Origin of the sequence: Dialister succinatiphilus (assembly GCF_928721695.1) — a bacterium.
Taxonomy (GTDB): domain Bacteria; phylum Bacillota; class Negativicutes; order Veillonellales; family Dialisteraceae; genus Dialister; species Dialister succinatiphilus.
Map to the genome: position 1 here is coordinate 430,001 of NZ_OV788641.1, position 54,605 is coordinate 484,605.

At 50.8% G+C, this 54,605-nt stretch carries 66 protein-coding genes, 1 tRNA gene, 1 rRNA gene and 1 other annotated feature (2 of these 69 running past the window's edge); of the genes, 11 read left to right on the plus strand and 57 right to left on the minus strand.

The annotated features are described in order from the left end of the window. The 7 genes from NW747_RS01905 to leuC form a co-directional block, all read right to left on the minus strand. Positions 1-680, minus strand: a 16S ribosomal RNA gene (locus NW747_RS01905) (it extends 889 nt beyond the left edge of the window). A 343-nt stretch (positions 681-1,023) separates the two neighbouring features. After that, positions 1,024-1,956 (minus strand): DUF1848 domain-containing protein, encoded by a 933-nt coding sequence (locus tag NW747_RS01910; RefSeq protein WP_273187801.1) that lies wholly within the window; start codon positions 1,954-1,956, stop codon positions 1,024-1,026. Positions 1,957-1,962: 6 nt separating this feature from the next. Further along, positions 1,963-2,979, minus strand: a complete 1,017-nt coding sequence (locus NW747_RS01915; RefSeq protein WP_273187802.1) for a helix-turn-helix transcriptional regulator — start codon at positions 2,977-2,979, stop codon at positions 1,963-1,965. A gap of 263 nt (positions 2,980-3,242) precedes the next feature. Next, entirely contained in the window at positions 3,243-3,785 is a 543-nt protein-coding gene (locus NW747_RS01920) for a nitroreductase family protein (protein WP_273187803.1), read from the minus strand. A 187-nt stretch (positions 3,786-3,972) separates the two neighbouring features. After that, positions 3,973-5,046: a 3-isopropylmalate dehydrogenase gene (leuB, locus tag NW747_RS01925; protein WP_273187804.1), complete on the minus strand. Its 1,074-nt coding sequence runs from the start codon at positions 5,044-5,046 to the stop codon at positions 3,973-3,975. Between the two features lies 1 nt (position 5,047). Continuing rightward, entirely contained in the window at positions 5,048-5,539 is a 492-nt protein-coding gene (locus tag NW747_RS01930; RefSeq protein WP_273187805.1) for a 3-isopropylmalate dehydratase small subunit, read from the minus strand. Beyond that, the gene (gene leuC, locus NW747_RS01935) at positions 5,539-6,798 is read right to left on the minus strand and encodes a 3-isopropylmalate dehydratase large subunit (protein ID WP_273187806.1); all 1,260 of its coding nucleotides are present in this window, start codon (positions 6,796-6,798) and stop codon (positions 5,539-5,541) included. Before leuC ends, NW747_RS01930 begins: the two co-directional genes overlap by 1 nt. A 42-nt stretch (positions 6,799-6,840) precedes the next feature. Then, positions 6,841-7,044: a binding site (T-box leader), on the minus strand. A 146-nt stretch (positions 7,045-7,190) separates the two neighbouring features. On the opposite strand from leuC, the gene NW747_RS01940 reads away from it, so the two are divergent. From NW747_RS01940 to NW747_RS01950, 3 genes are all read left to right on the plus strand, one after another. Further along, positions 7,191-7,517: a 7(1) septoil knot domain-containing protein gene (locus NW747_RS01940; RefSeq protein WP_273187807.1), complete on the plus strand. Its 327-nt coding sequence runs from the start codon at positions 7,191-7,193 to the stop codon at positions 7,515-7,517. Between the two features lie 294 nt (positions 7,518-7,811). After that, the gene (locus tag NW747_RS01945; protein ID WP_273187808.1) at positions 7,812-8,345 is read left to right on the plus strand and encodes a hypothetical protein; all 534 of its coding nucleotides are present in this window, start codon (positions 7,812-7,814) and stop codon (positions 8,343-8,345) included. A 5-nt stretch (positions 8,346-8,350) separates the two neighbouring features. After that, entirely contained in the window at positions 8,351-8,605 is a 255-nt protein-coding gene (locus NW747_RS01950) for a TIGR03905 family TSCPD domain-containing protein (RefSeq protein WP_273187809.1), read from the plus strand. 92 nt (positions 8,606-8,697) lie between these two features. On the opposite strand, the gene pdxR is transcribed toward NW747_RS01950, so the two are convergent. Continuing rightward, the gene (gene pdxR / locus NW747_RS01955) at positions 8,698-9,783 is read right to left on the minus strand and encodes a MocR-like pyridoxine biosynthesis transcription factor PdxR (protein ID WP_273187810.1); all 1,086 of its coding nucleotides are present in this window, start codon (positions 9,781-9,783) and stop codon (positions 8,698-8,700) included. 150 nt (positions 9,784-9,933) lie between these two features. Here pdxR and NW747_RS01960 point away from each other — a divergent pair, with 150 nt between their 5' ends. Then, positions 9,934-10,488 carry an ECF transporter S component gene (locus NW747_RS01960; protein ID WP_273187811.1) on the plus strand — a complete coding sequence of 185 codons (555 nt, stop codon included), beginning with the start codon at positions 9,934-9,936 and terminating at the stop codon, positions 10,486-10,488. 196 nt (positions 10,489-10,684) lie between these two features. Here NW747_RS01960 and NW747_RS01965 read toward each other — a convergent pair whose 3' ends face one another. The 6 genes from NW747_RS01965 to NW747_RS01990 all read right to left on the minus strand — a co-directional run bounded on the left by NW747_RS01965 (position 10,685) and on the right by NW747_RS01990 (position 16,231). Continuing rightward, positions 10,685-11,662: an AEC family transporter gene (locus tag NW747_RS01965; protein WP_273187812.1), complete on the minus strand. Its 978-nt coding sequence runs from the start codon at positions 11,660-11,662 to the stop codon at positions 10,685-10,687. 12 nt (positions 11,663-11,674) lie between these two features. Further along, on the minus strand, positions 11,675-12,652 hold the full coding sequence (locus tag NW747_RS01970) for an AEC family transporter (protein ID WP_273187813.1): 978 nt from the start codon (positions 12,650-12,652) through the stop codon (positions 11,675-11,677). 73 nt (positions 12,653-12,725) lie between these two features. Beyond that, a complete protein-coding gene (locus NW747_RS01975; protein WP_273187814.1) occupies positions 12,726-13,646 on the minus strand; it encodes a LysR family transcriptional regulator in 921 nt (306 codons plus the stop codon). A gap of 125 nt (positions 13,647-13,771) precedes the next feature. After that, on the minus strand, positions 13,772-13,924 hold the full coding sequence (locus tag NW747_RS01980) for a hypothetical protein (RefSeq protein WP_008859835.1): 153 nt from the start codon (positions 13,922-13,924) through the stop codon (positions 13,772-13,774). 149 nt (positions 13,925-14,073) lie between these two features. Further along, positions 14,074-14,763 (minus strand): response regulator transcription factor, encoded by a 690-nt coding sequence (locus tag NW747_RS01985; RefSeq protein WP_273187815.1) that lies wholly within the window; start codon positions 14,761-14,763, stop codon positions 14,074-14,076. Continuing rightward, positions 14,732-16,231, minus strand: coding sequence for a sensor histidine kinase (locus tag NW747_RS01990; RefSeq protein WP_273187816.1), 1,500 nt, complete (start codon positions 16,229-16,231; stop codon positions 14,732-14,734). Before NW747_RS01990 ends, NW747_RS01985 begins: the two co-directional genes overlap by 32 nt. 245 nt (positions 16,232-16,476) lie before the next feature. Between NW747_RS01990 and NW747_RS01995 the strand changes: the two genes are divergently transcribed. The 3 genes from NW747_RS01995 to NW747_RS02005 all read left to right on the plus strand — a co-directional run bounded on the left by NW747_RS01995 (position 16,477) and on the right by NW747_RS02005 (position 19,767). Further along, positions 16,477-17,922 carry an ArnT family glycosyltransferase gene (locus NW747_RS01995; RefSeq protein WP_273187817.1) on the plus strand — a complete coding sequence of 482 codons (1,446 nt, stop codon included), beginning with the start codon at positions 16,477-16,479 and terminating at the stop codon, positions 17,920-17,922. Between the two features lie 172 nt (positions 17,923-18,094). Continuing rightward, complete coding sequence (locus NW747_RS02000) at positions 18,095-19,558, plus strand: ISLre2 family transposase (protein WP_273187597.1); 1,464 nt, start codon at positions 18,095-18,097, stop codon at positions 19,556-19,558. 133 nt (positions 19,559-19,691) lie between these two features. Next, positions 19,692-19,767 (plus strand) — tRNA-Cys (locus NW747_RS02005). 194 nt (positions 19,768-19,961) lie between these two features. On the opposite strand, the gene NW747_RS02010 is transcribed toward NW747_RS02005, so the two are convergent. From NW747_RS02010 to rpsJ, 32 genes are all read right to left on the minus strand, one after another. Then, the gene (locus tag NW747_RS02010; protein WP_273187818.1) at positions 19,962-21,158 is read right to left on the minus strand and encodes an MFS transporter; all 1,197 of its coding nucleotides are present in this window, start codon (positions 21,156-21,158) and stop codon (positions 19,962-19,964) included. A gap of 80 nt (positions 21,159-21,238) precedes the next feature. Beyond that, the gene (locus tag NW747_RS02015) at positions 21,239-22,186 is read right to left on the minus strand and encodes a DUF805 domain-containing protein (protein ID WP_273187819.1); all 948 of its coding nucleotides are present in this window, start codon (positions 22,184-22,186) and stop codon (positions 21,239-21,241) included. A 183-nt stretch (positions 22,187-22,369) separates the two neighbouring features. Continuing rightward, positions 22,370-22,711, minus strand: a complete 342-nt coding sequence (gene rplQ, locus NW747_RS02020) for a 50S ribosomal protein L17 (protein WP_008859829.1) — start codon at positions 22,709-22,711, stop codon at positions 22,370-22,372. A gap of 21 nt (positions 22,712-22,732) precedes the next feature. Further along, positions 22,733-23,725, minus strand: coding sequence for a DNA-directed RNA polymerase subunit alpha (locus NW747_RS02025; protein WP_273095792.1), 993 nt, complete (start codon positions 23,723-23,725; stop codon positions 22,733-22,735). 60 nt (positions 23,726-23,785) lie between these two features. Then, positions 23,786-24,175 (minus strand): 30S ribosomal protein S11, encoded by a 390-nt coding sequence (gene rpsK / locus NW747_RS02030; protein WP_008859827.1) that lies wholly within the window; start codon positions 24,173-24,175, stop codon positions 23,786-23,788. An 18-nt stretch (positions 24,176-24,193) separates the two neighbouring features. After that, a complete protein-coding gene (gene rpsM / locus NW747_RS02035; RefSeq protein WP_008859826.1) occupies positions 24,194-24,571 on the minus strand; it encodes a 30S ribosomal protein S13 in 378 nt (125 codons plus the stop codon). A 22-nt stretch (positions 24,572-24,593) separates the two neighbouring features. Further along, positions 24,594-24,707 (minus strand): 50S ribosomal protein L36, encoded by a 114-nt coding sequence (gene rpmJ, locus NW747_RS02040; RefSeq protein WP_008859825.1) that lies wholly within the window; start codon positions 24,705-24,707, stop codon positions 24,594-24,596. Between the two features lie 16 nt (positions 24,708-24,723). Then, the gene (gene infA, locus NW747_RS02045; protein ID WP_008859824.1) at positions 24,724-24,945 is read right to left on the minus strand and encodes a translation initiation factor IF-1; all 222 of its coding nucleotides are present in this window, start codon (positions 24,943-24,945) and stop codon (positions 24,724-24,726) included. A 44-nt stretch (positions 24,946-24,989) separates the two neighbouring features. Further along, positions 24,990-25,742 (minus strand): type I methionyl aminopeptidase, encoded by a 753-nt coding sequence (gene map, locus NW747_RS02050; RefSeq protein WP_273187820.1) that lies wholly within the window; start codon positions 25,740-25,742, stop codon positions 24,990-24,992. Beyond that, on the minus strand, positions 25,739-26,392 hold the full coding sequence (locus NW747_RS02055) for an adenylate kinase (RefSeq protein ID WP_008859822.1): 654 nt from the start codon (positions 26,390-26,392) through the stop codon (positions 25,739-25,741). The genes map and NW747_RS02055 overlap by 4 nt, the downstream gene beginning before the upstream one ends. Positions 26,393-26,418: 26 nt before the next feature. Then, on the minus strand, positions 26,419-27,681 hold the full coding sequence (gene secY, locus NW747_RS02060; RefSeq protein WP_008859821.1) for a preprotein translocase subunit SecY: 1,263 nt from the start codon (positions 27,679-27,681) through the stop codon (positions 26,419-26,421). A 1-nt stretch (position 27,682) separates the two neighbouring features. After that, positions 27,683-28,123, minus strand: coding sequence for a 50S ribosomal protein L15 (gene rplO, locus NW747_RS02065; protein WP_008859820.1), 441 nt, complete (start codon positions 28,121-28,123; stop codon positions 27,683-27,685). 18 nt (positions 28,124-28,141) lie between these two features. Further along, on the minus strand, positions 28,142-28,321 hold the full coding sequence (rpmD, locus tag NW747_RS02070) for a 50S ribosomal protein L30 (RefSeq protein ID WP_008859819.1): 180 nt from the start codon (positions 28,319-28,321) through the stop codon (positions 28,142-28,144). Between the two features lie 11 nt (positions 28,322-28,332). Continuing rightward, the gene (gene rpsE, locus NW747_RS02075) at positions 28,333-28,833 is read right to left on the minus strand and encodes a 30S ribosomal protein S5 (RefSeq protein WP_008859818.1); all 501 of its coding nucleotides are present in this window, start codon (positions 28,831-28,833) and stop codon (positions 28,333-28,335) included. Between the two features lie 17 nt (positions 28,834-28,850). Next, positions 28,851-29,216, minus strand: a complete 366-nt coding sequence (rplR, locus tag NW747_RS02080; RefSeq protein WP_008859817.1) for a 50S ribosomal protein L18 — start codon at positions 29,214-29,216, stop codon at positions 28,851-28,853. Between the two features lie 18 nt (positions 29,217-29,234). Continuing rightward, a complete protein-coding gene (gene rplF / locus NW747_RS02085) occupies positions 29,235-29,777 on the minus strand; it encodes a 50S ribosomal protein L6 (protein WP_008859816.1) in 543 nt (180 codons plus the stop codon). A gap of 17 nt (positions 29,778-29,794) precedes the next feature. Continuing rightward, complete coding sequence (rpsH, locus tag NW747_RS02090) at positions 29,795-30,193, minus strand: 30S ribosomal protein S8 (RefSeq protein ID WP_273187821.1); 399 nt, start codon at positions 30,191-30,193, stop codon at positions 29,795-29,797. A 20-nt stretch (positions 30,194-30,213) separates the two neighbouring features. After that, positions 30,214-30,483 carry a 30S ribosomal protein S14 gene (rpsN, locus tag NW747_RS02095; RefSeq protein WP_008859814.1) on the minus strand — a complete coding sequence of 90 codons (270 nt, stop codon included), beginning with the start codon at positions 30,481-30,483 and terminating at the stop codon, positions 30,214-30,216. Positions 30,484-30,495: 12 nt separating this feature from the next. Then, a complete protein-coding gene (rplE, locus tag NW747_RS02100) occupies positions 30,496-31,035 on the minus strand; it encodes a 50S ribosomal protein L5 (protein WP_008859813.1) in 540 nt (179 codons plus the stop codon). Positions 31,036-31,054: 19 nt separating this feature from the next. Then, a complete protein-coding gene (gene rplX / locus NW747_RS02105) occupies positions 31,055-31,384 on the minus strand; it encodes a 50S ribosomal protein L24 (protein ID WP_008859812.1) in 330 nt (109 codons plus the stop codon). Between the two features lie 14 nt (positions 31,385-31,398). Continuing rightward, entirely contained in the window at positions 31,399-31,767 is a 369-nt protein-coding gene (gene rplN / locus NW747_RS02110; RefSeq protein ID WP_008859811.1) for a 50S ribosomal protein L14, read from the minus strand. Between the two features lie 32 nt (positions 31,768-31,799). Beyond that, the gene (gene rpsQ / locus NW747_RS02115; RefSeq protein WP_040380320.1) at positions 31,800-32,060 is read right to left on the minus strand and encodes a 30S ribosomal protein S17; all 261 of its coding nucleotides are present in this window, start codon (positions 32,058-32,060) and stop codon (positions 31,800-31,802) included. Between the two features lie 26 nt (positions 32,061-32,086). Beyond that, the gene (rpmC, locus tag NW747_RS02120) at positions 32,087-32,293 is read right to left on the minus strand and encodes a 50S ribosomal protein L29 (RefSeq protein WP_273095778.1); all 207 of its coding nucleotides are present in this window, start codon (positions 32,291-32,293) and stop codon (positions 32,087-32,089) included. Between the two features lies 1 nt (position 32,294). Further along, entirely contained in the window at positions 32,295-32,720 is a 426-nt protein-coding gene (gene rplP / locus NW747_RS02125; RefSeq protein WP_008859808.1) for a 50S ribosomal protein L16, read from the minus strand. Continuing rightward, on the minus strand, positions 32,720-33,481 hold the full coding sequence (rpsC, locus tag NW747_RS02130; RefSeq protein ID WP_008859807.1) for a 30S ribosomal protein S3: 762 nt from the start codon (positions 33,479-33,481) through the stop codon (positions 32,720-32,722). The genes rplP and rpsC overlap by 1 nt, the downstream gene beginning before the upstream one ends. 18 nt (positions 33,482-33,499) lie before the next feature. Continuing rightward, on the minus strand, positions 33,500-33,835 hold the full coding sequence (gene rplV / locus NW747_RS02135; protein ID WP_008859806.1) for a 50S ribosomal protein L22: 336 nt from the start codon (positions 33,833-33,835) through the stop codon (positions 33,500-33,502). 14 nt (positions 33,836-33,849) lie between these two features. Further along, on the minus strand, positions 33,850-34,131 hold the full coding sequence (gene rpsS, locus NW747_RS02140; protein WP_008859805.1) for a 30S ribosomal protein S19: 282 nt from the start codon (positions 34,129-34,131) through the stop codon (positions 33,850-33,852). Positions 34,132-34,148: 17 nt separating this feature from the next. Next, complete coding sequence (rplB, locus tag NW747_RS02145) at positions 34,149-34,976, minus strand: 50S ribosomal protein L2 (protein WP_008859804.1); 828 nt, start codon at positions 34,974-34,976, stop codon at positions 34,149-34,151. A 14-nt stretch (positions 34,977-34,990) separates the two neighbouring features. Further along, complete coding sequence (gene rplW, locus NW747_RS02150; RefSeq protein WP_008859803.1) at positions 34,991-35,272, minus strand: 50S ribosomal protein L23; 282 nt, start codon at positions 35,270-35,272, stop codon at positions 34,991-34,993. Continuing rightward, the gene (rplD, locus tag NW747_RS02155) at positions 35,272-35,898 is read right to left on the minus strand and encodes a 50S ribosomal protein L4 (protein ID WP_008859802.1); all 627 of its coding nucleotides are present in this window, start codon (positions 35,896-35,898) and stop codon (positions 35,272-35,274) included. Before rplD ends, rplW begins: the two co-directional genes overlap by 1 nt. 50 nt (positions 35,899-35,948) lie before the next feature. Next, positions 35,949-36,590, minus strand: a complete 642-nt coding sequence (gene rplC, locus NW747_RS02160; protein WP_008859801.1) for a 50S ribosomal protein L3 — start codon at positions 36,588-36,590, stop codon at positions 35,949-35,951. 12 nt (positions 36,591-36,602) lie between these two features. Then, entirely contained in the window at positions 36,603-36,914 is a 312-nt protein-coding gene (gene rpsJ / locus NW747_RS02165) for a 30S ribosomal protein S10 (RefSeq protein ID WP_008859800.1), read from the minus strand. A 624-nt stretch (positions 36,915-37,538) separates the two neighbouring features. Between rpsJ and NW747_RS02170 the strand changes: the two genes are divergently transcribed. The 3 genes from NW747_RS02170 to NW747_RS02180 all read left to right on the plus strand — a co-directional run bounded on the left by NW747_RS02170 (position 37,539) and on the right by NW747_RS02180 (position 40,546). Further along, positions 37,539-38,279, plus strand: coding sequence for a hypothetical protein (locus tag NW747_RS02170; protein WP_273187822.1), 741 nt, complete (start codon positions 37,539-37,541; stop codon positions 38,277-38,279). Continuing rightward, positions 38,257-38,874, plus strand: a complete 618-nt coding sequence (locus NW747_RS02175; RefSeq protein ID WP_273187823.1) for a 3'-5' exonuclease — start codon at positions 38,257-38,259, stop codon at positions 38,872-38,874. The genes NW747_RS02170 and NW747_RS02175 overlap by 23 nt, the downstream gene beginning before the upstream one ends. A gap of 463 nt (positions 38,875-39,337) precedes the next feature. Beyond that, complete coding sequence (locus NW747_RS02180; RefSeq protein WP_273187824.1) at positions 39,338-40,546, plus strand: ATP-binding protein; 1,209 nt, start codon at positions 39,338-39,340, stop codon at positions 40,544-40,546. A gap of 990 nt (positions 40,547-41,536) precedes the next feature. Here NW747_RS02180 and NW747_RS02185 read toward each other — a convergent pair. Next, a complete protein-coding gene (locus NW747_RS02185; protein ID WP_273187825.1) occupies positions 41,537-42,781 on the minus strand; it encodes a porin in 1,245 nt (414 codons plus the stop codon). A 525-nt stretch (positions 42,782-43,306) separates the two neighbouring features. Between NW747_RS02185 and NW747_RS02190 the strand changes: the two genes are divergently transcribed. Next, a complete protein-coding gene (locus NW747_RS02190; protein ID WP_273187826.1) occupies positions 43,307-43,756 on the plus strand; it encodes a MerR family transcriptional regulator in 450 nt (149 codons plus the stop codon). 648 nt (positions 43,757-44,404) lie between these two features. Here the strand turns inward: NW747_RS02190 and NW747_RS02195 are convergent. The 10 genes from NW747_RS02195 to NW747_RS02240 form a co-directional block, all read right to left on the minus strand. Continuing rightward, complete coding sequence (locus NW747_RS02195) at positions 44,405-45,463, minus strand: tetratricopeptide repeat protein (protein WP_273187827.1); 1,059 nt, start codon at positions 45,461-45,463, stop codon at positions 44,405-44,407. An 81-nt stretch (positions 45,464-45,544) separates the two neighbouring features. Continuing rightward, positions 45,545-46,411 (minus strand): 2-oxoacid:ferredoxin oxidoreductase subunit beta, encoded by an 867-nt coding sequence (locus NW747_RS02200; RefSeq protein ID WP_008859793.1) that lies wholly within the window; start codon positions 46,409-46,411, stop codon positions 45,545-45,547. 2 nt (positions 46,412-46,413) lie between these two features. Beyond that, positions 46,414-48,162 (minus strand): 2-oxoacid:acceptor oxidoreductase subunit alpha, encoded by a 1,749-nt coding sequence (locus NW747_RS02205; RefSeq protein ID WP_273187828.1) that lies wholly within the window; start codon positions 48,160-48,162, stop codon positions 46,414-46,416. A gap of 216 nt (positions 48,163-48,378) precedes the next feature. Next, positions 48,379-48,885, minus strand: a complete 507-nt coding sequence (locus tag NW747_RS02210; RefSeq protein ID WP_273187829.1) for a pyridoxamine 5'-phosphate oxidase family protein — start codon at positions 48,883-48,885, stop codon at positions 48,379-48,381. 51 nt (positions 48,886-48,936) lie between these two features. Continuing rightward, positions 48,937-50,289: an MATE family efflux transporter gene (locus NW747_RS02215; RefSeq protein WP_273187830.1), complete on the minus strand. Its 1,353-nt coding sequence runs from the start codon at positions 50,287-50,289 to the stop codon at positions 48,937-48,939. A 156-nt stretch (positions 50,290-50,445) separates the two neighbouring features. After that, positions 50,446-50,877, minus strand: coding sequence for a carboxymuconolactone decarboxylase family protein (locus tag NW747_RS02220; protein ID WP_273187831.1), 432 nt, complete (start codon positions 50,875-50,877; stop codon positions 50,446-50,448). Continuing rightward, positions 50,874-51,299: a cupin domain-containing protein gene (locus NW747_RS02225; protein ID WP_273187832.1), complete on the minus strand. Its 426-nt coding sequence runs from the start codon at positions 51,297-51,299 to the stop codon at positions 50,874-50,876. The genes NW747_RS02220 and NW747_RS02225 overlap by 4 nt, the downstream gene beginning before the upstream one ends. 19 nt (positions 51,300-51,318) lie before the next feature. Further along, positions 51,319-51,909: a flavodoxin gene (locus NW747_RS02230; RefSeq protein WP_273187833.1), complete on the minus strand. Its 591-nt coding sequence runs from the start codon at positions 51,907-51,909 to the stop codon at positions 51,319-51,321. Positions 51,910-52,474: 565 nt separating this feature from the next. After that, the gene (locus NW747_RS02235; RefSeq protein ID WP_273187834.1) at positions 52,475-54,232 is read right to left on the minus strand and encodes a sensor domain-containing diguanylate cyclase; all 1,758 of its coding nucleotides are present in this window, start codon (positions 54,230-54,232) and stop codon (positions 52,475-52,477) included. Positions 54,233-54,408: 176 nt separating this feature from the next. Next, positions 54,409-54,605, minus strand: partial view of a hypothetical protein gene (locus NW747_RS02240; RefSeq protein ID WP_273097040.1) — the 3' portion only. 97 nt of this gene lie beyond the right edge of the window; the window shows 197 of its 294 coding nt (coding positions 98-294); its start codon lies off the right edge, out of view; the stop codon is at positions 54,409-54,411.

The following is a 54,605-nucleotide window of genomic DNA, read 5'->3' on the forward strand; positions in this document are numbered from 1 at the left end:
TACTCCAGCTTCCCAGTTTCCATCCCATCACGGGGTTAAGCCCCGCACTTTTAAGATGGACTTAGAAAGCCGCCTGCGCGCGCTTTACGCCCAATAATTCCGGACAACGCTTGCCACCTACGTATTACCGCGGCTGCTGGCACGTAGTTAGCCGTGGCTTGCTATTCGGGTACCGTCACTTCCATAAGGTATTAGCTTACGGACCGTTCGTCCCCGATCACAGAGCTTTACAACCCGAAGGCCGTCATCACTCACGCGGCGTTGCTCCGTCAGGCTTTCGCCCATTGCGGAAGATTCCCCACTGCTGCCTCCCGTAGGAGTCTGGACCGTGTCTCAGTTCCAGTGTGGCCGTTCATCCTCTCAGACCGGCTACTGATCGTAGGTTTGGTGGGCCGTTACCTCACCAACTGCCTAATCAGACGCAAACCCCTCTTCAGGCGATAGCTTACAGGTAGAGGCCACCCTTTCCTTGGAAGATCATGCGGTCTCCCAAGCGTATTCGGTATTAGCAGTCGTTTCCGTCTGTTGTCCCCATCCTGAAGGCAGGTTGTTTACGTGTTACTCACCCGTTTGCCACTCGATTCTAAAAGAAGCAAGCTTCTCTTGTCCTCTCGTTCGACTTGCATGTGTTAAGCACGCCGCCAGCGTTCGTCCTGAGCCAGGATCAAACTCTCCATGATAGATTGTTCGTTTGGCTCTTTATTTCTTGCCTTACTCATTAAAATTGCTCGGTATTGCTACCTCGCACATCGGCTTGATTCGTTCGCTGTACTGTTCAGTTTTCAAAGAATCATCGCTCTTCAAGCGACTTGATTATCATATCACGAAGTTTTCGTTTTGTCAAACTCTTTTTTGAAAGTTTTTCAAACTATTTTTTCGTGATGCTGTGTGACAGCTTCATGATAATATCACATTTGCTTTTCTCTGTCAACAGCTTTTTATTTTTCTATCGGCTGTCTCAAGATTCAGCGTAATAAATTATAGCAATTCTGCTATCTTCTGTCAAGAATATTTCTGATTTTTTTAAAAAAGGCTTGTTTCTCTGTCTATCCAGCTTTCCTGCCGGGCATTTTTGATTTCATCTCCCCTTTCCGCTTCGCCCAAAAGAAAGGGGGAAAAGGGGTTATGCTGCTTCCTGTTTTCCATTACGGCTGCCCTGGTTTCATTGGCATAGCAGTAGCGGCAGAAATGGGTGCAGCTGCTGTAGGCGCCTATGTCATGGCCCAGAAGGCAGGCGCATCCTTTTCTGACATGCCTGTTTTCATAGGAAGGAATTTTCAGGGACACGCCCAGGAGGTCTTCCACTTTTTCCTTTGTGAGGCACCCTGTGGTATCCACTCCCAGGGCTGCGAAGGATGGATTTTCCAGGCAGGAAACCAGTTTCATGCCGTGTTTTCCTGATATGTCCACAAATTTTTCTACCAGGAAGAGCTGATCTTCATGGCTCACCCGGCGGGCCATGGGAAAATTTCTGAGAGTTTTCCCGTAGAGGTCAATGAAGCTGAAAATGCAGGTATAGGTATATCCTTCCAGTGCTTCTGCCAGGGAGGAAAAAGCGCGGATGTGATAATTGATGTCGTAATTTCCCCAAAGAAGGACCGGGTCATAGCGCCAGCACAGATGGGACGGTCCAAGGCGGTCTGACAGGGCGCGAAAAGAGTCAATCACCTTCCTTTTATCCGGCACCTGTGGCTCTATATCTTTCCCGTAAGGGGTAATGGTAACATGCCAGAGCTGCTGGAAAGGCGAAAGTATATCTCCATAGGGCAGAAGGGGCCCCGGATTTTTTGTGCAGAAACAAATAAGATCCACCACTTCCGGATGCAGTGCATAGCAGGTGACCTGGGAATGGTGGAAAGGATTTCTTACCATGACGAATCCATCTTTCAACCGGTTCAGGAACCAGGGAGTGTAAAAGGCAGGGATGTCGGTGCGCTGCCCCGTATTGATAATCATAGCTTCCTATTCCTTTTCTTCATTTTCCAGACAGATGGCTTCTGCTTCTTTCAGCCACTTTTCCCGAAGGGAGGTGGGCGAAAGCATTTTCACCCGCTTTCCCTGGCTCAGGAGCCACATGAGGATACCGTCGCCGCGGATGACGTCGGTGATAAGGAAACTGCCGTCTTTCTGGGCTTTTGCTTTGGCTGTAGGCAGCCTGTCCAGCACGGCTTCCAGGCTGGGGCCTCTATAGAGGAAACGGATATGTTCGGGTCTTCCGCCATACATATACTGGATGCTGTTTTTGAAAATGCCTTCTCTGAAGCGCCTGCCATAATTGACGGTAAAGGATTCGCCAGTATCCATAAGGCTGCTCATACGGTCCAGCCGATAGACTCTCGTATCGGCGCCGGTAAGTTTTTCTTCTGCCTTCGGTATGCCTACCACGTAGAAATAGTACTCCGAGAAAAGGACTCCTTCCGGACAGATTTCATGGGGACTTGCTTCTTTTTCCCCCTGCCGCCGGTAGTCGAAGGAAAGGACATGATGTTTCTTCACCGCTCCTGCCGCGATCCACAGGTTCTCCACATCCGGCTTTTCATGGGCCGGGTCCAGATAGTCGAAGAGTTCGCCTCGTATATATCGTTCCACTTCTTTTTTGTCGGTGTCCAGTACTGCTGACTGCAGGAGGCGGCGAAGCAGGGATTCCAGTTCCTTTTTATGGAAGGCCCGGCTGGCAAGAAGGATTTTCCCGATGGCATACAGTTCGCTGGGACGGATCATTTCTTCTTCCAGTTCCCGGATGCGGTAGACTTTCCGGGCCCGGTCATAGTAGAGTTCCCGGTGCACATGGTCCTGCTCTTCCCTTTCCGCCAGATATTTCCGGATTTCTGCCAGATATCGGCTGGCGGTCCGCAGATTGACACCAAAGGTTTCCACCATTTCCTGCCTGCTCACCGAACCTCCCCGGCTCAGCCGATCCCACAGGAAAAGGACTCGTTCCGTTTTCTTATCATCCCGATCTGTTTCTTTCTCTGTCATAACTATTCCCTGCCTCTCTTGTCCTCTGGGAAGTACCGCTGAACACATGGCCTGCTTTGATTCTTATAAAAGCAGGTTCTATGGATAAATCAGTACTTCCCTATGTCTATATCTATCTTTAAAAGATCCATTTCTTGTAATACCTGTACTAAATAATTATAACAGATTCAATATATTTTCAAAAGGAGAAAAGACGAGAAAGTAACCATGATAAAAAGCTGCGGAATCTTCCTGTGATTCCGCAGCTTTTTATCATGGCTCTTTTATCGGAAGGTCAGTACTTCTTTCAGAGGCTTTCTTTCATTGGCCGCCGGAATGACTGCCGGATGACCGACGCCAATGATGGCAGATACGTCATACTCTTCGGGGAGGGAAAGAATTTCCCTGATTTTTTCTTCATCATAGCGGCCCATAATCAGTGTTCCCAGTTCCAGCGCATTGGCGGCCAGGCAGAAATGAGCAGCTGCTACACCGGCATCAAAGGACTGCCAGTGAGTTCCTTTCGTGGTCGATGGCGTGCCGTCGGGCTCGAAGCCGGAAAGGCCTTTGATGGCGCAGAGCACCACCAGTGCCGGCGCGGCATGAATGTTTTCTGTATTCCATGGAAATTTCTTCGTGCAATCATCGGCAATCTTATTTTTCAGCTCTTTATCCAGTACTGCCACATACCGGATGGGCTGGGTATTCTCCCAGCACGATGCCATCTGGGCGATTTCCACCACATTTTCAATTTCCTGGGCTGAAATCGGTTCGTCGGTGTATTCCCTGATGCTTCTGCGTGAAATCAGACATTGAATTGCGTCCATTTTTTCCTCCTGCTGCTGCCCCTTTACATAACAGATTATCAATCATTAACCTCTGTTTATTTTATCATAAAAGGGACCGGTCTTCAGCTGTTTCCCTTTCTCAGAAAATGGGTTTATCCAAAATAAAAAGGCCTTTTACCATGAAATGGCAAGGGCCTTTTTTTATTTCATTAAAAAAATGTATGAATCAGTGAAGATGCTGAAGGATGGCTTCTGTCATGCCTTCACCGTCCACCTTTTTCATGCCTTCTCTGTAAATATCGCCGGTACGGTATCCGTCTTCCAGGGTATGATTCACCGCTTTTTCAATGGCATCAGCTGCCCGGTCTTCGTTGAAGGAGTAGCGGAGCATCATAGCGGCAGAAAGAATGGTGGCAATGGGATTGGCAATCCCTTTTCCTGCAATATCGGGGGCGGAACCGTGAATCGGTTCGTAGAGGCTTGTTTCCTTCCCGATGGAAGCGGAGGGCAGCATGCCGATGGAGCCGGAAAGGACAGCTGCTTCGTCGGAAAGGATGTCGCCAAACATGTTGCTTGTCACCACCACGTCAAAGAAAGAGGGATGGATGGCAAACTGCTGGGCGCAGTTATCCACATACATGTGGTCCAGATGGATGTCGGGATATTCTTCGTCATGCACCCGGACAGCCGTCCTTCTCCACAGGCGGGAGGAGGCCAGCACGTTGGATTTGTCCACGCTTGTCACATGGCCGCGGCGCTTTCTGGCTGCTTCCATGGCAAAGCGGGTAATTCTTTCCACTTCAGGAACGGAGTAGCTTTCTACGTCCCAGGCCCGTTCCACGCCGTCATTAATTTCCGATTCGCACCGTTTTCCGAAATAAATGCCGCCCACCAGTTCCCGGACAATCATAATGTCGGTACCTCTGGCAATTTCGGGCTTCAGCGGAGAGTATTCAATCATGGAATCCTGGATTTTCACAGGACGAAGGTTCACATAGAGGCCCAGGGATTTCCGAAGGCCCAGGATGGCCTTTTCCGGCCGCAGTGATGGTTCCAGGTGGTCCCACTGGTCTCCGCCTACGGCACCGAAAAGGATGCCGTCTCCCTTCCGGCAGGCATTCACTGTTTCCTCCGGCAGCGGCACGCCGTACTTGTCATAGGCTGTACCGCCGGCATCTTTCCATTCATAGGTGAAACCCAGATGGTAGATTTCATCTGTCTTTTTTAAGATTTCCACAGCAGCATCGGTGACTTCCCTGCCAATGCCGTCTCCTGGAATGACTACGATATGCTTTCCCATATTACCGATACTCCTTTACGTACTGAATCAATCCGCCTGCTTTGGCAATGTCCTGGATAAAACCAGGAAGGGGCGGTGCCTGGAAGGTCTCTCCTGTAGTAAGATCCCTGATCTTACCGGAGGAAAGATCCACAGACAGTTTGTCTCCTGCATGAATCCGTTCCACATTATCACCGATTTCCATGAGAGGCAGTCCCACATTAATCCCGTTTCTGTAAAAAATCCGGGCAAAGGAGGCGGCAATAATCAACGGTACGCCGCAGGCTTTAATAGCCACCGGTGCATGCTCTCTGGAAGAGCCGCAGCCGAAATTCTTTCCGCCTACCATAATGTCCCCGGGTCTGACTTTTTGGGCAAAGTCTTTATCAATATCCACCATGCAGTGTTTGGCCAGTTCCTTTGGATCAAAGGTATTGAGGTACCGGGCCGGAATAATCACATCGGTATCGATATTATCTCCATAGCGCCAAACTTTTCCTTCTAAAACAGCCATTATTCCACCTCCCTGGGAGCAGCAATCCGTCCCATCACAGCACTGGCAGCAGCCACCTGCGGGCCGGCCAGGTAAATTTCAGAATCTGTAGGTCCCATACGGCCTATGAAGTTGCGGTTCGTTGTGGAAACGCATCTCTCCCCGCTGGCCAGGATGCCCATGTATCCGCCAAGGCAGGGGCCGCAGGTCGGTGTGGACACCGCGCAGCCTGCGTTGATAAAGGTGTCAATGTAGCCTGCATGCATAGCGGCAAGGTAAATGGCCGGGGTGGCGGGAATCACGATGCAGCGTACCCGTGGATGCACTTTGTGTCCTTCGAAGATACGGGCTGCAATGGCCAGATCTTCCAGCCGTCCGTTAGTGCAGGAACCGATAACCACCTGATCAATGGGGATGTCTCCAAAGGTGCCTACCACCTTTGTGTTTTCCGGCAGATGGGGGAAGGAAACCACAGGCTTCATGGATGACAGATCGATGACCACTTCCCTCTCATAATGGGCATCATCGTCTGCTTCCACCACATCATAGGGCTTTGTAAACCGGCCTTCAATATAGGTCTTTGTCTTTTCATCCACCGGGAAAATACCATTCTTGCCGCCGGCTTCAATGGCCATATTGGCAATGGTGAAGCGGTCGGCCATGGAGAGGGAAGAAACTCCGGGACCCGTAAATTCCAGGGATTTGTAGAGAGCTCCGTCCACGCCGATCATGCCGATTAATGTAAGAATCACATCTTTGCCGGTAATGTCAGAAGGCTTTGTACCAGTGAGCACAACCTTGATGGCATCAGGCACTTTGAACCAGGCTTCGCCGGTGGCCATAGCCACTCCCAGGTCCGTGGAACCTACACCGGTGGAGAAACCGCCCAGAGCCCCATAGGTGCAGGTGTGGGAATCGGCGCCTATGGTAACCATGCCCGGGCCTACCAGTCCTTTTTCCGGAAGGAGGGCATGTTCAATGCCCACCCGGCCCTGTTCAAAATAATGGACAATCCCGTTTTCCCTGGCAAAATCCCGGACAATCTTGGCAAGGCCTGCGGACTTGATATCCTTGGCCGGCTGGAAATGGTCCGGCACCAGTACGATTTTTTCCCTGTCAAATACAGGGCGACCTACCTTTTTGAAAGCTGCAATGGATGGCGGCGCCGTAATATCATTGGCCATCACCAAATCTAGACTGCAGTAAATCAAATCTCCCGCTTTCACAGAATCAAGTCCTGCATGCTTTGCCAGGATTTTCTGTGTCATTGTCATACCCATTGAAAAGCCTCCTATACTACCAAATAAAAAAAGTCTCCGTCTCAAAGAGACGAAGACTCGCGGTACCACTCTTATTCACGCCAAAGGCATGCACTCATGCTGATAACGGTCAGATTCCGTCAGTGCCTACCTGTTCAGCACTGCAGCTCAGGGACGAGTTCAAAATCCGCTTCTGTCATTTTTCACCATCCAATGACTCTCTGCAAGCAAGTAGGGATTTTTAATGCTTCCTGTCAACGCTTTTGTGAAGATACGAATACTCTACCACATTCCTTTTCCTATTGCAAATAAAAATTTAAAAAATCAGGTTTTTAAGGACAGAGTATGTCATGCTCATGTTATATAATATATAAAAATCAATCACCTTTTATTTTCAAAAAAGGAGGCTCCTTATGAAAAAAATATGCTGTATTCTCGCCTTTCTCCTGCTCCTTCTGGCAGGAAGTGCTGTGGACGCTGCCGGTCCCATCAACCGGGACGGATATTTCAAAAACATACGCCTTGCCGGACGGGTACGGGTGGTGGACTCCTTCCCTGACCTGAAAGTACAGGTGGTTTCTTCCTTCCCGGATTTGAAGGTAAAAGCGGTGGATTCCTTCCCTGATGACATCGGAGAATGGCAGTTTGTGGACTACGGGGAAGACTTTACCATCCAGTTCGTAGACAGCTTCCCGGATATCCGCATCGAATTTGTGGACTCCTTCCCCGGCGTGTGCTGAAAGGATGAAAAATATATTCTCACCACCTTCTTTCCGTGATATGATAGAAAAAGAAACCGCCCTGAGCAAAGCACCGATTAAAGTGCTCGCTGATTTTATTTCGGAAATGGTATGCAGTAAAGGGGACTTTTCTGCCGTCAGAGGCCATAAAAAATATTATGAAATCAACCTTCTGCATGGATCCGCACTTCTGGAAAGGAGGGGCTTCCTACGAAAAAAACTCTGTGCATCGTTTCTTCCCGGCCCGATGCCGGCCTGTCCAATGAAATTCTCCACCTGATCCGGGAAGATGAGATGAAAGACCAGGATCCCGCCCTGGAGCCCCACCTCCGTGTCATCACCATGAATGAAGACCAGTGGCATCTCCATAAAAACACCATCATTGCAAAATATCCCGTGCTCTTTATCGGCCTGCCGGAACAGGGCCGATGGCTTCCCGAAACCATGGCAGTCCGATTTACGAAATACGGCATTACCTATGGCTGGACCGGCCGGCATGCCTTCCTCACCGTCAACGAAAAGGCACTGAAGGACCATGAAGTGTACAGCCAATTTCTGACAGAGCTGAAGGCCCTCTGCAGTCTGGGGGATGTCATCAAAAGCCCCCGGCGGCTGGACGCCCTTCAGCTCATAGGCATGCTCTGCGTCGCCCTGCTGGTGCCCTTCGGCAGCATACTGGTAGGCGGAAAGCTGATCAAAGACTGGTATGCCAATGATAATCTTGTCAAGAAGCAGCAGTATGTATACGGCATCTTCCACCTGTACCGGAATCACATGAAAGAGTTTCTGGACCAGGACATGCCGGGAAAAGAAATGCAGAAAGGATGAATAAAATGAAAAGCTATGAATTTACTCCTCAGAGGGTATGTGCAAGGAAAATCACCTTTGACCTGGATGAGGAAAAAAGAATCCATCATCTGAAATTCCAGGGCGGCTGCCCGGGAAACCTTTCGGCCATTGGAAAGCTGCTGGAAGGAAGAAGCGCCCAAGAGGCAGCTGACATTCTCCGAGGCAACGAATGTGCCGGAAAAGGCACCTCCTGCGCCGACCAGCTTTCAAAGGCCCTGGAAAAGGCGCTGTCCGAATAAAGAAAATTCCCTCTTCCGGAAGTACTGATTCATCAGTTCTTCTGGAAGAGGGAATTTTTTTGATTTCTTTCTCAGCAAAGCGGGAGAATGAATCAGCGCTTCCTTAAGGCCTCCATCTTTCTCCTCCTTCTTCTCACCCGATTGATATGCCGTTCGAACCGGCCGCTCATAATGAATTCAGCCAGCACCAGCTGATCGAACACCGGCACCGTGCAGGAATAGAACCCCACCTTTTCCTCATAGAGGGGAAGAAGGGCTTCTGGAATTACCAGATACCCTACCCGGATGGAGGGGGCAATGGTTTTGGAAAAGCTGTTCATGTAAATCACCTCTCCCCCTGGCGAAAGGGAAAACAGAGTATCCTCGGGCTTGGACAAAAGGGTGAACTCCGAATCAAAATCATCTTCAATGATATAGCCCTTCCTTGCCCGGGCCCAGCGGATATACTCGGCCCGCTTGGATGCGCTGGCCGTAATACCGGAGGGATAGCTGTTGAAGGGAGTCACATGAAGCACCGACGCCCGGCTGCGCTGGAGTTCTTCAGTCTCTATGCCTTCTTTCCCCATGGTGAGCATCTCCAGCGGCACCTGGCTGGCCTCATAGACCTTCCTGATTTTTTCGTAGGACGGATTTTCCAGGGCATAGACACGGTTTCTTCCAAGCACCTGCACATTGAGGCCATAGAGGTATTCCGCCCCGGAACCAATGAGGATGGCCTCTGGCGATACCTCCATGTGGCGGCTCCGGGCCAGGTAGGATGCCAGCGCTTCCCTGAGCTCCACGCAGCCTTTATTGGGCGACGGATCCAGAATCTTTTCTCCGTAATTGGAAAGTACATTTCTCATGGTCCTGGCAAAGGCAGAAAAGGGAAACAGATCCCGTTCCCCTTCATCCCGTCTTTCCACCACCACCCGTTCCGACAGGCGCCGCTGGACCTTTTTCCCTTCTCCTACGGGATAGGAATCGCCTTCCTTGTAAATCACATAGTATCCGCTCCGCTCCCGGGGCTCCACATACCCCTCCTCGGCCAGAAGCTCATAGGCATGCTCCACTGTAATGACGCTGTACCCCGATTCATCGGCCAGCTGCCGTTTGGAAGGAAGCCGATCCCCTTCATGGTAAATCCGGCGGGTAATTTTTTCGCGAAGCTGGGTATAAAGTTTCATGTAGCCGGTCATGGATATCTCCTTTGGATTCACTGCGCCCTCCGGCGCAAAGAGTATAGAGGGCTCTTCTGATTATATTTTTTTGTCACATTCTGGTAATTTTAATAAGTTCAGTTTCATATTATAATTCATACCATAACAAAACGCAAAGGAGATATCACTATGACTCATGAAACTGTTTCACCGTCCCTGCCGGCAGCCGGAATCCGCCATAACACAAGGTGGCTCACCATCTGCGGCCTTATGATGGCCATGAACATCGGTCTTTCTTCCTTTGGCCTGCCTGTCCCCGGCGGCCACCTCTACTTGAACGATATCATCATCGTGACGGCGGCCCTGATCCTGGACCCCGCCGGTGCTTTCCTGGTAGGCGGTGTCGGTGCCTTTCTGGGAGATTTCTTCTTTTATCCCCTGCCCATGTTCGTATCCCTTGCATCCCATGGTCTCCAGGCCATGGCCATTTCCTATATATACCGCCACTGCTTCAGGAGCAGGCCTTTCCTGTCCCTGTGGACTGCCGTACTCACCGGTGCCCTGATCATGGTGGCGGGCTACTCCCTGGGCCGGGCCTATGTATACAGCACGCCTGCCTATGCCTGGATCAAGCTGCCCTACGAAATCCTGCAGGCCCTTTTCGGTGTTATCGGCGGACCCTTCCTTGTCTGGCGCCTGCATCTGGCTGAAAGGATTCAAAAGCTCCTGGAAGGAAAGTACTGACGCCGGATTGCCATGATGAAAAGGAAAAGGGGCGGTGAAGAAATGGGAATCATTTCTTCACCGCCCCTTTTTATGGTCTCCTCAAATCATGGGCCTCAGGTCATGAGAGATCCTGCAGGTCCCGCTGATTTTCCATCCCCTATGAGGAATATAAGAAACCTGAATCAAGGGAGACAACCCTGCCATGGCTCCTTCCTTAAAACACCGGAAAGAGGATACGGGCCAGGTAAATGGTACCGGTCATGGTAATGCAGGAAAGGAAGGTACTCATCATCACCAGCTCTGTGGCAAAGTCTTCGCAGTTATGGAATTCCACAGCATAAAGCACGGAATTCACTGCCGCCGGAACAGAAGCCATAATGAGTATGGTCTGGCTCACTGCCGGTGCAAAGGATACACCCATAATGCCCCAGACCTTAATCAGCAGGAACGCCAGCACCGGTGCCACTACCAGCCGGACAAAGCAGCCCAGCCAGGCATCCATATCGCCGAAGGAAATCTTACTTCTGTGAATCTGCATGCCCAGGGCAATCATGACGATGGCCACCAGGGCAGAGGCACAGTTCTGGAAAATAGGCCAGAGGAAGGTGGTGGTCATATCAAAGCCGGAATACTTGATAGTAAACACCGCCGCCAGGGTATAGAGCACAGGCATATGGAAGACCACAGACAAGGCATCCCGGGGTGTCAGTTTCCCCTTCCCGGCCTGGTAGAGGCCCAGGGTATTGAGACACATATTCATCTGTACCAGCATCATGGTAGCCGCCGCACTGGCTAGGGTCAGGTAGGGCGTTTTCCCGTCCACCACATAGGGCGCATTGGAAAATACCAGGGCAATCAGGGCAATCCCTATATTTCCGTTATTGGAAAACATGGTACCGTTTTTGAAGGCCTCGGTTTTGGAAATGGAATATCCCCGGATTTTCCCGATGGCCATGCCTATGAATCCCAGGATGAACATGAGTGCAAAGGACAGCAGAAATACGTGGAACATGGACATATCGATCTTTGCCACGTAAATGCTGTAGAAAATAAAGCAGGGAAGGACCACATAGAAGGTCAGTTTCGTCAGGGAAGATACGTCCAGCCTAAAGCGCCGGTCCATACAATATCCGATAGCCACGAAAATCAGAAGAGGCAGGATATTATCAGAAATAATCTGTAAAAAAGCCATCAATATCCCTCCTCAAAGCCCCAGGGGAAAAAGAACCCTGGACAGATAAATGGCAGCGGTCACCGTAAAAGCTCCTACCACCGTATTGAACAGAACGGACTGGGTCACAAAATCAGGATGGTTGTCGTATTCCACACTGTAAATAATCAGGGCCATGGATGAAGGAATGGCCGCATAGAGGAAAAACACCTGCTTCATCACTGGACTCATGTCCATGATAGAGGAAAAGAGGAGAAGAATGCACCAGGCCAGGAAAGGGGCCGCTATGAGCTTCATCAGCCCCGAAGCCAGCTGTGCAGCGCCCGGCTTCTGCAGGCGGCTTCTATGAAGCTCTATGCCGATGGTCACGGTGATAAGGACAATGAAAGCCCCGTTGAAATGCTGCAGCACCGGCCACAGGAAGGTATGCTCCAGAGGAATATCCGCCGCCCGCACAAGTACCGCCAGAAGAGCGGCATAGAGGGCAGGCATTTTCAGAAGGTAGCGGAAGAATTCGGAAACCGAAGCGCCCCGGCTTCGAATCAGGGCAGCACCAAACACATTCACCGCCATATTCATGACAATCATAAGCACCGCCATGGTTCCCAAAGCTTCTGCCAGATAGGGATGGCTGTTTCCTTCTGCAAAGGGAGGATGGCTGTAAATCAGCATAATCAGTGCAGCGCCGATATGGCCGGAATTGGAAAAGGTGGATACCGCCCGGAATTCATCGAACTTTCCCTTCTGGAGGTGAAGAAGGCGCCCCAGGCCGCCGGAAAGGAGGAACTGTACAAGAAGGAGCAGCACCGCCGCTGCCACCGCCGCCATTTCCATGCCGCTTCCCCGATAGCCGTAAAGACTGTAGAAAATGAAGCAGGGAAGCACCACCAGTATGGTGAGCTTGCTGTAGGTGGAAATATCGATTTTGAATTTGCTGTCCAGAAACCATCCGGCTCCGATGAAAACGAAAAGTGGAAGAATATCATTCCACAGAATGGAAAAAAGAATCATGGTACCCCCTTATGGATGCCAAAGCATCCCTGGTTTTATTTTTATGTAAAAATCGGTTCAGGAAAAGAGCCGGTTATGACCGAATGGAATGGATTGCATACTCCATGAAGGCCTCCCGGATGGACCAGGCGGGACTCTTCCGCTTCCATCCAAACGAAATGGTATACTTCGTTTCCCAAAGATCGATGCGCACCATGTCCCGGGAGGCTGCCTCTGTGGTCCAGTGAATCATATTGGCCGGGCAGAAAAGAGCGCCCACGGACCTCATGCTTAAATCAATGAGGGTCCCCATGTTATCAGAAGAAGCAGCAATCTCCGGTTTGAAGGAAGCCCTGTCCAGATAACCGGCAGCTGCCTCTCCGGCTACATTGTCCCGGCTGGTCACGACGAAGGGAACGGACCTCAGTGATTCCATGGATTCCAGATGGGAATGGGCCAGACTTTCTATATCATCCTCCGAAAAACCACGGCTGAAAAGCAGCTCCTTCGATACCAGAAAAGCAATGTGTTCCTCATAGAAAGGTCTTGTCACAATGCCTTCCATCGTTTTGCCGAAACGGGCCACCGCCAGGTCCAGGTCTCCTTCCCGCACCATCTTTTCCAGATCGGTGTTGCTGCTTTCCACCAGCGTAAAGGACACCTTTGGATAGAGCTTTCGGAATTCCGCACAAAGGGCAGGCATGATTTCCCGCTCCCTCATAAATCCTGTACCGATACGAAGAGTGCCTCTCCTATCATCAGCCACATCGGAAAGAGCACGACGCAGCTCTTCTTCCTCATCCGCCAGGCGGAGGGCGTATTCATAGAAAACCCGCCCGCCATTGGTCAGCTCCAAAGGTACATGGCGAAGGAAAAAGGGCATGCCCCATTCCTTTTCCAAGGAAGCCATACTGGCTGATAGAGCCTGCTGGGTCATATGAAGTTTCTCTGCCGCCCTGGTGAAATTTTTCTCCCTGGCCAGCACAATGAAATAAGAAATGCTCTGAAAATTCATGGGCCCTCCATCTGCAGTCCATTTTGACTTCATACAGTATACCGCAGGAAACAGGATTTATTCAATGAAAACAGCAGAAAAACAGGGAAGAAGAACTTCCCTGTCTTTCCCTGCCGCTCAGATGATTACCACAGGTGGAAAGCTAAATCAATACCGCAGATGTGGCAGATTTCATCAGCCCGATACATCCTCCGGCGGGCAAACCAGAGAACAATAGCTCTTTCCTTACCCATTTCATTCACAGCACCCATGATTTCTCTGCTCAGATTCTTTTTCATATGAAAGACCTTCTTTCTATACTCATGAGGAACTCTTTATCTTTCCTCTATGGGTAGTATAGAATTTCCCGGTCACAATATCCAACTGTTGATTTATGTAATTATTACAAACATCCCTTGTTTTTTAGTTTTCCAAAGGCCATGGCGCCTCAGGGTTTAAACTTATACCCCACGCCCCAGATGGTCAGAATATGCTTCGGGTTGGAAGGATCCTCCTCCACCGCTTCCCTGAGACGATTGATATGTACCGGCACAGTGGACGTATTCCCCAAAGAATCCATGCCCCAGATCCTGGTGTACAGGGACTCCCTGCTGAATACCACATCTGCATGAACCATGAGGAACTCCAGAAGCTGGAACTCCTTATTGGGCAGCACCTTTTCTATTCCCCTCACAAAAATGCGATGGGTATCGGGCTCCAGTGTAATGCCGCCAATGCTGATTTTCTTCCTTCTTTCCTCGGTGCCCTTCAGCCTTTCATACTGAGCCAGCTGGGACTTCACCCTGGCCACCAGTACGCCGGGAGAAAAGGGCTTTTCAATATAATCATCGGCGCCAAAGCCCAGTCCCCTGATTTTATCAATGTCGCTTCTTCTGGCCGTGACCATCATAATGGGAATATCGATCTTATCCCGAAGTTTCCTTACAATCTGAAAACCATCCATGCCGGGCAGCATGATATCCAGGAGAATCAGATCATACTCTCCGGTGAGGGCTTCCGTCAAACCGGCAGTGCCGTTTTCCTCCACCTTCACCTCATAGCCTCCCACCTCCAGATAATCTCTTTCGATGGAGGCAATATCGTCATCATCTTCCACAATCAGTATCCGTTTTTTCATGTATATCCTCCAATGGTAATACAATATCTACCTTCAATCCGTGAGGCTCTCTGCTGCTGAATGAAACCCTGCCCTTCATCAGATGCACCGCCCTTGCCACAATGGAAAGGCCCAGACCGCTTCCTTTGTCAGTGCGGCTTCTGGCCTTATCGGTACGGAAGAAAGCCTCCTTGAGCCGTCCCAGCGCTTCTTCCGGCACGCCGGGGCCGTCATCGGACAGGGTGAGGAGGGCCAGGCCGCCCTTTTTCTTTACCTCTATATCTATATGCACCCTCTCCTCTGTCTTGTAGCGGATGCTGTTGGAAACCAGATTTTCCACCACCCGTTCCAGAAGGAGAAGATTCCCTTCCACCTTCACCGCCTCTTTGGCTTCTATATGGAAATCGGCGCCATTCCTGCCCCAGTTCAGCCGGTTTTCCTCCACGAACTGGCTGACCACCCGGGATAAATCCAGCGATTCTGTAGGAAGGGCCTTCTCCCCGATATCCATTTTCGTCAGAAGCAGCAGCTGCTCCACCAGCCTTTCCAGTACATCCGCCTTTCTGCGGATAACCTGGAGATACCGCTCCTGCATGGCCGGCGTGGAAGCCACATGATCCAGAAGCCCTTCCACATAGGCCTTGATGGACGTAAGGGGCGTACGGATATCATGGGAAATGGAAGCAATGAGCTCTTTCCGTCTTTCCTCGTTCCCCTCTTTTTCCTCCAGCGACTGCTTCAGCCTCCAGGTCATGACATTAAAGGTTTCAATGGCAGGGGTGAATTCATCATTTCTGTCGTAATCCAGCTGCACCGCCAGATTTCCCTTCCGCACTTCCTCTGCGCCCCGTTCCAGTTCCTTTAAAGGCATAAGAATGCGGCCGATAATGAAACGGGAAAGAAAATAGCTGGTGCCCAGAATGAAGGCAAAGAGAACAGCCAGGATGAAACGGATCACTGCCCGTACTGCCTTTTCAATGGCGCCGTCAGTCCGGGCCTCGGGATGATGGGCCATGATGTAGAGATAACATGGCCTGTCCCCTATGATTTCCTTTTCTGCAAACCGGTAACCCGGCTCATCTGTCACACTGTAAATGCCGTTTCCATCCCTGCCATCCAGCCTGTCCAGGGCTCCTTCCTTTCGCAGCATATCCAGATCCTCCCGGCCTTTTTTCCCATTGCCATAGCTGTATAGAAGGGTCCCTTCCCTCTCTACTGCCACATAAGTGGCCACAGGATCGGTGATTTCCATGACCCAGGCATACCGGGACAGGGACTCATGGTGGCGAAGGCTGTGAAACACAGCAGTTCTAAGAATCTGGGTCATCACATTAAACTGGAATCCGCTCTCCGCAATCACATGGTTCCCGCTGGCGGCATAGAGATAGAGCCCTCCAAAGGCCGAGGCCAGCACGAAAAAGGTCATAAGGAAGGGAAGGATACATACTACGATATGGCTTACAATCAGACTTTTGCGAATGGTCATCATATCACCTGCTGCATTTAAGGATAAAGTGTCAGGGGCTGCGCCAGGGGCTCCCTGCCCGGAAGAGAGAAGGGCTCTCCTTTTCCCGGCCCTCTCCGTTTCCCTTATCATACAAACCGCCCCTGCGCCATGCAACCGGTATTTCTCCAATTTATTTTTTATTTAATGTTACATACAGAATCATTAACATCAGTCCTGTAGAGTACGGGGTGAAGAAACCATACGTCATCTCATCACTCGGGAGGATCATGATGAAAACGATTCGAAACCATCCTTATGTATCCCTTTTGCTTTTTACCCTTGTTCTTTACCTGGCAGGGAACCAGCTTTTAGCCGTGACGGATACGGCAGAATCCAACTACGCCCTCACCGCCAAGGAAATGGTGCTCTCCGGCAACTGGATTTCTCCCCAGATTTACGGCCGTTTCTGGTACGACAAGCCCATTTTCTATTACTGGGAGCTGGCCCTGTCCTTTACCCTCTTCGGGTTCAACGAAATGGCTGCCCGTCTTCCCGCCGCCCTCCTTGGTTCCGCCTCGGTGCTCTTTACCTATTGGTTTGCCCGCCGCACCTACGGGGAAAAGACAGGCTGGCTTGCCGCCATCATCCTGGCTTCCTCAGTGGAATGCTGGATACTGTCCAAGGCAGTGATTACGGACTCCACCCTCTTTCTTTTCATGAGCGCCGCCATCGCCTTTTTCTATCTGGGCTATGCGGAAAACAGAACATACTATTTCCTCTGCTATGTATCGGCTGCCCTGGCAGTCCTCACCAAGGGACCCATAGGCATCCTTCTCCCGGGCCTTGCCTGCTTCCTCTTCCTTCTTTATAAAAAGGATTTGAAGGAAATGATGCATGTGCACCTTCTGTCCGGCCTCCTTCTCTTCACCCTCATTGCCGGTGCCTGGTACGGCACCATGTGCTATCTTCATGGAAATGATTTTCTCCTGAATTTTATCGGTGTCCACAATGTGCTGCGGGCCACGGTTTCCGAGCATCCCTCTCACAATAAATGGTACTTCTACCTTATCGTTTACTTTGCCGGTTTTGCTCCCTGGAGCTTCTTCATTCCCTTCTCCCTGTACAAACGGTGGAAAGAAAAGAAACTGGATCTTCGAAGTGCCCATGATGCCACCCAGCTTCTCCTTATTTATGGTTTCGTGGTGTTCCTCTTCTTCCAGCTGGTGGCCACCAAGTACACCACCTACACCTTCCCGGCCCTGTTTTCCCTTTCCATCTTAACAGCCCTTCTTTACAAAAAACAGGATTTCCGCATTGAAAAGGCAGGCCTGGCCTGCGGTCTGGTATACACGGTACTGGCCGTCACAGTGGCCCCCTCCATCATGCTGAATCATTCGGGTAAGGAAATCGGCGAAGCCCTGGCCCATATGGACACTACCCATAAGACCATTGCGTTTCTGGATGACTACCGCACCTCCGCTGTCTTCTACAGCGGTAAAACCATTTACCGCGCAGAACCGGAAGAGAAAATTGCTTCCATGAAACCGGGAGGCCTGTCCTGGAATGCCAAGAACGTGATGCCCTTCATTTCCGAAGAAAAGCTGCTGCATGACCCCAATGTTCTGCTCATTACCAGAAATCACAGCACCTCCCCCTTCCTGGTCACCTACAATGAAGCAGAAAAAGCGGATCGCATCAGCATTCCCGGCCAGTATACCCTCTGGGTGCGATAGGCATCCATGCGTTTTACTCATGTAATCCTTTATAAATGGCAATTACCTCACTTAGTGTAAAATTTTACTCGGTAGGGGAATTTTTCCAGAAACAATAAAAAAGGAAAGCCTCCCTTTGAGTGGAAATGTTATAATTTCCGTGCACAAATAAAACAAAGAAAGGGCTTTCCTCATGGATATTATAACAAAAACTGGAGAAATTTGGAGTGAAAATGCAATAGGAGCAGTCATTTCTATCATCAAGGAATCTGATGATTCTATTGAGTCTGAAAGGAAGCTAACTCATTGGCTCACTGAAATGAACTGTCAGCTTATAGCTATGGCCCTGGCGCGTATTGACACTGAGCTGTATCAGATTTACAAGGTACAGGGGTGGCGTGTGGCGCGCCGGGACTCTAGGACGATTTGCTGCCGCTATGGAGAGCTGACCTATACCCGAAGACTTCTGCAGAAAGAAGGGAAGAGCTTCTATCCCCTGGACTGCAAAATGGGCTTTGAGTCCAGAAAACACTACAGCCTGGGAATGATTGAGCGGATTGTCGAGGCTGTCGCAATTACCACATCTCGCAGTGCCAGCGAACTCCTGCAAAGCCTGGCAGGGATTACCATCTCCCATCAGTCCGTTATCTCACTCAAGAATTATGCCGGTAAGAAGGCAAAGGCTTACGAAAAAGCATTGGCAGAAGAGGAAAAGGTTGAAAAGCCGACACAGCCGGAAATTATAGCGATTGAAGGAGATGGAATTGTACTCAAGAACAAGGAGAAAGGCGGCGTTTCGGAAGTGCACCGCCTCCAGGTATATGAGGGAGTCAGGAAAAATGGCAACAGGACAGAACTGGTAGGACTTCGCTGCTTTGCAGCTACCAGCAGAAAAGAACTTTTTGCAATGGTAGCAAGCTATCTGCATGGGCACTATGACCTGTCTAAGACCACAGTGCTGTCGAATGGGGATGGAGGTTCCGGGTACCAATTTCAGGACTTTGATCGAATAGTAGAAGGCTGCCTGGATCACCAGCACTTCCTCGACTGCTATCATGTGCATGAAAAGATCCGGACTCGGCTCAGCTTCTGCAACAGAAAACTGATAGACCGTATTATCCGAGAACTTCACCAGAGCGACGATATTATGAAACAGATTCCCGTATGGATGGATACTGCCCGGAGCTGCGCCCGAACAGAGGCGGATTTGGAGGAGGTAGACAAGCTGCAGAGCTATCTGAAAAGAAATGCTCCCTATATCCCTAGTCTGAGTCAGCGCGGCATCCATACAGAGATTCATCTGGGTACTGCAGAAACAAATCACCGGTTCTATAGCTATCGCATGAAGCGGCAGGGACGGAGCTGGTCCAGCGAGGGAATGGAGTGTATGGTTTGGGTATTGACCGCCCGGAAGAATAAAACACTTACAGCAGCTCTCCTGTACCATGCTAATGGGAAAAGCTACAAAAAGATGGATAGAGCCATGCACAAGGCTACGGTGCAGGCAGAGCGTAAAATCGCCCAGAATGTCCGGAGTGAGGCGCAGAAGCGTAAAATGAGAAACTATAGGCCGGGATGCCTGGAGGGGCGTATAGGCGTTTATGGAGCTTCTTCTTCACCAATGGGGAGACTGGCCAGAGCTATACAGAAATACTGATTAAACCGAAGCCACGGAGATAGTAATTATCGACAGTCAAATGAATTACCGAGGAAAACTTGACACTTACATTACCTCATAATCGGCTTTACTTTTTCGAAAACCTGCGATATACTAGAAAAGTCAGATTTATGGCGGTGTAGCCAAGCGCTAAGGCGTGGGCCCTGCAAGGCCCTTATCCCCGTGTTCAACTCCGGGCACCGCCTCCACCAAATACAAAGCACTGTGGATTCCCATTCACAGTGCTTTTTGATTTTTGGGATCAACGAATAAAAAGGGGCTGTGAAGAAATGGAAATCATTTCCTCACAGCCCCTTTTCTGTTTTCTGAAAAAGCATGGACCTGCCTGCTTTCTTCTTTCCCGAAGGGAGGAAAAGCCTATCTCTTTCCCGTCAGGAAAGGATCAGCCCCTGTTACGGAGCTCCCTGCTCTTTCTACCCATAAAAGGCAGGTAGCAAAAGATGCAGAGGAGGCCGCAGACAAGAGCCAGCAGGCCGCCGGCAAGGCCAATGTAAGGCAGGTATCCCCGGGCCGTCAAAAGGCTCCCTATATAGGTTCCGCTGCCGATGCCCATATTAAAGATGCCGGAGAAAATAGACATGGCCACCGGAGCAGCGCCGATAGACAAATGACGGATGATTTCCGACTGCATGGCTATGCCGTAGAGTGTATTCACCACGCCCATGGCCAGGAGGCAGAAGAGAAGCACCGGCAGAAACGGGGCTCCCTCACGGAGAAGGAAGAAGGGAACCAAAAGGCCGCAGGCGCCGGTCATAATAATCAGTTTGGGATAGGTGCCAAACATTTTAGAAAAGGCAAAGCTTCCCAAAAATCCCGTACTTCCCAGGAAGATAAGCACCACCGTAATGGCCGCAGGAGCCAGATGGGCCACAGCGTGAAGGAAAGGCTCAATATAGCTGTACACCGTGAAGTAGGCAGAAGCATAAAAGATCGTCATTCCGAAAATAACAGCCACCGGCCTGTTACGGAAAAGCCCGGGCAGATCTCCCGGGGTGAAAGGTTCTCCCGGAGAAAGCTGGGGAAATACAAAGAACAGATACACCATGGCTCCGGCGGTAACCAGGGCAATGAGCAGGAAGGTCATACGCCATCCCAGAGCCAGTCCAATGACCCGTCCTAAGGGAAGGCCGAAAACCATGGCCACCGCCGTACCGGCTGCCACCATGGACAGGGCAAAGGGCGATTTTCCTTTGTCCACCAGTCTCGCTGCCAGAGGCGCTGCAATGGACCAGAAAATGGCATGGGCACTGGCCACCAGAATCCGGGCGCCCATAAGCAGAGGAAAGGAAGGAGCCATGCCGCTGGCCAGCTGTCCCAGAGCAAAGAGAAGGAGCGTAAGCAGAAGAAGGGTCTTCTCCTTCATCTTTCCTGCTGCCAGCATAAGGGGCAGAGACAGGATGGCTACCATCCAGGCATAGACTGTAATCATAATGCCCGTTTCTGCTTCCGTCTGGTCAAAGGACTGGGAAATATCCATAAGCAGGGCAATGGGCATAAATTCAGAAGTATTAAATACAAAGGCAGATACAGTGATTCCCAGAAGAGGAAGCATCTGCCTTAAAGGAACAGGAAAAGTCATCCATCCTCCTTATTGACTGAAAAAAGGAAACGCTGATTCCCGGGAAGGGAAAATCAGCGCTTCTGCCAATAACAAAATCATCACTCTTTCGGCACAGGGCCGTACTTGTTTTTCTTGTTTTCTCCGGGGAAAAAGGCCAGAAGAACCACGGCAGCCATGAATATCACTGCCACCACCCTGGTAGCCATGAGCTGACTGCCAAGGAACTGACCACCCAGCTGGTTAATGGCAAAAAGGAGAAGGAAGAATACCCAGTAGTAGAGATGAGAAAGGCCAATATCCGACAGGCGGCGCATGGCCAGGCTGATAAGGGAAATGAAGCACAGAGTGCCCACCACCAGGAAGGTGAAGATGTAAAGATTCAGGTCTCCCTCAAAGAGCTCCGGCCGAAGGCAGGTGAACGAGAAGAGAATGGCAGCCGGTATGCCGGCGCCCAGCATTTTAGGAATATAGGAACGGCGGCTGATGCGGCCCACCGGATTGAAGTAGGTTTTGAAGATTTTGTGCCCCAGCCCTTTAGCCTCTTCCGCCTGTTTTTCTTCAATGGCTTCATTGTCGGAAAGAACCTTCGCTTCTTCACTGTCCATAAGAGCAATGGTTACCACCTTTTCCCCCTTTTCCGGTTTGGTTACGAAAATGGAGGTCACCGTATCGGAGAAGATGGTCATGGCCGGGGTGTCTTCCCCCTCTCCTTCCGATGCAGAAAGTTTTTTTATCAGATCCTCCCTTTTGTCCAAAGGAAGCTCCATGTAAATGGCTGCGGTTTTCTTATTCCGGATGCACACACCGATGATGGATACCTCCATACCGTAGAAAGGAAAATGTTCCTGACCTTCCGAGAGGGAATAAAATTCAATGTGCTTATCCTCGTCCATCCTTTCCCTGGTGGCCGTATATTCTCTGGAAATGCTGCGGAGGCTGTCACCAAGACGGATTTTTCCAGCCCTTCTGGGTTTTCTGTGTTTTCCGCCGCCAGCGGCTTTTCCTGCATTTTCGCTAATGTCGGGGATATCAAAATCCATATTCATTGCTTTACGCTCCTTTATAGGGGACTCCTGATTTGTAACTCTCACTTCCTGAGCCCTGTCAATAATCCCCTTTATTTTAACATGACCGGCAGGGAGATGAAAGATAAGAAGCCGCCCTCTGCAACCATAAAAATAAAAAAGAACCGGCGAAAAGTCACCGGTTCTTTTCTTTCAGACAGGAAATCAGTCTACCAGGGCGATGATTACTTCAGGAGCATTATCGCCAAGACGGCCGTCCAGTTTCACAATGCGGGTATAGCCGCCGTTGCGGTCTGTGTATTTCTTTGCAATTTCGTCAAACAGTTTCTTTGTAACAGCCTTGTCCATGATGAAACCTTCAGCCTGACGGCGGGCATGGAGATCGCCTCTCTTAGCGAGGGAGATCATCTTGTCAGCTACATGGCGGAGTTCCTTGGCCTTGGACTCAGTGGTCTTAATCTGGCCATGCTGGAAAAGAGCGGTTACGAGACTGCGCAGCAGGGCCTTGCGGGCACCGCTGACTCTTCTCAATCTACTACGTGCCATTTCTTTCCTCCTATAACTATATCAATCCTTGGAATCTTTGAGATGAAGTCCGTAATCCCGGAAGTTAGCCAGTTTTTCTTTGATTTCATCTACCGATTTTTTACCAAGGTTGCGTACACGGGTCAATTCATCTTCTGTCTTGTCTGTCAGTTCGCCGATAGTATTGATTTCAGCTCTCTTCAGGCAGTTAAATGCGCGGACAGAAAGTTCCAGTTCGTCAATGGGAAGAGCGCGTACAGCGTCTTCATTGGCTTTATCCTGGGCAGGAGCGGGACTTTCTTCTACTTCTTCCCCTTCTGTCGGTTCGCTGCCTGGCTGGCTGATACCGATTTTGCAGAAGTTTTCAAAGCAGCTGATCAGGATATTGGCAGCTGTAGCCACTGCATCGTCCGCATTGACAGAGCCGTCGGTATCCACTTCCAGAGTCAGCTTGTCGTAGTCCATTTCATTGCCTACGCGGGTATCGCTGACTTCGTAGTTGCACTTAACAACAGGAGAATAAATGGAGTCGATGGGGATAACGCCGATAACGTCATCATCCGATTTGTTCTTTGTAAAAGGTACATAGCCATGTCCGCGGTTAATGGTCATTTCCATACCCAGATGGGCATCGGAATCCAATGTGCAGATGGCCAGATCTTTGTTGAGAACATCTATTTCTGCCGGTAAAACCATATCACCGGCATGGAAAATACCCTCTTTAGTGATATCGATTCTGACAGTGATGGGGAAGGTCGCTTCGTCGTGGGCGATGAAACGAATCTTCTTCAGGTTCAGAATCATATCTGTTACATCTTCTCTGACGCCGTTAATAGTTGAAAATTCATGAAGCACGCCGTCGATTTTGATAGACGTAATAGCCACACCGTCTAAAGATGAAAGCAACACGCGTCGTAAACTGTTTCCCAGGGTGATGCCATAGCCTCTTTCGAGCGGTTCGCATTCGAACTTGCCGTGACTCTTGTCATCGCTGAGTTCCACAGTCTTAATTGTGAAGCTAGTATTTTCGATCATCCGAAAGTCCTCCTTCTGCGCCTGACGGCGCCAAAATGAAACAGAAAGGATATACCTTAATTATACTCTTCTGCGTTTCGGAGGACGGCAGCCGTTATGAGGAATCGGGGTGACGTCCTTAATGCTGCTGACTTCGATGCCTGCTGCCTGCAGTGCACGGATAGCTGCTTCACGGCCTGCGCCTGGTCCTTTGACGAATACGTCAGCGGAACGCATGCCCTGGTCAATAGCAACTTTAGCAGCCTGTTCAGCTGCCATCTGTGCTGCGAATGGTGTGCTCTTACGGGAGCCTTTGAATCCGAGTCCGCCGGCAGATGCCCATGCAATGGTGTTGCCGTTAGAGTCAGTAATCGTTACAATCGTGTTGTTGAAAGTAGAACGAATATGAGCTGCACCGGATTCTACATGTTTTCTTTCTTTTCTTTTTGCTTTACTTTTTACCGTAGCCATTATATCCCTCCTTCAACATTACTTCTTGGTTGCAGTCTTCTTACCTGCAATGGTCTTCTTCGGTCCTTTGCGGGTACGAGCGTTGGTCTTTGTTCTCTGACCACGTACCGGCAGGCCTTCGCGATGACGTCTGCCTCTGTAGGAGCCGATTTCTACCAGACGCTTAATGTTGAGGGATTCTTCTCTACGGAGATCACCTTCGACTTTGTAGTCAGCGAGAGCGTTGCGGATCTTTGCAACGTCATCTTCTGTCAGATCTCTCACTCGGATATCAGGATTGATTCCTGCTTTGCTTAAGATTTCTTTGGAAAGAGTGGGGCCAATTCCATAAATATAAGTTAAGCCGATCTCAACGCGCTTATCTCTTGGTAAGTCTACACCAGCTATACGTGCCATCTACTCTTTAACCTCCTTTTAATTAACCTTGTCTCTGCTTATGTTTCGGATTTTCACAAATGACCATTACACGGCCTTTGCGTTTGATGATCTTGCACTTGTCGCACATCTTTTTAACGGACGGTCTGACCTTCATCTTGGTTCCTCCTTACTTACTTGTAACGATAGGTAATCCTGCCGTGCTCTAAATCGTAGGGCGTCAATTCTACTGTTACCTTATCCCCGGGCAGTATACGGATGAAATTCATCCTCATTTTGCCGGAAATAGTAGCCAGCACAATATGGCCGCCGTTTTCCAGTTTGACACGGAACATGGCGTTTGGAAGCTTTTCTACTACTTTACCTTCAACTTCAATAACGTCTGCCTTGCTCATGAGAGCCTCCTTTGGCTTACATATACTGTCCGCTGGTAACGATATCAGTCGCGCAGCGTCAGAATTTTAGGACCATCTTTGGTAATGGCAACGGTATGTTCAATGTGAGCAGACGGTTTTCCGTCAGCTGTCACCACACCCCAGCCATCGCGAAGGGTAATGATATCAGCACTTCCCATGGTAATCATCGGTTCAATGCAGATAACCATGCCTTCTTCCAGACGCGGCCCATGACCTGGCGTTCCGTAATTCGGAATTTCCGGATCTTCGTGCATGTCTGTCCCGATACCATGGCCTACATATTCGCGAAGAACGCCGTAGCCATATGGTTTCACATAGCTTTCGACAGCATGACCGATGTCGCCTACGGTGTTGCCCACCACTGCCTGCTTGATGCCGGCAAAAAGTGCGCCTTCCGTAGCCTGAATCAGCTGCATATTCTTCTTGTTTGTGTGGCCTACCGGAACGGTGATACAGGAGTCACCCATGTAACCATTTAATTCTACCACAAGATCGATAGAAATGATATCACCTTTTTTTAAAATTTTTCTTGCTGAAGGAATTCCATGGACTACAGTATCATTGACCGATGCGCAGATGGATCCGGGATAGCCTTCGTATCCCTTCTCGGCAGGTGTACCGCCTCTGTCTCTGATAAATTTTTCAGCCAGATGGTCAAGATCAAGAGTGCTCATGCCCGATTTGACTGCTTTTTCCAGCATAGAGAGCGTTTCCGCAGTCAGACGGCTGGCTGCGGCAATCTTCTCTATTTCTTCCGGTGTATGGATGATAATCATTTGGACGCCTTCTTCAGTGCATCCTGGATATCAGCATATACCTTGTCCATGGACTGGTCTCCGTCGATTTCATAGTACCGGCCGCTGACCTTGTAGTAGTCAATGAGCGGTTTTGTGGATGTTTCGTAAACATCCAGACGCTGGGAGATGGTCTTTTCGTTATCATCAGCCCGCTGGTACAGTTCACCGCCGCAGTTATCGCAGATGCCCGGTGTCTTCGGCGGACGGAATTCTTTATGGAAGGAAGCTCCACATTTCTTGCAGACCAGTCTTCCGCTTACTCTCTTGATGATGTCATCGCGGTTGGCTTTGATGCCGATGACAGCAGTAAGCTGGATTCCCAGTTCATGAAGAATGGCATCCAGGGCAGAGGCCTGGGCGGTGGTGCGGGGGAATCCGTCGAGGATCCATCCCTTTTTGCAGTCGTCCTGGGCCAGTCTTTCCTTTACGATGCCCACAGTTACACTATCCGGAACAAGGGCTCCCTTGTCCATATAGCTTTTAGCTTCCTTGCCGAGAGCAGTTCCCGATTTCACAGCCGCACGGAACATGTCGCCGGTTGCAATCTGGGGGATGCCGTAATCACGAATGAGCTTTTCTGCCTGGGTGCCTTTGCCGGCGCCGGGAGGTCCCATTAATAAGATATACATATCCTGCTCCTTATCTTACAAAAGCCTTATTTAATAAAGCCCTGATAGTTTCTTGTAACCATATAAGACTGTGCCTGTCTCATGGTGTCCAGTGCCACACCGACGATAATGAGGAGCGATGTACCACCGAAGTACACGCCCTGGATGCCGGTGATATTTCCGATGAAGTTCGGAAGGATTGCAATGAATGCCAGGAAAACGGCGCCGGTCAGAGTGATTCTGGACAATACCTTATCTACATACATCATGGTGGGCTGCCCCGGGCGGATGCCTGGAATGAAGCCGCCATATTTCTTCATATTATCTGCCAGATCCTTGATGTTCACGGAAATGGCTGTATAGAAATAGGTGAAGATAAAAATGAGGAAACCGTAGCAGATGGTGTTTGGCCAGGTGCCCCATCCGAAGAAATTACCGATGGACTGTACCCAGCTCACATGGATGAACTGTGCCAGGGTAATGGGGAGCATGAGAATGGAGGAAGCGAAGATGATGGGGATAACGCCGGCCTGGTTTACCTTGAGAGGCAGGTAGGTGGAGTGACCGCCATACATTCTGCGTCCAATCACACGCTTGGCATACTGGATAGGAATCCTTCTCTGTCCTTCGTTCACTTCGATGACCATGAGAATCATAGCCAGGGCAATGACCAGGAACAGGAGAAGCTGGAAGGGGGAAATGGTGCCGACTTTCAGGTAGTCCACCACGGTGGAAATAGCCTGCGGGAAGCGGGCTACGATACCGCAGAAGATGATAAGGGAAATACCGTTGCCGATACCATGTTCCGTAATCTTATCGCCGATCCACATAAGGAGGCAGGTGCCTGCTGTGAGAACAACGATAACGAAAAAGAAATACAGCCAGCTGTTATCAACAAGGGCATTGTTGATACGCAGGGCATAGGTCATACCGAATGCCTGCACAGCTGCCAGGAAAATTGTGAAATATCTTGTGACTTTCTGAATTCTCTTGTATCCTTCGGCACCGTCTTTTCTCCATTCTTCCAGGGTGGGGATGACAGCGGTCAGGAGCTGCATAATGATGGATGAGTTGATGTAGGGAGTGATACTCATGGCAAATATGGAGAATTTGCTGAGTGCCCCGCCGGCGAAGAGATCCAGGAATCCGAAGAGATTGCCTGAAGTGAAAAGACTCTCAATCACCGATGAATCAACCCCCGGCACGGGGATATGGACCCCGAGACGGAAGATGACAAACATCAGGAAGGTGAAAAGAATGCGATCTTTGAGTTCTTTATTTGCAAAAAAGTTTGCTAAAGTAGATCCCATATCAGATCACCTCTACTTTTCCACCTGCTGCTTCGATTTTCTGCTGAGCGGACTTGGTGAATCCCTGTGCTCTTACGGTCAGAGCCTTGGACAGTTCACCGTTTCCCAGTACACGTACACCATCGAGAACGTTCTTCAGAATACCTGCTTCAACGAGAGCTGCCGGATCAACAACAGCGTTGGCATCGAAACGATTCAGCTGTTCAACATTGACTTCAGCATATTCCTTAGCTAATACATTTTTAAAACCGCGCTTCGGAAGACGACGGTACAGAGGCATCTGGCCGCCTTCAAATCCCGGACGGACGCCGCCGCCGGTTCTGGCGTTCTGACCTTTCGCACCGCGGGTAGCCTGTTTGCCCATGCCGCTGCCCAGGCCTCTGCCTACGCGACGACGTACTCTTCTGGAGCCTTCAGCCGGTTTCAGTTCATGCAGTTTCATCAGTGCACCTCCTTCTTATTATTCTGCTTCTTTGCATTCAACCAGATGCTGGACATGATGAATCATGCCTTTAATCTGGGGGGTAAGTTCTTTTTCTACAGAGGAATTGGTCTTATGAAGGCCAAGAGCCTTGATAGTAGCGATATGTTCCGGTCTGGAGCCAATCACGCTTTTTTTCAGTGTAATAATAACTTTCATGAGGGGCCCCCTTAGTTGTAAATTTCGTCCAGGCTCTTTCCGCGGAGTGCTGCAACAGTTTCTGCATTTTCAAGCTTGGAGAGACCGTCCATGGTAGCTCTAACCATGTTGATGGGGTTAGAAGAGCCAAGGGACTTGGTCAGAATATTACGGATGCCTGCCAGAGCCAGTACGGCACGAACCGGGCCGCCGGCTTTGATACCGGTACCTTCGGCAGCAGGTTTCATAATAACCTTGCCGGCACCATAGATGCCCAGCATAGGATGGGGAATGGTTCCGTTCTTCAGAGCCACGGTAATCATGTTTTTCTTAGCGTCTTCAACGCCTTTGCGGATAGCTTCAGGAACTTCAGCTGCCTTGCCCAGGCCTGCGCCAATCTTGCCCTTGCCATCACCGACTACTACGACTGCAGCAAAGGAAAAACGACGGCCGCCTTTTACGACTTTAGCAACGCGGTTGATGAAAACGACGTTTTCCTGTAAGTCGGATTCCTGTTTTTCAAATCTTGGCATGTGCTTTCTCCTTTACCTTAAAATTTCAAGCCGGCTTCGCGGGCACCTTCAGCCAGAGCCTGTACTCTGCCGTGATAGATATAGCCGCCGCGATCGAATACTACGGTTTCAATGCCCTTTTCCAGAGCTCTCTTGGCAACGAGAGCACCTACAGCCTTGGCAGCTTCTGCATTGCCGCCGTAGGGGAACTGAGCCTTGATTTCTTTATCTAAGGTATTAGCCGATACCAGGGTTACGCCAGCTTCATCATCGATGACCTGGGCGTAAATGTTAGCCAGGGATCTGAACACATTGAGACGCGGGCAGGCGGCAGTACCGGAGATTTTCTTACGAAGACGCAGATGACGGCGGATAACCGCATTTCTGCTTGCATTTTTACGCATATTTTTCTACCTCCTGTCTTACTTTGTTGCGCCGGTCTTACCAGCCTTACGGCGTACGTATTCACCGGAATAACGGATACCCTTGCCTTTATAAGGTTCCGGTTCTCTCCAGGCGCGGATTTCAGCTGCAACCTGTCCAACCTTTTCCTTGTCAGCGCCGGATACGAGAATCACAACGGAAGAAGGGGTTGTAATTGTAATGCCTTCCGGCGGAGTAATGATGACCGGATGGGAGAAACCAAGAGCCAGCTTCAGGTTTTTGCCCTGCATCTGAGCATTATAGCCAACGCCCTGGATTTCCAGTTTCTTTTCAAAGCCCTGTGTTACACCAACAACCATGTTGTTGATCAGGGTACGGGTCAGTCCGTGCAGGGAACGGTTTTTGATATCATCATTCGGACGGGAAACCAGAACTTCATTGTTTTCCAGTTTAATGTCCATTTCTTCATTCAGTGTACGGGACAGTGTGCCTTTCGGACCCTTAACTGTCACTGTATGGCCGTCAATCTTGACTTCCACACCAGCCGGGACCGCAATAGGTTTCTTGCCAATTCTTGACATTCTATACCTCCAACGGATTACCAGACAAACGCAAGAACTTCACCGCCAAGGCCTTCTCTGCGAGCTGCCTTGTCAGTCATGATGCCCTTGGATGTGGAAATAACTGCAATACCGAGACCGCCGAGAACCTTCGGCAGTTCTTCTTTGCCTGCATAAACTCTCAGGCCCGGTTTGGAAATTCTCTTCAGACCTTTGATGACCTTTTCACGGTTAGCGCCGTATTTCAGGGAAACACGGAGAACCTGATGGCCTTCGACTTCGATCTGTTCTACGTTTTTGATAAAGCCTTCATCTTTTAAAATCGCAAGCACAGCTGCCTTAATTTTAGAAGCAGGCATATCTACCTTATCATGATATGCATCGTTCGCATTACGAATACGGGTAAGCATATCCGCAATTGGATCGGTTGTTACCATTATTTAATCCTCCTCCCGAATTACCAGCTGGCTTTTCTAATACCCGGAATATCGCCATTGTAAGCCAGATCACGGAACTGGTTACGGCAGATACCGAATTTACGCATATAGCCGTGGGGACGGCCTGTCAGTTTGCAGCGGTTGTGCAGACGTGTAGGGGAAGCGTTACGGGGCAGCTTGGAAAGAGCTTCCCAGTCGCCTGCTTCCTTCAGAGCCTGGCGTTTAGCTGCATATTTCTGAACGGCGAGTTCTCTCTTCTTCTCGCGTTCCAACATAGACTTCTTTGCCATATTGTCCTCCGATTATTTCTTGAACGGCATACCGAACTGGCGGAGGAGCTCACGGGCTTCTTCATCAGTCTTAGCCGTAGTTACAACAATGATATCCATGCCACGGATTCTGTCGATTTTTTCATAATCAACTTCCGGGAAAATCAGCTGTTCCTTTACGCCGAATGCATAGTTGCCACGGCCGTCGAAGCTCTGGTCGCTGATGCCGCGGAAATCGCGTACACGGGGCAGAGCGATGTTGATCAGACGATCGAGGAATTCATACATTCTGTCACCACGAAGGGTAACTTTGCAGCCCAGGGGCATTCCTTCACGGATGTGCCATGCAGCCAGGGATTTATGAGCTTTGCAGATCATCGGCTGCTGGCCGGTGATAGCTGCAAGATCGGATGCTGCTGCATCAACTGCTTTAGAGTTTTCAGTAGCTTCGCCTACACCGATGTTGATGACAATCTTTTCCAGCTTCGGGATTTCCATGTCATTCTTGTAGCCGAACTTTTCGCGCATGCTGTTCTTAATCTGCGCTTTGTACAAATCGTTTAATCTGGACACTTGTTATCCTCCTTCCCGCTTAAGCCTTGTCAATAATAGCGCCGCTCTTAACGGCTGCCCTTACATAAGAGCCGTCCTTCTGCTGGACTTTCTTTACGCGGGTCGGTTTCTTGGATTCCGGATCCAGGATCATAACCTTGGAGGCATAAATCGGAGCTTCCTTCTCGATGATGCCGCCCTTGGGGTTAGCCTGGCTCGGTTTTGTGTGTTTCTTAACCATGTTGACGCCTTCAACGACTACACGGCCTTCTTTCGGCATAGCAGCTTTGATTTTGCCCTGCTTGCCTTTATCCTTACCGGAAATAACGACAACTGTGTCTCCGGTCTTTACATGCAGTTTCTGACTCATCATTTGCCTCCCTATTAGAGCACTTCCGGAGCCAGGGAAATAATCTTCATGAAATCTCTTTCACGGAGTTCTCTTGCTACCGGTCCAAAAATACGTGTTCCTACCGGGCTCTTGTCGTCTTTAATAATAACAACTGCGTTTTCATCAAAGCGGATATGGGATCCGTCGCTGCGGCTTACGCCGTTTACGCTGCGGACTACAACAGCCTTGACTACCTGGCCCTTCTTAACAACGCCGCCGGGGGTTGCATCTTTGACCGTGCAAACCACAATATCACCGATATTGCCGCTCTTACGGAAGGAACCACCCAGAACTTTAATAACCAGGACGTTCTTAGCACCGGTATTATCCGCAACGTTGAGTCTGCTTTCCTGCTGAATCATCGTGCCTATCCTCCTATAATTATCTTTCTATATCAGTTCTGACGGGCAACGATTTTCTCAACTCTCCAACGCTTGTCGCGAGACAGCGGGCGAGTTTCGACGATGCGTACCGTATCACCGACACGGCATTCGTTGTTTTCGTCATGCGCTTTGAACTTGGTTGTGGTATTAATAGATTTTTTGTACAGCTTGTGGGGAACTTTACGTTCTACAGCAACAACGACGGTTTTGTCCATCTTATCGCTGACAACAATTCCCTGGCGCACCTTGCGCAACTTTCTTTCTTCTGCCACGTTGAGATCCTCCTTTGGATTAACCGTCATGCCTTCTTGGCAGCCTTCAATTCTTCTTCACGCTGAACAGTTTTGATTCTTGCGATGGTTTTCTTTACTTCACGGATACGCATCGGATTTTCAAGCTGTCCTGTAGCGAGCTGAAAACGGAGGTTAAACAGTTCTTCCTTTAAGCCGGCAACCTTTTCATTCAATTCGGCAGTGCTCAGGTTACGAATTTCATTGACCTTCATTTTATTCACCTGCCACTTCTTGTCCTTTAACTACAAACTTTGTCTTAATCGGCAGCTTGTGACCTGCAAGGCGCATAGCTTCCTTTGCAGCTTCCACGGGGATGCCGCCCATTTCGAACATAACACGGCCGGGTCTCACTACAGCTACCCAGTATTCTACAGCACCTTTACCGGAGCCCTGACGGGTGCCGATCGGTTTTGCGGAAACCGGTTTGTCCGGGAAAATCTTGATCCAGACCTTGCCGCCGCGCTTTGTATAACGGGTCATAGCAATACGGGCTGCTTCGATCTGACGGCTGGTGATCCAGGAAGGTTCCAGGGCAACCAGGCCATATTCACCGTAAGTTACGGTGTTTCCACGATGTTCCTTGCCTTTCATACGGCCGCGGAACTGTTTACGATATTTTGTACGCTTTGGAATTAACATCAGGAATCACTCCTTTCAGAGTTTCTCGGCCTGCGTTCTCTGCGATCACCGCGGCGGCCGCCTCTTCTGTTGCCTTCGTGACGGTTTCCTCTGTCCTTGCCTGTGCGGGTGTTTTCATTTTCATCCACAAACTGGCCAGGAGCGAGTTCGCCTTTATAAATCCAGACTTTAACGCCGATAGCACCATAGGTGGTGTGAGCAGCGGTTACACCGTAGTCAATGTTGGCACGGAGAGTCTGAAGGGGAATGGAACCTTCACGGTAGCTTTCACTGCGGGCGATTTCAGCGCCGCCGAGACGACCGGAAACGGTTACCTTAATACCTTTAGCGCCTGCGCGCATGGTTCTGCCGACAGCCTGTTTAACAGCACGGCGGAAGCCGATACGTCTTTCCAGCTGGGAAGCAATGTTTTCAGCAACCAGGATGGCGCTCATGTCGGTGGATTTGATTTCAAGGATATCAATATCCACTTCCTTATCAGTAACACCGGCCAGGGCTTTCTTGATATCCTCAATGCCTGTGCCGCCGCGGCCGATAACCATGCCCGGTTTAGCAGTATAAATGGCAAGCTTTACTCTGTTGCCTACACGTTTAATGCCAATCTTGGAAATGCCTGCAACAAACAGGTGCTTCTTTAAAAACTGGCGGATTTTGGCATCTTCCACAAGCAGTGCAGCATAATCTTTTTCTGCAAACCATTTGGAATCCCAGTCATCGATCACGCCTACACGCATTCCATGCGGATTAACTTTCTGACCCAAAACGTTTCCCTCCTTCGATTACTCTTTTTCAGAAACTTTTACCGTCAGTGTGCTGGTACGTTTCATAATCCCGAAAGCCTGTCCACGGGAACGTGGATGTACACGCTTCATGATCGGGCCTGCATCTACATAAATTGTGGAGATGTAGAGATTGTCAATGTTCATATTGTTATTGTTTTCTGCATTTGCCATGGCGCTCCGGAGGGTTTTTTCAACCACGATGGAAGCTGCCTTGTGGGTATTGCGCAGAATGGAGATTGCTTCTCCCGCTTTCTTGCCGCGGACAAGGTTAGCTACGATGCGGACCTTGCGGGGAGAAATGCGGACATTTCTTGAAATTGCCTGAACTTCCATTTTATTCCTCCCTGTTATTTACCTGCAGCGGCCTTATCACTCTTGTTGTGGCCCTTGAAAGTACGGGTCGGAGCGAATTCGCCAAGCTTATGGCCAACCATATCTTCAGTGATGTAAACCGGTACATGCTTTCTTCCGTCGTGAATCGCAATGGTGTGACCTACGAAGCTCGGAAGGATGGTAGAAGCACGGGACCAGGTTTTAACAATTTTCTTATCGTTAGCTGCGTTCAGTGCGTCAATCTTCTTTACCAGAGAGAAAGCGACGAACGGGCCTTTTTTTACGGATCTGGACACTTTTACTCCTCCTTATCTTACTTGCGTCTCTTAACAATCAGTTTGGTAGACGCTTTTCTGTTGTCGCGGGTCTTCACGCCGTAAGCAGGCTTGCCCCACGGGGTAACAGGACGCTTACGTCCGACAGGAGCTTTACCTTCGCCGCCGCCATGCGGATGGTCATTCGGGTTCATTACAACGCCGCGGGTAGTCGGACGAACGCCGAGCCAGCGGTTTCTTCCTGCTTTGCCCAGGGTGATGTTTTCATGGTCATCATTGCCAACCACACCGATAGTAGCGCGGCAGCGGATATGTACCTTGCGCAGTTCGCCGGAAGGCAGACGGAGCAGTGCATAATCTCCTTCTTTAGCCATGAGCTGAGCGCTTGCACCGGCAGAACGAACCATCTGGCCGCCTTTGCCGATTTTCAGTTCTACGTTGTGAACGATGGTACCAAGAGGAATATTGGTGAAAGGCAGGCAGTTGCCTACTTTAATATCGGATTCCGGACCGCTGGTAACAACGTCGCCAACCTTGAGTCCCTTAGGAGCCAGGATGTAACGTTTTTCACCGTCTGCATACTGGAGCAGAGCGATGCGGCAGGTACGGTTAGGATCGTATTCGATAGTAGCTACTTTAGCCGGAATGTTATCCTTGTTTCTCTTGAAATCGATGATTCTGTACTGACGTTTATGACCGCCGCCCTGATGGCGAACTGTCATTTTGCCGGAGCCATTGCGACCGCCATGATTATGAACAGGAGCCAAAAGGGATTTTTCCGGTTTGTCTGTTGTGATTTCATCAAAAGTGGAAACGGTCATCTGACGGCGTCCGGGAGTGTACGGTTTAAAAGATTTATAAGCCATTGATTTACTCCTCCTTACGCTTCGAAGAGCTCAATTGTTTCGCCCGGTTTAAGGGTAACAACTGCTTTCTTCCAATCACTGCGACGACCCTGGGTGCGGCCCAGACGTTTCATCTTGCCTTCATAACGCATGGTGTTCACAGCCTGAACTTTGACTTTGAAAATCTGTTCCACAGCCTGGCGGATTTCAACCTTGGTTGCAGCAAGGGGCACGCGGAAGGTGTACTTTCTTTCTTCCATGAGAGCCGTGGTTTTTTCGGTGATAATCGGTTTAATGAGGATGTCACGTGCTTCCATTATGCGAGTACCTCCTCAATCTTCTTGACAGCTTCCTGAGTGAGGAAGAGCTTGTCGTAATTTACAATATCATAGATGTTGATTCCGCTGGGAACATAAGCTTTTACGCCGGGAATGTTTCTTGCGGAAAGAACGGTGTTTTCTGCTGCGTCGCCGCCGTCAACGATGAGGGCCTTGCCTGCTGCGTTGAATGCGGAAAGCATTTTTACAACTTCCTTGGTCTTCGGTGCATCGAAATGGATGGTGTCGATAACTACCAGTTCGTTAGCGCGGAGCTTTTCGGAAAGAGCAGATTTAACAGCCAGCTGGCGAGCCTTTTTCGGCATAGCCTTTGCATGGCTTCTGGGGGTCGGTCCGAATACGGTGCCGCCGCCAACCCACAGTGGGGAGCGGATGGATCCGACTCTGGCACGGCCTGTGCCTTTCTGTTTCCAGGGCTTCTTGCCGCCGCCGCGGACAAGGCCTCTGGTCTTTGTGGCGTGGGTGCCGAGGCGTTCATTAGCCATCTGGCGAACCACTGCCTGGTGAATAACAGCTTCGTTGTAGTCTACGCCAAAGACGCTGTCATTCAGCTCTATTTCACCGGTTTCCTGGCCGGCTACATTATACAGCTTTACTTTCGGCATTGAGATGTTCCTCCCTTAATCAGAACAATTTTCTGTTGTTCCAGACAATATTATTTTACAGGCTTTACAGTTTCCTGTACCATGACGAGGCTTCCCTTAGCGCCGGGGATCCCGCCTTTGACAAGCATAAGATTACGGGCAGTATCAACTCTTACTACCTGAAGATGCTGAACAGTGACTCTTTCGCCGCCCAGCTGTCCCGGCATCTTCTTGCCTTTGAATACCTTTCCGCCGCCGCCGGACATACGAGCACCGAGGGATGCTGTCTGACGATGGTTCTTGGAACCGTGGCTTTCAGGGCCGCGCTGGTGATTCCAACGTTTAATGGTGCCGGCGAAACCTTTGCCGCGGCTGGTGCCGATTACGTCTACAATTTCGCCTTCTGCGAAGATATCAGCAGCCAGAGTTTGGCCTACTGTGTAAGACGGCTTTTCAGCGAGTCTGTATTCACGCAGATATTTAACCGGTTCAATACCAGCCTTTTCAAACTGACCTTTTACAGGTTTTGTCAAATGTTTTTCTTTGACAGCGCCATAACCGAGCTGAACAGCATTGTATCCATCGCTTTCAACGGTTTTAACAGCTGCTACAACGTTTGGCAGAACTTCAATAACACTTACCGGAACCAGGTCGCCGTTTTCAGCGAACACCTGGGACATTCCTAATTTTGTTCCCAAAATAGCCTTAGACATCTTTGCACCTCCTTACAGTTTAATATCAATGCTGACGCCGGCTGGCAGTTCCAGTCTCATCAGCGCATCCGCGGTCTTCTTGGATGGATCGAGGATGTCAATAAGTCTCTTGTGGATACGCATTTCAAACTGTTCACGGCTGTCTTTGTTGACATGCGGAGAACGGAGAATGGTATACACGTTCCGTTCTGTGGGGAGCGGAATGGGACCGGAGACACGGGAACCGGTTCTCTTGGCAGTTTCCGCGATCTTCGCTGCGCTCTGATCAACAGCTTTGTGATCATAGCCTTTCAGCCGAATTCTGATTTTTTCCTGTTTCGACATTACATAAACCTCCTACGTTCATTTCCTGAATGAACTGCTCCGTGGAAATTCCCCTGCAGTGCAGGCCACCTTCCACTTCATAGTTTTGACTGACTCGCTTCCCGCTTTCGCCCTCGTACGAAAGCCCGAAAACGTTCAGCCTTTAAATCATACTATTTTCCATGGTTGAATGCAAGTGTTTCATAAAAATTTAATATTTTTATCGATAAGTCTCCTAAATACGATAAATACTGGTGAAAACGCAATTAGGTGCGCCTTATTTTAGCATAAACACGCGTCCTGGTGTGTACCTTTTTGCGTTAGACTTTGATTAAATTTTCAAATTACCATGTTTTAATGACAAAAAGAACAGCAAATCAGCGGCATTCCTCCCCCTCTACTGCCCATTTATTATTATACATATATATGGGCGCTATCCGCTGTCCGCCGGGCATCGTCATTCTGAGCGCAGCGAAGAATCTCGGTGCCTGCCGATAATGTCTCAAAGGCTGGTAAATACCGGTCGGCGGAAAGAAGATAGAAGACAGACGGTAACCCACCAGCCCACTAGCTCACCAGCTCACCAGCTCACCAGCTCACTATCATATGATATAATAAATTTGTATGAAACGGAGGTTTTACAGCATGAAAGTAATTTACGATGACCATTTATTTGATACCATTCCCGGCCTGTGCGTAGGCATCCTGGCCGTCCGGGCCCTGGACAACCGGGGCGTGAACCTGGAAGCGGAAGCCTTCCGGCGCCGCTGCTGCACGGAAGCCAACCTGCTCCTCAAAATGAACCCATCCATGGCAGAAAAAGAGCTGCAGCGCTACCAGGACGCCCTCACCCATCTGGGCATCACCGGCCGCAGCACCGCCCTGGACACCCTTTTCCGGGAATACAAAAAAGAACTGGGTCTGGAAGAAGCAGAGGAAGCCAAAGCCGATGACCACTACGAAATTCTGTCCCAGCCCAAAGCGGCCAGCCTGGACGAGCTGGCAGGCTCCGACGTCCTTCCCCGCATGAATCCGGTGATGGACATGGTGCGGGGCGGCATGCTGAAGTTCCATGTAGACATCCACGCCTTCGACATGGGCGACCGGAAGACCCCTCTCCTGGTGCACCAGCAGGAAGGAGAATGGGTGGTTTCCCTTGGCGGCCAGACAGCCCTTCACCACTGGTACTGCGAGGACGGCACTGCCGCACAGGTAGGAGAAAACACGGAAAATATCCTCATCCTCATCACCGGATTCGCGCCGAACCGCAATAAAGTGGCCGCAGCCAGGAACGAACTGGCCCGCCGCATGAAATCAGCCTTCGACCGCTCTGTGGAAGTAGGCTGGCTGGAAGCAGGTACCCATGAATTCACCGCTTCCATCTGAAAACAAACCGCTCAAATACGCAGCCCTGGACTTTGAAACCGCTTACTGGGGCCCTGCCAATGCCTGCTCTTTGGGCATCGTAGTGAGCAACGGAAAAGAAGTCATAGACGAATGGTACCACCTCATCCGTCCCATGACCTTGAAATTTGACGCAGGCTGCATGAAAGTGAACGGCATCCATCCCGAAGACGTGGCAGAAGAAGAACCATTCCCCTTCTTCTGGGATGAAATCGCCAAACGGCTGGAAGGCACCATCGTCTTTGCCCACAACGCCCGCTTCGATATGGGGGTCCTGGCTTCGGCCCTGGACTTCTACCACCTGCCGGACATCCACTTCCGCTACGGCGACACAGTGGTACTGTCCCGGAAGCTGTGGAAGGACATGGAAAACCACAAGCTGAACACGGTGGCAGAAAACCTGGGCTTTTCCTTCAACCACCACCAGGCCTTGGACGATGCCAGGGCCTGCGAATACATCGTCCGGAAAGCACTGGAAGAAACAGGCCTTCCCTCTGTGGAAGCCCTCATGAAAGAAACAGGGCAGAACCTGAAACGGTTCGCCGTGAAACGGGGAGAAAGGAAACTGGATACATAAGGGGACGCTCCGCGCCCTCCGGGTTCAGAGGGTTCTCTACATTTATTGTCCCCCCCGCTTTAGCGGGGGAAGGTGGTGCCGTCAGGCACCAAAGGGGGAAAGCGCTGAGAGAGCTTGCAGCATTTATGTCTCATCTCTCCATGTACCAACCCCTTCCACCACTATCGTGATCCCCCCATCCGCCACGATGGAAAGCATCTCACTTGGTTTCAGGTGCTACCGCTCCCCTACGAGCCAAGTTCACTTGCCACCTGCAAGTAGGGGAAGACAAGTTGAAGGCACATAGTCGTCCCTCTTCCCTTAGATGGGGACGCAATGGTTCATTCCTCCCCCCTAATTTCCACTTCCATATCCTGAAAAATCCTATATTTTCCAAAAATTCCGATTACTAATCGGAATTTTTTTTGATTTTCTGGAAAATTCCCTGTATACTGGGAGAAAAAGTACTATAAAGGAGGTTCCTATGATTCCACGTCCATTTTACCTGCAGAGGATGATTCAAGCGCAGGGCTGCGATTTCATCAAAATCATCACCGGCATACGGCGCTCCGGAAAATCTACTCTGCTCCGCATGTTTAAAGACCATCTGCTGGCCAGTCATGTGCCTGCTGACCACATCATCGAAATCAGCTATGAGAAGATCGACAGTCTTCCTCTGGAGGACAGCGGCACTCTCCAGCGGTATGTCAAAGAACGGGTCACGGGCCAGGGGCCTTACTATCTCCTCATGGATGAAGTACAGGAACTGCCTGCCTGGGCAAAAACGGTGAATGAGCTTCGGGCCTCCCTGCCTTTGGACATTTACGTCACCGGCTCCAACTCCCGCCTTTTTTCCGGCGAATATGTGACCTATATCACCGGCCGATATATAGAAATCAAAGTGTATCCCTTAAGCTTTTCCGAATTCATGTCATTTAAAGGCTATCCACCGCAGCAGAGGGACCGGGCGTTCAACGAGTACCTCCGCATCGGTTCCTTTCCTGCTGCCGCCCTTTCCAACAATGAAGAAATCATCGAAAGCATTAACAGCGGCCTCTTTGATTCCATTTTTGCCAGAGACATCATCCTCCGGGGTAAAATACGAAACGAAGGGGTTTTCCTGAAAGTCGCCAAATTCGTCATGGAAAACATAGGAAATCCCCTTTCCGCCAACTCCATCGCCCGAACCCTGAAGTCCCAGGGTTCCTCCGTTTCTCCCGATACCATTGACAGCTACCTCCAGCAAATGGTGAATGCTTTCGTGCTCTATCAATGTGAACGCTATGACATCCGCGGAAAACAGAGACTCACCACCAATGGAAAATACTATGTGGCCGACATGGGCCTTCGGAACCGGCTTATCGGATACCGCACCGGCAACCTGGGCCACATCATAGAAAACATTGTTTTTCTTGAACTGAAACGAAGAGGCTGGGAAGTATCCACAGGCCGGATCGACGCATTGGAAATCGATTTCATCATCACCAAAACCCTGCAGAAGAAATATATCCAGGTATCCCTCAGCGCCCTGGATGAAAAGGTACTGTCCAGAGAAATCGCACCGCTCCTGAAAGTGGATGACAACTATCCCAAGTACCTCATTACCATGGACACCATGGATCTCTCACAGCAGGGTATCATACACAGGAACCTTCTGGATTTTCTGCTGTCCGAAGAATCAGAAACGGATTAGCAGGATTTCGGAGCCACTGCGTGGCAGGGTACAGAAAGGAAGGTTGACGGGCCTGAAGGGCCCGAAGGTTCTTAAGGGGCTTAAGTTTGACGCGCCTCTGGCGCGAGGGTTGTGGTATCGCCCTCTTGGGCGATGAGTATAAAGTCAGCGTTACGTGCTTCGCCTTTCTTTCATAAGGTTCAAAGGGTTCAGAGGGGGCGCGGCTAACGCCCTCCGTCATTTCGACGAAAGCGTTGCGGAGTGGAGAAATCTCCTTTCTCTGATGGTACGGGCAGCATTACGGGGGGAGATCTCTCGACTCAGAGTATCATCGGATTGATCCCCGTCTGTCTCCCATACCGGCACGTACCTCCGCTCGAGATGACGATGCTGGCGAGCGCCCCTCCCGTCATTTCGACCGAAGCGAAGCGGAGTGGAGAAATCTCCTTCCTCTGATGGTACGGGCGGCATTACGGCAGGAGATCTCTCGGCTCAGAGTATCATCGGAGCGGTTCCCGTCTGTCTCCCATACCGGCACGCGGCCCCGCTCGAGATGACGATGTTGGCGAGCGCCCCTCCCGTCATTTCGATCGAAGCGTTGCGGAGTGGAGAAATCTCCCCCTTTTGATGGTACGAGCAGCATTACAGCGGGAGATCTCTCGGCTCAGAGTATCATGGGAGCGTTTTCCATCTGCCCCATACCGACATGCATCTCCGCTCGAGATGACGATGTTGGCGAGCGCCCCTCTCGTCATTTCGACCGAAGCGGAGCGGAGTGGAGAAATCTCCTTTCTCCCATGGTACATGAAGCATGGAGGCAGGAAATCTCTCGGCTCAGAGTATCATCGGAGCGTTTTCCATCTGCCCCATACCGACACGCAGCCCCGCTCGAGATGACCATGGGGCGGTTCCTTACTGTCATGGAACCTAAATAAAGGCATAAAAAAAGAAGCTCTCTTTCGAGAGCTTCTTCTTTGTTTATGAAACTATATTCTCTTTTCTTTTCAGAAATTAGAATTTGTAGTTCAGGGAAACGGTCCAAGCGTCATTAGTCTTGTCGTCAGTTGCCTTTTCGGTATCTACATCGAATGCGTATTCAGCATGGAGCTGTACGTTCTTCTGGAGGGTTACGTTAGCAATAGCATTCCAGAATGTTACATTCTGTGCCTGGTAATTCTTATCAGTCAGATAGCCAAGAACGTCGGTCTGAAGGCCAGTACCACCGAAGTACAGACCTTTATCTACATCGTTGTATGCAACGGAGAGATCCCAGGTGCCCGGTTTCTTCCAGTTAGCTTTGCCATAGGAGAGGCCTGCATTCCAAGCAGTGTCATAATCAGAAGCGGTGGTTGTGTTCTTCCAGTATTCACCGAAAACATTGAACTGCTGAACCGGAATAGTCAGATTTACTCCATAGAGTTCATCTTTCAGCTTATTATTGTTGTTTTCGAACTTAATATAGTCAGCGCCCAGTTTTGCGAAGCCGAAGTTATAGCCAGCTTTTGCAAACAGTGCATCAGAGTTATTGAAGTCTTCAACAGCGTCAACAGTGGAATTGAACTGACCGAAGCCTACGGTTGCATTGAATTTTCCATTGTTGTAAGCAGCCTGTGCTCCATCATAACCGCTGTAGTCACCATAGAGCCAGCCGCCCTGATTGCCGAACAGCACACCCTGACGACCAAGAGTAACTGCTACGTCCTTACCAAAGTTATGATTTACAAACAGACGAGTTGCTTTGGTCTGGTTGGTGTCATTGCCTTTGAACTTCATGGTGCTGTCCAGTGTTGCAAAAGCATAGGTGCTGTCATTAACCTGGCCCTTTGCATGGATTCTGAAACGGCCATCCCAGTTGTCAGAATCACGAGCTTTATCCTGGTAACGCATACGAGCATCGCCGGACCAGTAAATGTTGCCCACTTTCTTTTCCAGGTTGGAAACGCGAACGCCCAGGTTTGCCAGTTCGTCAGCGTATTCGCCAGCCAGTTTGTCAAGGGTTGCACGCTGTTCAGCGTTCAGCTGGTCTTCTTTTGCCATGAGGCGGGCAATGATCTGAGCCAGTTCATAACGGGTAATGTTTCTTTCACCTTTGAAGGTGCCATCCGGATAGCCTTCTACAACGCCCTGGTCGGAGAGGTCGGATACAGCCTGGTAAGCCCAGTCATCAGTGGAAACATCGGAGAATGGATTTGCTGCGAAAGCGGAAACGCCAGCAGTCAGTGCAGCAGCAGCTGCGATTGCGAGAATCTTTTTCATAGTTCTTCGCTCCTTTGAAATAAACAATAGAGAAAACCGAGCCCTTTTGTTGTTCAGGAGTTCAGATGAAAAGCGTCTGCGCGAGTGACCGTGTTTCCTCTGCCTGCTTTTTTCTCTTACTATCCTTCCACCATGGAAGAGGGGCCGCTCTTCCGTGGCTGTATCTACGGTACCATTTCTGAAAAAATGCCGCAATAACCGGACTCCGCTCTGAGGTATGCCTTTATGTACCTCACTCTAGGTATCCGTTTTTCCCCTGTTTTTCCGTATTTCCTGCTGGATATAAAAAATGGCTCTCGGTCAATATAAAAAAATTTTATCTCATTCTGCTGAGTCCGCAGCTAAAGTGCTACACTTTTATACGAAAATTTCATAAATAATATATACGTCTACCCCCCCCGATGTACTATTGACAAGTTCTAAGCTCTATGGGCTATACTTAGGTCACTGTTGGAGGAGGGGACTGCGTCATGCGGTATCTCTGCCACAGTTTTTTTGTAAGAAAATGATGATCGAGGTAATCTTATGGCAGAGCGTTTATATACTATGAAGGACGTGGTGGACATCACCGGCATTCCGGCCACCACGCTCCGCTTTTATGACAAGAAGGGACTGCTGCAGTTTGTAAGAAGGAGCGTAGGCGGCGTCCGTATCTTCACAGACCGGGACATCGCCCTGCTCCGGCTCATCCAGTTCTTCCGGAATGTGGATATGTCCATTCAGGAAATCAGCCATTTCCTCTCCCTCTACCTCCAGGGTCCGGCCACCCGCCCGCAGCGGGAGGCGCTCCTTCGGAGCCACGTGGAACAGCTGAAGGCCGATGTGAAGGATAAGGAGGACAAGCTGGCGGCGGCCTCCTACATGGATACCCTTCTTTCTGAAAAAGGAACGTATCTGGACCAGGGCGACCTGCCGGCCATACTGCGGAAGAAAGATATCCCCCAGGATATGGTGAAGTTCTTCGACAGGAAGTAATGGGGCCCCTTTGGCGGGCCCGATGCAGATGACCATGGCAGCGGGCACCAGTGGACACACCTTCGGTGTGAGGGTTCAGAGGGTTCATAAGGTTCAGAGGGTTCAAAGGGTTGTAGTGGCGCCCTTCGGTGCACAGCGAACACATTTTGAAGGAGCGCTAGCGACGCGCAAAATGTAGTGAGTCGTTTCCCCTTTAGGGGGCGCAGATTATAAAAACGCTGCCCCCACCTCCGTCATTTCGACGAAAGCCGGTCAGCCGCCAATAGGAAAGCCTCTTATTGTGCAGGCTAGAGGCCAACTTCGGCTGACTTGGAGACTCTATGCAGAGTCTCCACAGAGTGGAGAAATCTCACTTCCCAATGGTACATGAAGCATTGAGGCAGGAGATCTCTCGGCTCAGAGTATCATCGGAGCGATTCTCGTCTGCCCCTATACCGGCACGCAGCCCCGCTCGAGATGACGGTGACGGCGGGCCGCATAGTGGCAGGAGATCTCCGGACTCAGAGCATCATCGGAGCGGTTCCTGTCTGCCCCCATGCCGGCGCGTCCCTCCGCTCGGGATGGCCATGAGGGGAGCTGCTTACTGTTATTGACCTGAATAAAGACATACAAAAAAGACCGGCTCTGGCCGGTCTTTTTTGTTCCTGTTTATCGGAGTTCGTAGTTGTAGTCTTCTTTGAGAATATGGATGGCACCCATGTCGCCTTTCATGGCGGCTTTGATGAGCCAGCTCATAGCGGCTTTTTCGTCTTTTTCTATGCCTTCCCCGTTGGCCAGGGCATAGCCGTAGTGGGCCATGGCGAAGGGGTCGCCTTTTTCTGCGGCTTTCTGATAGAGTTTCACCGCTTCCTCAATGTCCTCCTCTACGCCGATGCCTGCTTCGTAGCAGAGGCCCAGGGCGGCCCAGGCAGCAGGGATGCTGTTTCTGGCAGCCCGTTTGTAGCATTCGAAGGCTTTCGCGGCATGGTCTTTGGTGCCGCTGTGCGTGAAGGCAAGGCCCAGGCGGAGGAAGGCTTCTTTATCGCCCAGGGCTTCTGCCTCTTCTGCCATGTGCCAGGCTTTGGCGGGGTCCACGCTGCCGGCGGCGCCGGTAATGTATTCGCCGCAGGCTACGGAAAGAAAGCCCCGGAGGGTCATGTCTCCGTCAGGATTTCCTTCGTCCCGGCCTTTCCGTATCCACATTTCGGCAGCGGCCAGGTCTTTCTGGGTGCTGCTGCCCTGGGCATAGAACATGCCGGTCATGAGCATGGCGCTGGTATCGCCTCTTTCTGCTGCCAGAAGGTAGTAGCGGAAGGCTTTGTCCTGGTTGACTTTACCCATAATGCCTTCGTCGTAGATTTTGCCCAGAAGGGAGGCGGCTTCGGCGCTGCCTTCGTCGGAGCAGTGCTCCAGCATTCTCCTGGCCTTCCGGGGATTCGGTTTGTTGCCGTTAATGCCGCGGAGGTAGAGTTTGCCCAGCGCCAGGCCTGCTTCTTCGATGCCGTAGTCCACGCTGATTTTGTAGCAGTTTTCTGCTTTGCTTTCGTCTTTGTCCAGGCCGTCGCCTTTTTCCCATTGGCGGCCCAGGACGAAGATTTCATAGGCTGCTTCCCTGGCACCCATATTGGCTGCTTTCCTGAAGTATGTGACTGCCTCATCCATATCCCCCATATGAAGGCAGTCCTGCCCCATGGAGTAGTAATATTCCATCATTCGATCAGATGCCATAATAGTCCTGCTCCTTTTTGGCGGCCCAGCCGCCGTTGAAATGTCTCCAGAAAGGCTTGGCCCGGGGCCAGGCAATGGAGATTATCTGAATTCTTTGCAGAGGTCTTCGAAGAGTGCTTCGGAAGGCTTTTCTACGTGGTCGATGAGCCGTACGTCTTTGGAGGGAACGATGTCTCCGAAGGGGACGCCTTCTTTTTCTTCATAAATGACGCCGGTGACAAGGCTGTCTGTTTCCGCCAGAAGGTGGAAGGCTTCGGCTTTGCTGGAGGGGTCGTAGGTTTCACGGACATCGGAAATCTTTTTCAGGTGTTCGTTGTACCACTGGACGGTGTTCATATGGTTGAAGGTGACGCAGGGGGTGAAGATGTTCACATAGGAGAATCCTTTGTGGTCCACTGCTTTTTCGATGATGTCCACCAGGTTTCTGCCGTCAATGGCATAGGCCTGGGCCACGAAGGTGGCGCCGGCGGCAATGGCCATGGCCGGTACGGCCAGCGGGGTCAGGGGGTTTCCGTCCGGCGTGGTTTTGGTGACGAAGCCTTTGGAGGAAGCCGGTGAAGTCTGGCCTTTGGTGAGTCCGTAGACCTGGTTGTCGAAGACCAGGTAGGTAATGTCCATATTTCTCTTCATGGCATGCATGGCATGGCCGAGGCCGATGGCGTAGGAGTCGCCGTCGCCGGAGCATACGATGAGGTGGGTGTCTTTGTTGGCGCATTTGATGCCCTGGGCGAAGGGAAGGGCCCTGCCGTGGGTGGTGTGGGCGCCGTAGCAGTACTGGTAGCCGCCGATACGGGAGGAGCAGCCGATGCCGGAAATCAGGGTGATTTCTTCATTGGCCCAGCCTTTTTTAGCGCACACGGCGGAAATGGCATTCTGGATGCCGTAGTCGCCGCAGCCGGGGCACCAGTTTGGTACGATGGTATTTTTATAGTCTCTCGGTGAAGCCATAATCAGAAAACCTCCTTGGCTTTGTTCACAATGGTAGAAGTGGTAAAGGGTGTGCCGTCGTACTGGAGAAGGGACAGCAGTTTGTCATGACAGTCGAAGTGAATGGCAAAGAGTTCACGGAGCTGGGCTGTCAGGTCTTCTTCTACGATGAGAACTTTCTTTGCGCCTTCCACATAGGGACGGAGGGCTTCGGTGGGGAATGGAGAAAGAAGACGGAGCTGGAGGTGGTTCACTTTCTTTCCTTCTGCTTCCAGTTCTTCTACTGCTTCTTCCAGGGCTCCATTGGTGGAGGTAATGCCGATGAGGAGAAGGTCGGTGTCTGTGTCTTCATGGGTCACATAGAAGGGTTTCACTGCCTGGGGAACGGCTGCAAATTTCCGGTGCCGTTTTTCCATTTCCATGACGCGGTCGGCCTGGCCTTCAGCAGGCTTGCCGAATACGTTGTGTTCCAGGCCGGTGGAAAGGAACATGCCGTTCTTCACGCCAGGAATGGTTCTTGGGGAAATGCCGTCTTCGCTGTCTTCAAAGCGGTGGAAGTAGGCTTTCTTCTTTGTATCCAGTTCCGGCAGCCCTTCGGTGAGAAGTTTGCCGCGGTTGATCCCTACGCGGTTCAGGTCAAAGGCCGGTACGGACTGTTTGCACATGCCGAACTGCAGGTCCGAGAGTACGATGACAGGGGTCTGGAATTCTTCAGCCAGGTTGAAGGCTTCCTGGGTAATGTAGTAGCAGTCTTCAATGGAGGAAGCAGCCAGCACGATTTTTTCAGCATCGCCGTGGCCCGAGGCAATGGCATAGCGGATGTCGCTCTGTTCTACCTTGGTGGCCATGCCGGTGGATGGGCCGGCACGCATGACGTCGATGATGACTACCGGGATTTCTGCCATGGCTGCCATGGAAATGGATTCCGCCATGAGGGAGAGCCCGGGGCCGGAGGTGGCTGTGAAGGCACGGACACCGGCATAACCGGCACCCATGGCCATCATGCAGGAAGACAGTTCGTCTTCTGTCTGTACCACGGTGCCATGGATTTTATGAACCACTTTAATCATGTATTCCATGATTTCAGAAGCGGGGGTAATGGGGTAGGACGCCATGAAGCGGGATCCGGCAGAAATAGCGCCCAGCGCAGCAGCTTCGTTGCCCAGAAGGTAGAGCTGGTCTTTTTTCGGCGGAGTAGCTAGCTTGCCCAGTTCTACGCCGTGCATGGCAGCAATGGCGGTATCATAGCCTTCCTTGAAGATTTCCTTGTTCTTCGTAATGATGTCTTCGCCCTTCTTGGCAAAGCGGTCTGCAATGAAACCGTAGAAGGGGTTTTCCGGGAATCCCAGCACACCGGCGCTCATGCCCAGGGCTGCAATATTCTTCATCTGCAGGCTGCCGTACTTTTTGGCCAGTTCCGTAATAGGAAGAGCCAGCATGATGCGGCCGCTGTGAGCTTCAAATTTCGGATGGAAAGCATCGTCGGCAATGATGACGCCCCCTTCCGGCACTTCTTTGCCGTGGAGATCAATAGTCTCCTGGTCCAGGGCTACCAGACAGTCTACATGCTCGCCAATGGTAGCCACTTCCTTTGTGGCAATGCGAAGAGCAATGGTTGTATGACCGCCTTTAATACGGGATGCAAAAAGGCGCTGGCTGAAAAGGGAATATCCTTCCTGTGCCAGCACACGGCCCAGGATTTCGCCGCAGGACTCTACGCCCTGCCCCTGCTGGCCGCCCATTTTCCAAATAAAATCACGTTTCGTTTCCACTCCATCTGCCTCCTTGGTGATGAATCACGGGAAATGTTAAGAAATCTATATAGGTGAATCGCTTTTACACATACTCACACATTTTTATTATACCACTTAAGGTCCGGGAAATCTTGAAAAAAAATAAATGGTAATCGAGAGTGCAAAAAGAAGGGAAGGCGCCATAAAAAAGAGCGCCCTTTGAAGGGCGCTCTTTTTCTTTGCTCTATTCTCCCATCACTGTCTTTTCCCAGGGCAGTTCCGCTTGGCCTGGAATTCGTCGGCCTCCAGCCGGTACACTTCACAGCCCTTCAGCATACCGTCGGTGATGGTCCAGTCTTTTCCTGAAATCTGCTTCATGAAGGATGTGAGGATTTCTTTCTTTTCTTCCTTCCCTTGGATGATGGAAATATGGCCGCTGCCGATGATGCTCATGTAGGCATTGGTATAGAGGGCGGGATTTGTGTCATGGGGAATGACCTTTTCTCCCGTATCCATTTCAAAACCGGCGCGGCCGTCCTTTTCTATGAGTTCCCTTTTCAGTCCGGCCGTGGCGCCGTGGAAGAAGAGGGACAGTTTCCCTCCCTCATAGGTATAGGAATAATTCACCGGCACCACGTAAATCCGTCCTTCGTCATAAAGTCCCAGGTGCACAATGCCGCAGGCATCCAGAATGCGTCGTATCTCTCCTTCTTCTGTCACCAGTCTGTCTTTCCTTCGCATAGGTCGATGTTCCATTTCCATAGCAGTATCCTCCTTTTTATGTATTATACCCTATGAAGGCAGGGAGGGTCTCTATATTTCTATTTTCCTATCTTCTGCCATGTAGAGTTTCCTGTAGTAGAAGAGGACAGCTCCCATGCCCAGGTCCGTGAGCAGCCAGCTTACAGGGTAGACAGCCATGAGGGTATGGAAGCTGGGGCTCCACTGGAAGAAGGTGGCCACATAGAGAATGCGGGAGCCGCAGATGATGATGGTCACCATGATGGCAGGCCCCAGGGATTTCCCAAAGCCCCGGAGGAAGCCGGATACCATTTCGATGATAAGGTCCAGCACTTCGGCACCCAGAATATAGGCCAGCCGGATATAGCCCAAGTCAATGACGCCCCTGTCGGTGCTGAAAATGGAAAGGAGGGGCCTGCCCAGGAAAAGAATGAGGCCGCACACCGCCGCCATGGCGCAGAGGCCCTGGAGGAAGGTGATGCGAAAGATTTTCCGGCAGCGGGAGAGGAGCCCGGCGCCGTAGTTCTGGCCGGTGAAGGTGGTGCAGGCCTGTCCGAAGGCATTGATGACGTAGTAGGCAATGATTTCCAGATTGAAGGCTGCTGCCGAGGCGGCCATCACTTCTGTGCCCAGGCTGTTGATGGCAGACTGGATGACAATGTTGGAAAGGCTGAAAACGGCGCCCTGGACGCCGGCAGGCATGCCTACGGAGAGGATTTTCTTCAGCATGGACCAGTCGAAAGCCGCTTCCTTCAGGGACAGGTGGACAGAAAGGGAGGTATGGGACAGAAGGGCAAGGAGCATGAAACTGCTCAGAAGGGTGGAGCACACAGTGGACGCCGCTGCGCCGTCTGCATCCATGCCCATGCCCAGGACGAAGAACAGGCTGGATGCCACCTTCACCATGCCGGAAATGAAAAGGCACAGGAAGGGAGTCCTGGTGTCTCCCTGGCTCCTGAAAATGGCGGAGGTGAAGTTGTACATCAGTATACCCGGCAGGGCCAGGAATATAATGCGCAGGTAGCGGAGGGACAGGGGCCGCACTTCTTCCGGTACGGAAAGAAGGGCCATCAGGGGCGATGCGGCCATTTCCCCCACTGCCATCATGATAAGGCCGCCCATGAGGGAAGAAAGGATGGCGGTATGTACGGCCCTAGTCACGCCCTGCCGGTCCTTTCGGCCGGTAAGCTGGGAAATCACCACATTGGCGCCAAGGGAGATGCCGATGAAGAGAGTCACGATGATACCCACCACAGGCCCATTGCTCCCCACAGCGGCCATGGCGCTTTTTCCTACAAAGCGGCCCATAATGAGGATATCCGCTGCATTAAAAAGCTGCTGGCAGATGCCTGTCATAGCCAGCAGCAGCGCAAAGGACCAGGTTTTGTCTGCGATGGAGCCATGGAGCATATCCATTTTCTTCATTGTCCTTCCCCCTTTGCCATCATATACATAAGGCGCCGGCTCTTCGCCGACGCCTTTATTATATCATCACAATCACGGAACCATGAAGGAGTAAGAAACTGTCTCCTTTTTGCAAATCATGATTTGACGCCTGTCCCGGCGCCCGGGAATCATGGTTTATGGCACTTCATAGACTTCCTTCACCAGTCGAAAAGCGGCCCAGGCTTTGGGCCAGCCGGCGTAGAAGGCCACCTGGGTCAGGGTGTCCGCCATTTCTTTCAGGGTGACGCCATTGTTTTTGGCATTCTGGATGTGGTACTTGAGGGAAGAATCGGTGATGCCCTGGCTCACCAGGGATATGACCGTAATCAGGCAGCGCTGCTTCACAGACAGTGCATCCTGCTTGTTCCATACTTCTCCGAAGAGAATGTCATCATTGTAGCGGGCAAAGTCGGGAGCCGTCTGTCCCAGCACGTCCCTGCCTGCGGTCTGTACGATTTTCTTTGTCATAGGTTCTCCTTTCGTCGCTTCTGCAGAAACCTCCATGCCGGCCATGACCATGATGGCAGCAATGAAAGCAGAAAGTACCTTTTTCCTATTCCATTTCATAATTTCTCAAATCCTTTTTCGTCCACCGGCTCAAGCCATTCATTGGATACCCCTTCTCCATCCCTGGAAAGGGAAATGTGCTGGAAATGACAGCCCGGAGCGGCGCCGTGCCAGTGTTTAACTTCCGGCGGGATGGTCACCACGTCGCCGGGATGAAGTTCCCGGGGCGCCTGCCCTTCATACTGCAGGTACCCCTTCCCCGATACCACAATCAGCACCTGGCTGGTACCGTGATGGATGTGCCAGTGGGTGTGGGCGCCGTTTTCAAAGGTCACGTTGTACACGGGAATATCTTTGTCTTCAGACAGGCTGGCCAGCCAGCTTCTGCCGGTGAAAAAGCGGGCATACCCGTCGTTGGGGCTTCCTATTTCCATGACGGCGCCTTTTCCTTCCAGTGCTTTTCTGATTTCTTCCTTGTTCATGCGATGTGTCCTTTCTTATTTATTTCTTCAACGAATGAATCCACCTGAGCACATCATCGGTTTTCCCGCCGCCGGTGAAACATTCGCCGGGAAGCCAGGTACCCGTTTTGGCGGCCCGGGCAAGGTTTTCCCCACTGTCTCCCAGAGGACTGCTGTAGGAGGTGGCAAAGGGAATCACTGTTTTGCCTTCAAAGCTGTGATGTTCCGTGAAAGTATACACAATGGCCGGCGCCTCACCCCACCAAATGGGATATCCCAGATATACTACCCGGTAATCATCCCAGTTGGCTGCATCGCCCGTATATTCCGGACGGATGGAGCTGTCCTTATGCTCCATGGACACCCGGCTGCTGCTGTTATTGTAGTCCAGATCCGCTTCCGTATAAGGCACCTTCGGCGTAATGGCAAAGAGATCACTGCCTGTCTCTTTGGCAATGGTTTCCGCCGCCTGCTTCGTATGGCCGCTGGCGGAATAGTACACCACAATGGACTTTCCCTGGGGCACGGCCGTTCCTGATGAGCTGCCGCTCCCCTGAGAGGCGCCGCCGCAGGCGCTCATTGTCAGGGCCGCTGCTGCCACTGCCACTCCCATGACTGCTTTTTTCCACATAGTAAACCTCCTGTTTCAATTCACAACCCTTTTATTCCAGAGTAGTACTTTTACCCTTTCTCCTTATTATAGGAAAAGGCCTTCTTCCTATCCAATACCTTGTTTTTAAAGAAATTTATGCCCCAAAGGCATGGATGTGACGGGATGGGCAGGAAACTTCCGTGGTGTGCCATCATTTCGCAGCCCCATGGAATTTCTCCCACCAAAAAAAGACCGTGAAGACATGCAAATCATTTCTTCACAGCCCTTTGTCCATAACGATTTTCTGATGGCAAGATGCAGGTCCATTGGTCATCCCGAGCGGAGGAACCTGCCGGTATGGGGGAAAGATCCGGGCTCTCGAGACTCTGAGCCGAGAGAACTCCTGCCGCCATGCACCCTGTACCATGGGGGCGTGAGATTTCTCCTCTCCGCTCCGCTTCGGTCGAAATGACGAGGTGCGAGTCATCATTTTTATCATTGGAGGAGTAAAGTATCTCCGCTCCCGCCGTCGAAATGACGGGCGGAGTCGTATCTGTGTCATTCATGTATTTCTTCACAGCCCCATCAACCGCTTAGGAGCCCCCTATTTTTTCCCCGTGATTTTCAGCCGGTCCTGTCTGGCGTAAAGGTATACATAGTAGAGGTCTCCATAGAAAGGATTCCTGAACTTTCTGGCCGCATCATCCACTTCGATGATATGGCCTTTTTTCGTCACCATGCGGAAGGAAAGGAAGTCAATATGTCCCGGATTATCCGTCCTGGCGAGCTGGCGGTGGAATTCTTTTTTCATGGGATCTCTGTCATCTGGATGGACCACAGAGAAGAAGGTGCCGCCGGTGTATTTCGTGAAGTCTTCGTAGTCGTCACATTCCAGAAGGTCCACCATCACCTTGTTGGCAAAGAGGATTTCTCCTTTTTTCGTGGCCTTCATCACCAGAATGCCGCCGGGGAGATGGTCGGCCACATCGGTAAGGTTGAAGCTGAACTGGGACCGTTTGTCAGTAACCGTAATGGAGCTGTCAAACTGGCGCCAGCCGGCCTTGCCATTGAGCTTGGCGCCGTAAAGGGCATAGTCGGCGCGAATACAGAGATTACCGTAGGAATCGCCCTGTTCTGGATAGGCGGCGCAGCCCAGGGAGGCATAAAATTTCACTTCCCTCTTCCCGGCCATGAAGGTATGGGGAGTCTGGGTAAAATCATCCATGGCTCTGGTAACGGAGCTGAAGTCCTCGTAGGGGCGGAAAAGAATGAATTCATCGCCGCCATTTCGGGTGATGATGGATTCTTCGCCGAAGGTTTCCCTCATATCCCGGACCAGCGTTTTCAGGGCTTCGTCGCCTACGCTGTGTCCGTACACATCGTTCACCAGCTTGAAGTTATCGATATCCAGCGCCAGCACCATCGCTTTCTGGCCGGCATGGGCCTTCATATAGTCCGCCACCGCCTCGTCGCCGCCTTTGCGGTTAAACACGCCGGTCAAAGGATCCCTGCCGCCACTCCGCTTCAGGTCACCATTGGCCTTTTTCAGCGCCCCATTTTTCCTGAGAAGGAAGGCAATGAGGGTGGTCAGGGAAAAACCTGATATGGTGGCGAAGAAGAGAAGCAGCCAGTTAATGCTGCCTCCCTGGGGCCGCAGCACAATGGACCACAGATCTCCGGCAATGATTCTTTCCGCATGGGGATTCCCCTGTTCCGTCATGCCCCGCTCCTTCACCAGATGCGGAGTATCTTCCCAGCCATAGCGGTGATAGAGGCTGAAGTCCAGCTTCTGGGCGCCCAGATTGGAAATATTGGCAGTGCTCATGACCCGGCGCTGCTCTACGGCCAGTATAATATAGCCCCAGAAGGATTCGTTGCCATTCTCGTCATGACGGTACACAGGGCGCAGAAAGGCCATCATTTTATAGGGAAGTCCCAGGTCCAGAGAGTCCACCAGCACCAGCCGGTGTTCCGTGCGCGCCGTGTCCGCAGCCTTCTTCAGCGGGCCTTCCAGGAAGCGGGGAAAATCCATCTTTCTCGTATCTTCCGCCGTAAACACCACCGGTTCTCCCTTTTCCGGCAGAATCTGGATGCTTCGGATCATGGGATTCATGGCCATCACCATGGCTGGTTCCTGGGGATGGACCAGGTAGCCTGCCGGATCGGCCTCCAGCTTGGAAGCCATAATCTTGGTTACCACATCCCACCATTTCACCATGCCGTCTATGCCCTCCAGTCGATGGATGGCATAGGGCGTATAGACTTCCCCATCCTTCTGCTGGTGATTGATATAAAGAAAGCAGTCCAGGCCAAAGGTCAGCAAAAGGCCGGCCATCATAACGGGTAAGCTCAGTGATTTCACAATCCACCTGATTCTACACATCATCATACCGGCCTTTCATTAAAAACCAGAATACCTTCCTATTACGGTTCCATTATACACTTTTAAAAAAAGGGAAACAAGCCGCATAAACTGCGAAAAAATGCCGGACCTAAGTCCGGCATTTTCTCAGTCAGGGTTTTAAAATCACGGAAAAATCATTTACCAGCGTTCTTCAGGGCAATTCTCCAATCTCTGCCCTGCTGGTGCACGTCATTTACATCGGCTTTCTGCACAGCATCCTTATTGGATTCCACATCTGCCTTCTGCTGGGCCGAGAGGTGGATGTCCTGGTTCTGATCAGGCTGGCCTTTCTTTTCAGCGTTATAAAGGGCAATGCGCCAGTCTCTTCCCG

Coding starts and splice junctions, on each gene's coding strand:
- NW747_RS01950 (WP_273187809.1), top strand. CDS start 8,351: ATGAAAAGCTATGAATTTACTCCTCAGAGGGTATGTGCAAGGAAAATC.
- rpsN (WP_008859814.1), bottom strand. CDS start 30,483: ATGGCAAAGAAGTCTATGTTGGAACGCGAGAAGAAGAGAGAACTCGCC.
- rplB (WP_008859804.1), bottom strand. CDS start 34,976: ATGGCTTATAAATCTTTTAAACCGTACACTCCCGGACGCCGTCAGATG.
- NW747_RS01990 (WP_273187816.1), bottom strand. CDS start 16,231: ATGATGACCATTCGCAAAAGTCTGATTGTAAGCCATATCGTAGTATGT.
- NW747_RS02190 (WP_273187826.1), top strand. CDS start 43,307: ATGGCAGAGCGTTTATATACTATGAAGGACGTGGTGGACATCACCGGC.
- NW747_RS02015 (WP_273187819.1), bottom strand. CDS start 22,186: ATGAATATGGATTTTGATATCCCCGACATTAGCGAAAATGCAGGAAAA.
- NW747_RS01985 (WP_273187815.1), bottom strand. CDS start 14,763: ATGAAAAAACGGATACTGATTGTGGAAGATGATGACGATATTGCCTCC.
- NW747_RS02185 (WP_273187825.1), bottom strand. CDS start 42,781: ATGAAAAAGATTCTCGCAATCGCAGCTGCTGCTGCACTGACTGCTGGC.
- NW747_RS01930 (WP_273187805.1), bottom strand. CDS start 5,539: ATGGCTGTTTTAGAAGGAAAAGTTTGGCGCTATGGAGATAATATCGAT.
- NW747_RS01970 (WP_273187813.1), bottom strand. CDS start 12,652: ATGATTCTTTTTTCCATTCTGTGGAATGATATTCTTCCACTTTTCGTT.
- rplV (WP_008859806.1), bottom strand. CDS start 33,835: ATGGAAGTTCAGGCAATTTCAAGAAATGTCCGCATTTCTCCCCGCAAG.
- rpsH (WP_273187821.1), bottom strand. CDS start 30,193: ATGGTAACAACCGATCCAATTGCGGATATGCTTACCCGTATTCGTAAT.
- NW747_RS02025 (WP_273095792.1), bottom strand. CDS start 23,725: ATGATCGAAAATACTAGCTTCACAATTAAGACTGTGGAACTCAGCGAT.
- NW747_RS01910 (WP_273187801.1), bottom strand. CDS start 1,956: ATGATTATCAATACGGGGCAGCGCACCGACATCCCTGCCTTTTACACT.
- rplF (WP_008859816.1), bottom strand. CDS start 29,777: ATGTCAAGAATTGGCAAGAAACCTATTGCGGTCCCGGCTGGTGTGGAA.
- rplQ (WP_008859829.1), bottom strand. CDS start 22,711: ATGGCACGTAGTAGATTGAGAAGAGTCAGCGGTGCCCGCAAGGCCCTG.
- rpsK (WP_008859827.1), bottom strand. CDS start 24,175: ATGGCTACGGTAAAAAGTAAAGCAAAAAGAAAAGAAAGAAAACATGTA.
- rpsM (WP_008859826.1), bottom strand. CDS start 24,571: ATGGCACGTATAGCTGGTGTAGACTTACCAAGAGATAAGCGCGTTGAG.
- secY (WP_008859821.1), bottom strand. CDS start 27,681: ATGGGATCTACTTTAGCAAACTTTTTTGCAAATAAAGAACTCAAAGAT.
- NW747_RS02055 (WP_008859822.1), bottom strand. CDS start 26,392: ATGTATATCTTATTAATGGGACCTCCCGGCGCCGGCAAAGGCACCCAG.
- NW747_RS01965 (WP_273187812.1), bottom strand. CDS start 11,662: ATGGCTTTTTTACAGATTATTTCTGATAATATCCTGCCTCTTCTGATT.
- rplD (WP_008859802.1), bottom strand. CDS start 35,898: ATGCCGAAAGTAAAGCTGTATAATGTAGCCGGCCAGGAAACCGGTGAA.
- leuC (WP_273187806.1), bottom strand. CDS start 6,798: ATGGGTATGACAATGACACAGAAAATCCTGGCAAAGCATGCAGGACTT.
- NW747_RS02225 (WP_273187832.1), bottom strand. CDS start 51,299: ATGAACAAGGAAGAAATCAGAAAAGCACTGGAAGGAAAAGGCGCCGTC.
- NW747_RS01975 (WP_273187814.1), bottom strand. CDS start 13,646: ATGAATTTTCAGAGCATTTCTTATTTCATTGTGCTGGCCAGGGAGAAA.
- NW747_RS02220 (WP_273187831.1), bottom strand. CDS start 50,877: ATGAAATGGAATAGGAAAAAGGTACTTTCTGCTTTCATTGCTGCCATC.
- NW747_RS02230 (WP_273187833.1), bottom strand. CDS start 51,909: ATGTGGAAAAAAGCAGTCATGGGAGTGGCAGTGGCAGCAGCGGCCCTG.
- rplN (WP_008859811.1), bottom strand. CDS start 31,767: ATGATTCAGCAGGAAAGCAGACTCAACGTTGCGGATAATACCGGTGCT.
- NW747_RS01980 (WP_008859835.1), bottom strand. CDS start 13,924: ATGAAAAAGAATCTGAGCAGAGAAATCATGGGTGCTGTGAATGAAATG.
- NW747_RS01920 (WP_273187803.1), bottom strand. CDS start 3,785: ATGGACGCAATTCAATGTCTGATTTCACGCAGAAGCATCAGGGAATAC.
- rplX (WP_008859812.1), bottom strand. CDS start 31,384: ATGAGTCAGAAACTGCATGTAAAGACCGGAGACACAGTTGTCGTTATT.
- pdxR (WP_273187810.1), bottom strand. CDS start 9,783: ATGACCGGCTACATGAAACTTTATACCCAGCTTCGCGAAAAAATTACC.
- NW747_RS02170 (WP_273187822.1), top strand. CDS start 37,539: ATGAAAGTAATTTACGATGACCATTTATTTGATACCATTCCCGGCCTG.
- NW747_RS01915 (WP_273187802.1), bottom strand. CDS start 2,979: ATGACAGAGAAAGAAACAGATCGGGATGATAAGAAAACGGAACGAGTC.
- rpmJ (WP_008859825.1), bottom strand. CDS start 24,707: ATGAAGGTCAGACCGTCCGTTAAAAAGATGTGCGACAAGTGCAAGATC.
- rplC (WP_008859801.1), bottom strand. CDS start 36,590: ATGTCTAAGGCTATTTTGGGAACAAAATTAGGAATGTCCCAGGTGTTC.
- rplW (WP_008859803.1), bottom strand. CDS start 35,272: ATGGAAGCACGTGACATCCTCATTAAACCGATTATCACCGAAAAAACC.
- NW747_RS02210 (WP_273187829.1), bottom strand. CDS start 48,885: ATGGAAATGGAACATCGACCTATGCGAAGGAAAGACAGACTGGTGACA.
- NW747_RS02000 (WP_273187597.1), top strand. CDS start 18,095: ATGGATATTATAACAAAAACTGGAGAAATTTGGAGTGAAAATGCAATA.
- map (WP_273187820.1), bottom strand. CDS start 25,742: ATGATTATCATCCATACACCGGAAGAAATAGAGAAGATTGCCGCAGCC.
- rplR (WP_008859817.1), bottom strand. CDS start 29,216: ATGCGTAAAAATGCAAGCAGAAATGCGGTTATCCGCCGTCATCTGCGT.
- NW747_RS01940 (WP_273187807.1), top strand. CDS start 7,191: ATGAAAAAAATATGCTGTATTCTCGCCTTTCTCCTGCTCCTTCTGGCA.
- NW747_RS02010 (WP_273187818.1), bottom strand. CDS start 21,158: ATGACTTTTCCTGTTCCTTTAAGGCAGATGCTTCCTCTTCTGGGAATC.
- rplO (WP_008859820.1), bottom strand. CDS start 28,123: ATGAAACTGCATGAACTGAAACCGGCTGAAGGCTCCAGAAGAGTACGT.
- rpsE (WP_008859818.1), bottom strand. CDS start 28,833: ATGCCAAGATTTGAAAAACAGGAATCCGACTTACAGGAAAACGTCGTT.
- NW747_RS02215 (WP_273187830.1), bottom strand. CDS start 50,289: ATGAAGAAAATGGATATGCTCCATGGCTCCATCGCAGACAAAACCTGG.
- NW747_RS02200 (WP_008859793.1), bottom strand. CDS start 46,411: ATGGCTTCACCGAGAGACTATAAAAATACCATCGTACCAAACTGGTGC.
- rplP (WP_008859808.1), bottom strand. CDS start 32,720: ATGTTAATTCCAAAGCGTACAAAATATCGTAAACAGTTCCGCGGCCGT.
- NW747_RS01960 (WP_273187811.1), top strand. CDS start 9,934: ATGACTCATGAAACTGTTTCACCGTCCCTGCCGGCAGCCGGAATCCGC.
- rpsJ (WP_008859800.1), bottom strand. CDS start 36,914: ATGTCGAAACAGGAAAAAATCAGAATTCGGCTGAAAGGCTATGATCAC.
- leuB (WP_273187804.1), bottom strand. CDS start 5,046: ATGGGAAAGCATATCGTAGTCATTCCAGGAGACGGCATTGGCAGGGAA.
- NW747_RS01945 (WP_273187808.1), top strand. CDS start 7,812: ATGAAAGACCAGGATCCCGCCCTGGAGCCCCACCTCCGTGTCATCACC.
- rpmD (WP_008859819.1), bottom strand. CDS start 28,321: ATGAAAGTTATTATTACACTGAAAAAAAGCGTGATTGGCTCCAGACCG.
- NW747_RS01995 (WP_273187817.1), top strand. CDS start 16,477: ATGATGAAAACGATTCGAAACCATCCTTATGTATCCCTTTTGCTTTTT.
- NW747_RS02175 (WP_273187823.1), top strand. CDS start 38,257: ATGAATTCACCGCTTCCATCTGAAAACAAACCGCTCAAATACGCAGCC.
- rpmC (WP_273095778.1), bottom strand. CDS start 32,293: ATGAAGGTCAATGAAATTCGTAACCTGAGCACTGCCGAATTGAATGAA.
- NW747_RS02195 (WP_273187827.1), bottom strand. CDS start 45,463: ATGGCATCTGATCGAATGATGGAATATTACTACTCCATGGGGCAGGAC.
- NW747_RS02180 (WP_273187824.1), top strand. CDS start 39,338: ATGATTCCACGTCCATTTTACCTGCAGAGGATGATTCAAGCGCAGGGC.
- infA (WP_008859824.1), bottom strand. CDS start 24,945: ATGAGCAAGGCAGACGTTATTGAAGTTGAAGGTAAAGTAGTAGAAAAG.